Genomic DNA, 56,361 nt, shown 5'->3' with positions numbered 1-56,361 from the left:
CTTGTGCGCGGGACCATGCTCGGCCGCGTTTTCGGCACCCTTCAAGAAAAAACGCCGCCGATGTTCTGGCGGCTCAACAGGGGATGAAGTACATACTTGCAGCGAACTATTAAGCGAAACTTAAGAACCGCAATCATTACGCAAACGGACCTCGCAGCGTGTAAGCGAGTGCAAGCGAATGCAAGCGAGAGTTGACAACAGTGGACGCGCACGCTCCCATGCTGGCCGAAGCGTCGCGAGCCTGCCCTCAAGACCCCGGCGGATCGGCCGTTATCAGTAGAGTTGGGGCGTCGACCCCGTTCGCCTTCAGGGCCGCCTTGCTGATACCGTGACGAAACCCGCCCAATCGCCGCTTTCCGAGCGTCTTCGCTCGCTCGTCGACACCGTGCAGCACAACGAGCGCACGTTGCGGCGCTTCCAGAACGTCGAGTTGCGTTTGATCGGCGCGCAGGATTTCGCGTCGTTTCTCGATACGTTGTTCAGCCATCTGCCGCGCGAATTCGCTCTCGCGAACGTGGTGCTGTGGCTCGACGACCGCGCGCCGATGCTGCTCGAACTGCTCGAGCCGGGCAACCTGCAAGCGCTCGATCATGCGCAGCTGAAGACGTCGCGCGAGGGCGGTCTCATCGCGCGGTCTCTGTGCGAGGACGATCGGCCGTGGCTCGGCCGCCCTGGCGAGATCGACGACGACGCGCGCCGCGCGTTGTTCGGCGCCGTGCCGGCCCAGGTGCCGGCCAGCGCGATCCTGCTGCCGCTCGCCGCGGGCAAGAGCGTCAGCGGCTATCTATGCCTCGGCAGCGACGACCCCGCGCGCTTCGTCGCCGGCATGGCCACCGACATCCTGGAGCGCTTCGCAAGCATCGTCACCGCGAGTCTCGACAACGTCGCGCATCGCGAGCGGCTCAAGCAGCTCGGCATGACCGATGCGCTGACCGGCCTCGCGAATCGCCGCTATTTCGACGAGCGGCTGCGCGAGGAGTTGATGCGCGCGGTCCGTTATCGCGCGCCGGTCGCGTGCCTGTTCATCGATATCGACGGTTTCAAACGCATCAACGATAGCCATGGCCATCAGATCGGCGACCGCGCGCTCGCCGCGGTGGCGGCCTGCGTGCGACAGCAGGTGCGGCTTGGCGACACCGTCGCGCGCTACGGCGGCGAGGAGTTCGCCGCGCTGGTGCAAGGCGATCTCAGCGACGCGCTGACCGTCGCCGAGCGCGTGCGGCTGGCGGTCGAGAATCTCGATGTGCGCGACGCGCACGGCGAGCGCATCGAGTTGTCGGTGTCGATCGGCGTGGCTGCGCGCGTGGTCGCGGGCAGCCCGGCCGACGCGATGTCGCTCGGTCAGGCGATGATGGACGAGGCCGATCGCGCGATGTATCAGGCCAAGCGCAACGGCCGCAATCGCATCGAGGCGCACGCCGATGCGCTCGATGAGCAGGGCTGATCGAGCGACGCCAACCCCAACACCAACTGCGCATCACACCCCGGCCGCATCCGGCGGCACCCCGAGCAGCTGCAATGCGCCGCCCATCACGCCGCTGAACACCGGTCCGGCGACCGTGCCGCCATAGAACGCCTTGCCGGCCGGGTCGTCGATCATCACGGCGACGATCAGGTGCGGATCGCTCATCGGCGCCATCCCGACGAACAGCGCGCGGTAGCGATTCGGCGCGTAGCCCGCGCCGATCTGCTTGCGCGCGGTGCCGGTCTTGCCGCCGACGCGATAACCCGCCACGCTCGCGGCGCGCCCGGTGCCGCCTGCGCCCGTGGCCATTTCGAGCATGTTGCGGATCGCGCGCGCGGTGGCGGGCGTCGTGACCGGTTCGCTGCGAGCGGCGAACGACGTCGGGTCGTTCGCATCGAGGGGCTCGCGCAGCAGGCTCACGCGCCGCAGGGAGCCGTCGCCGGCATAGGCGGTGTAGACCTGTGCGATTTGCAGCAGCGACACCGACAGCCCGTAGCCATACGCCATCGTGGCCTGCTCGATCGGGCGCCAGCGGCTGTACGGCCGCAGCTTGCCGGCGGCCACGCCGGGGAAGGGCAGCTCGGGCTTCATGCCGAGACCGTATTGCTGGTATTTGGTCCAGATCGTTTCGGCCGGCAGGTTCAGCGCGAGCTTCGCGAGCGCGATATTGCTCGACTTCTGCACCGCCTCGGCGACCGTCATCGCGCCGTGATTCGACGTGTCGTGAATCACGGCCGGACCGATCCGATACCAGCCTGGCGCGGTATCGATGATGCTTTGCGGCCGCACCTTGCCTTCGTCGATCGATAGCGCGACGACGAGCGGCTTGATCGTCGAACCCGGCTCGAACGTGTCGATTACCGCGCGGTTGCGCAGTTGCCGGCCGGACAGGTGCGTGCGGTCGTTCGGATCGAAGCTCGGGTAGTTGGCGAGCGCGAGGATTTCGCCGTTGCGCGCATCGAGCACAACCACGCTGCCCGCTTCGGCGCGATGCTCCGCGATCGCGGCTTTGAGTTGCGTGTACGCGAGTTGCTGGATACGCCGGTCGATCGTCAGCTGGATCGTCGCGCCGTTGCGTGCGGGCACGAGCGGCCGCGTCTCCGAGATCACGCGGCCGAGCCGGTCGCGGATCACTTCACGCTCGCCCGGCACGCCTTGCAGTTGCGCGTCGGCGGAGAGCTCGACGCCTTCCTGGCCGTGGTCCTCGATGTCGGTAAACCCGACCACGTGCGCGGCCGACTCTCCTTCGGGATAAAAGCGTTTGGTGTCGGCGACCTGCGTGATGCCGGCGAGCCCGAGGCGCGACAGATGCTCGGCGGTGTCGGCATCGACCTGGCGCTTGAGCAGCACGAAGCTGCGCTCGCCGTTCAGACGCCGGCGCAGTTCCGCGGGCGGCAGATCGAGCAGCTTCGTGAGCGGCGCGAACGCGCTTTCGTCGACGAGCTTCGGCGTGGCCCAGATTTCGTACGTCGCGAGACTGACCGCGAGCATCGAACCATTGCGATCGACGATCCGGCCGCGCGTCGCGTCGAGTTCGAGCAGGCGCTGATAGCGCTTCTGCCCCTGGTCGACGTAGAAGTCCTGATTTACGACCTGCACCCAGAACGCACGGGCTGCGAGCGTCGCGAACGCGGCGAACACCAGCAGCACGATGAACTTCGAGCGCCACGCGGGCAGCCGCGCATCGAGCAGCGGGTTCTTCGCGGCTAACGCATAGGGATCGGGTGACGGAGGTTTTTTCTGGCGGATCATGGCGGCGGGCAGCGGGCGCTACGTAGCTTCGATTGAACAAGGCCGCCAAAACCACGAGGCCTGGCGGCAAGGACTGTCGCTGGGCCGAGTGTAAACAAAACGTAATTTAAATGCGAGGCATGTGAAAGAAGCGGCGTTTGGCTTCGAGCAACCGCGAGCCGAGCCGAAGCTCAAAAAACGAACAGCCGCGCGGACTTGCAAAATCCGCGCGGCTGATTCGTTCGATTGATGCGTCGACTCCGACGCGGCGTGTTGATGAGGCGCTCCCCGCCTGTGGAGCGCCTTCTTTTTATGCGCGCCCGTCGCGGGCGCGGCGCGGGAGCGTCAAGCCGGCAACGCGAAACTCGCAATCGCGTCGCGCAACACGCCGACCTGGTCTTTCAGCGAATGCGCGGCGGCCGCGGCCTCTTCGACCAGTGCCGCGTTCTGCTGCGTGACCTGGTCCATCTCGCCGACCGCGCGATTGACCTGCTCGATGCCCGCGCTCTGCTCGCGCGACGCGTGGCTGATTTCTTCGAGAATTTCGTTGACGCGCCGCACCGACTGCACGATCTCGCCCATCGTCGCGCCCGCGTTCGCGACCAGCGACGCGCCTGTCTCGACGGTATCGGTCGAAGTTTCGATCAGTGCCTTGATCTCCTTGGCGGCCGTCGCCGAGCGCTGCGCGAGGCTGCGCACTTCGGCCGCGACCACCGCGAAGCCGCGGCCCTGTTCGCCGGCGCGGGCCGCTTCCACGGCCGCGTTCAGCGCGAGGATATTGGTCTGGAACGCAATGCCGTCGATCACGCCGATGATGTCGCCGATCTGCCGCGAGCTCGCGGTAATCTCGCCCATCGTGCGCACCACGTCGTCGACGACGCGGCTGCCGCGCGTCGCGACGTTCGCGGCGTCGCTCGCGAGTTGCGCGGCCTGGCTTGCGCTGTCCGCGTTCTGCTTCACGTTGACCGTCATCTGATCCATGCTCGACGCGGTTTGCACGAGCGCGGCCGCCTGCTCCTCGGTGCGCTGCGACAGGTCGGTGTTGCCCGCGGCGATTTCGTTCGCGCCGACGTTGATGTTCTCGGTGCCCTGGCGCACGCGCGAGACCGTGTCGACGAGTCCCGCCTGCATCGTGCGCAGCGCATGCAGCAGGCTGCCGTTGTCGTGCGGCGCGATCGGCACCGGCGTCGCGAGGTTGCCTTGCGCCATCAGCCGCGCATGCTTGACCGCCACTTCGAGTTCGCCGCCGAGCGAGCGGCGGATGCTGCGCAGCACGACCAGCATCACAGCCGTGGAGAGCGCGCCGAGTGCGACCGTGATCGCGAGCCAGCGCAGCAGATTGCGGTAGAACGCGCTTTGCACGTCGTCCATATACATGCCGGTCACGAGGTACCAGTCCCATGGCGCGAAGTGCATCGAGTAGCTGGTCTTCGCGACCGGCTGTTCGCTGCCCGGTTTGGCCCACAGATAGTCGACGAAGCCGCCGCCGTCGTGATTGCCCGCGTTGACGATATCGACAAACAGATGATTGCCGGCCGGATCGGTGAACTGCGCGAGGTTCTTGCCGATCAGTTCGGGCTTGAACGGATGCATCAGCATGACCGGCTGCGAGTCGTTGATCGACAGGTAGCCGTCCTTGCCGTAGCGCATCGCGCCGAGCGTCGCCAGCGCCTGTTTTTTCGCGTCGTCCTCGGACAGCGCATGCTGCTGCGCGAGCGTGTAGTAATGGGCGGTGACGTGGTTCGCCTCTTCGATCAGCGAGCGCAATTGCTCGCGTCGGTCCGAGATCATCGACGCGCGGTTCTGCCACGCGCCGAACGCGCCGATCAGGATCAGGCCAACCCACAGCACGGCGATCATCGACGTCAGTTTTCGGTTCAGAGTCATAGCGAGGGAAATGTACGTTGTTGCCAGTAGGTCTAGTGGTTTGCGGTCGGATGCCGCTCGCTGTGTTAACGGCGGGAAATCTTGTTGGTCGAGGCAGGGGAAACCCGCTGTCTTACATCGCTATTCATCTGATTAATAAGCGGATTTATTGGTTTTTTAGCGGCGCCTGCGCGCGCCTAATTCGAAAAAGACATTTGCGCAATATTCGGGAATTTGAATTAACCGGCGATTTTTCGATAAGGCACAGCGATTGAAAAATGCGCACGAAAATCGACGTAAAAACGGCCGCCACGAGGTGCCGGATAAGCTGTGGAGCCAAATCCAGCAGGGTTCGCATCAACATTCCACAAAACGCCAATCAAATGCAGGAATCCCATTAAATGACGGCGCATGCAAAAAACGACACATTTTTCCACTTAAGCGCAACCACGAAAAACCGCTCAGACATTCAAAAGACTCGCGATAAAAAATTCCGCTATAGTCGCCCTTTTCCGATTGCCAGCCGGGCATAGAAGAACGTCAATCAGCCCGCCACCAGGAGTCCCGAAGAATGAATGCACGCGAACCCGCTTTCGTTTCCCAGTCCCGCAGCGCGCGCCTGCGCCAGATGCTCGTCAGCAGTGAACTCGAATTCATGATGGAGGCGCACAACGGCCTGTCCGCGCGCATCGTTCGCGAAGCCGGGTTCAAGGCGATCTGGGGCTCGGGTCTCGCGATCTCCGCGCAGTTCGGCGTGCGCGACAACAACGAGGCGAGCTGGACCCAGGTGGTCGATACGCTCGAATTCATGGCCGACGCGAGCGATCTGCCGATCCTGCTCGACGGCGACACCGGCTACGGTAACTTCAACAACGTGCGCCGCCTCGTGCGCAAGCTCGAACAGCGCGGCATCGCCGGCGTATGCATCGAGGACAAGCAGTTTCCGAAGACCAACAGCTTCATCAATGGCGAGGCGCAGCCGCTTGCCGATATCGACGAATTCTGCGGCAAGATCAAGGCCGGCAAGGACTCGCAGAACGACGAGCATTTCTCGATCGTCGCGCGCGTCGAGGCGCTGATCGCGGGCTGGGGCATGGACGAAGCGCTGCGCCGCGCGGAAGCGTATCGAAGGGCCGGCGCCGATGCGATCCTGATTCACAGCAAGCTGTCGCGCCCCGACGAGATCCTCGAATTCGCGCGCGAATGGGCCGGCCGCGCGCCGCTCGTGATCGTGCCGACCAAGTACTACAGCACGCCCACTGAAGTGTTCCGCGAAGCGGGCATCAGCACCGTGATCTGGGCGAACCATCTGATCCGCGCGGCGACGTCGGCGATGCAGGCCGTCGCGAAGGAAATCCATGCGAGCGAGACGCTCGTCAACGTCGAGGACAGCATCGCCGCGGTCAACGAAATCTTCCGTCTGCAGGACGCCGACGAATATTCGGAGGCCGAAGACCGCTATCTGTCGGGCGGCCGCGCGGCCGGCTCGGCCGTCGTGCTCGCCGCGAGCCGCGGCAAGGGCCTCGAAGCGGTGACCGGGGAGCGTCCGAAGGTGATGCTGCCGATCGCCGGCAAACCGCTGCTGCGCTGGCTCGTCGATGCGTTCAAGAAGCAGGGCGTCAACGACATCACCGTGGTCGGCGGCTATCGCGCCGACGCGATCGATACCGCGGGCATCCGCCTCGTCGTCAACGAGCAGCACGCGCAGACCGGCGAGCTCGCGTCGCTCGCATGCGCACTCGATAAACTGACCGGCGATACCGTCATTTCGTACGGCGACCTGCTGTTTCGCAGCTACATCCTGCGCGATCTCGTCGAAAGCGAGGCCGCCTTCAGCGTGGTCGTCGATTCGTCGCTGACCGATACGGAGAACGCGAGCGTGCGCGATTTCGCGTGGTGCTCGGCCGCCGACGACCGCGGTCTGTTCGGCAACAAGGTCGTGCTGCGGCATGTCGCGAGCGGGCGGGAGCAGTCGTCGTCGGCGAGTGCCGCGCAGGTGCCGCACGGCCGCTGGGTGGGTCTGCTGAATGTGCGCGGCGCGGGCCTTGAACGCCTGCAAGCGGTGATGCGCGAGTTGCAGACGCGCGGCGATTTCGCGTCGCTCGACATGCCCGCGCTGCTGAACGCACTGATCGAAGCGGGCGAGTCGATCGAGGTGCAATACGTGCACGGCCACTGGCGCGGCGTCAACGATCTCGACGATTTCCGCCGCGCGGGCGACTTCGCGCACGCGCAGGCGCCGTTCGCGACGGCCGTCGGCGGCGCAACGGCGAACGATGCACACGGAGGCGCGCAATGATCGAAGCAGCACAGTTCGTCGAGGCGGCGCGCGAGCGCGGTTTCGACTGGTATGCGGGCGTGCCGTGCTCGTATCTGACGCCGTTCATCAACTACGTGCTGCAGGACGAATCGCTGCACTACGTGTCGGCGGCCAACGAGGGCGACGCGGTCGCGCTGATCGCGGGCGTCACGCTCGGCGCGAAGAACGGCCGGCGCGGCATCACGATGATGCAGAACTCCGGGCTCGGCAACGCGGTCAGCCCGCTGACGTCGCTGACGTGGACTTTCCGTCTGCCGCAACTGCTGATCGTCACGTGGCGCGGCCAGCCCGGCGTTGCCGACGAGCCGCAGCACGCGCTGATGGGCCCGATCACGCCGGCGATGCTCGACACGATGGAAATTCCGTGGGAGACGTTCCCGACCGAGGCGGACGCGATCGGCCCGGCGCTCGATCGCGCGATCGCGCACATGGACGCCACCGGCCGTCCGTACGCGCTCGTGATGCAGAAGGGCAGCGTCGCGACGTATGAACTGAAAGACGGCGGCGCGCCCGCGCGGCGCACGCCGGTCGAGCCGCGCGCTCAGTTCCGCGGTGTCGCCGCGAACGAACTCGCAACGCGCCACGACGCGCTGCAAAAGGTCATCGCGCATACGCCGCTCGACTCAACGGTGGTGCTCGCGTCGACCGGTTTTTGCGGCCGCGAACTCTACGCGATCGACGATCGCGCGAACCAGTTGTACATGGTCGGCTCGATGGGCTGCGTGACCCCGTTCGCGCTCGGCCTCGCGCTCGCGCGCCCCGACCTGCGCGTGGTCGCGCTCGACGGCGACGGCGCCGCGCTGATGCGCATGGGCGTCTTCGCGACCCTCGGCGCGTACGGACCGTCGAACCTCACGCACGTGCTGCTCGATAACGGCGCGCACGATTCGACCGGCGGCCAGGCGACGGTGTCGTCGCAGGTGTCGTTCGCTGGTGTCGCGGCCGCATGCGGTTACGCGTCGGCGGTCGAGAGCGACGATCCGGCCGTCATCGACGAGCTGTTCGCGGCGCCGCCGCTCGACGGCCCTCGCTTCGCGCGCCTGACGATCCGCCGCGGCACGCCCGACGGCCTGCCGCGCCCGACCATTACGCCGCCCGATGTGAAGACGCGCCTGATGCGCCACATCGGCGCGATCTGAACCCGTACCAAATAGGAGCGCCCATGCTGCTGCTCAATCCCGGCCCGGTGACGCTCACCGAACGTGTCCGCAACAGCCTGTTGCAGACGGATCTGTGCCATCGCGAGAGCGAATTCTTCGATTTGCAGGAAGAGGCGCGCACGCGTCTCGTCGACGTGTACGGGCTCGACCCGAACGAATGGCAGGCAGTGCTGATGACCGGTTCCGGCACGGCCGCCGTCGAAAGCATGACGGCCGCGCTGGTGCCGCAGAACGGCAAGCTGCTGGTCGTCGAGAACGGCGTGTATGGCGAGCGCATCGCGCAGATCGCCGCGCAATACGGCATCGCGCACGAAGCGCTGAAGCACGACTGGATGGCCGCGCCCGATCTCGCGAAGATCGCCGAACGTCTCGACGCCGACAAGTCGTTCACGCACGTCGCGGTGATTCATCATGAAACGACCACGGGCCGTCTGAACGACATCGCGGCGCTCGGCGCGTTGTGCCGCGAGCGCGGCCTGCGTTTGCTGGTGGACGGTGTCAGCAGCTTCGGCGCCGAAGCGATCGATTTCGCGGACGCGAGCCTCGACGCGCTCGCGGCGACCGCCAACAAGTGCCTGCATGGCGTGCCGGGCGCGTCGTTCGTGCTGGTGCGTCGTGCGGCGCTCGCACGCGCGGCGAGCCGCACGTACTACCTCGATCTTGCGCGGCTCGCGCGTTTGCAGGATCAGCGCAACACGCCGTTTACGCCTTCGGTGCACGCGTATTACGCGCTGGTCGAGGCGCTGCGCGAGCTCGCCGACGAAGGCGGCTGGCGCGCGCGTCATGCGCGCTATGCGGCGCTTGCCGAGCAGGTGCGCGCGGGGCTGGCCGCGCGCGGCATCGGCAGTGTGTTGCCGGCCGGGGAGTCGTCGGTGGTGTTGCGCGCGTACCGCTTGCCCAACGGTATCGCGTATCCGCAACTGCACGACGCGCTGAAGGCGCGCGGCTTCGTGATCTATGCGGGGCAGGGCGGGCTGTCGGCGGAGCTGTTCCGCATCTCGACGATGGGCAACATCCACGCGGCCGATATCGACCGCCTGCTGCAGGGCTTCAGCGACTTGGCAGGCTGACGCTGCGTCGAGCGCGGCTCGCTTATACCGGGTCTTTGTCCGGCGGCCCGTCGGGCCGCTGCGGCTCCTCGACATGATGCCCCGGCGACGGCGGCACCAGCGGGTCGGCTTCCGGGTCGCGGTTCGGATCGGCGTTCGGGTCGGGAATCGGGCTGGTATGCATGTCGTAGCTCATTGCGTCACCCTTGTGGTTGAAATGCGCGGGTCCGGCGTGGGCGGTTGTTACCGCCGATGCCCGCCGCCGCGTCGGTTATCTGTCTTCAAGCGTAGGCGCTCGCCGCGCTTCCTGCTCGCTCCTTTTGCTATTTTCTCGGGCGCTTGCGGCCAACGCTGAGCTGCCAGTAGCGCTCGGTCGCGAACACGTCTTCGTAATTGCCGGGGCCGAACGCCCGCAACTGGCTCGCGTACGCGTTGACCGCTTCGCGTTTCAGATGCGCGCGGCGCTGCACGTCGATCGTGTGGCCCGCGCTCGGCGTCGCCGGCGTCGCGACGATGCCGCGCTGCGCGAGATCGGCGAGCCGCGCCTGCACCGCGCCCGGTGTGAGCCGGTGAATCGCTTCCTCGTAACCGAACCAGTCCAGATGCGTGAGGCGCGGCAGGATTTCGCAGCACGCTTCGAATACCCGCGCATGATCCTCGTGATGCAGGCCGAGCGGCATCAGCAGCGTGTTGGCGGTCGTGCGGTAAATCGTTTCCTCCAGCGCCGCCGCCATCTGGCTGATCGACGGCGAGTCGGCGTACTGGCTGTCGCGAAACGGCATGCGCAGCGGAATCGCGTCGAGCACTTCGAGCGCGCGGTTGTCTTCGACCGTGCGTTCGCGGACCGCTTCATGAGCGTTCGCGAAGCCCGCTTTCTGGTCCCACTCGGTATGCATGTCGTGTTCGGGCGGCGCGGCGAACACGGTGCAGACGGCGGCGTCGGGATGGGCTGCGAGCAATGCGCCGCAACTGAACACGGCGTCGTCGAAATGGGGCGAGACGATGAAAAGGCGTGGAGTGGTTTCGCTCATGGGCTTGCGTCTGGGGGTTCGAGGCGGGGCGGATGAGGCGTCGAGGCCATCGGTCGTCATGGCGCCGCACGTAAAAAAACGTGGCGTCACCTCAGCTTAGGCGTAATCGGCGCGGCTTGCGCGCGAAACTTGCAGCGCGCAAATCGCGTGCCTGAAAGTTCGCGGACGAAGGTCTCAATCGGTCCATCCAGCGACGGTCGCGGCTTTTCGGCTCGTCGTGCGTCGCTGTCGTGGCCTTTGGAGCGCACGTGTTTTGTGTAGTTCGCGAATTCTCCGAACACTGTCCTCCCGCCTCCCCCGTTCAGGGGATTGTTCCCCCGCGCGGCCGCGCCGATCATTGGCCCATTCGGGAAGGCCATCCATCCAGTTCAGGACTCAAGGAGACTCAGATGCGCGACAACGCCACGGCCGACGCGCCCTCGGCCTACGCCTATCCAACGCTGATCAAGCAGTTGCTGCACACGCCGTTCGTTCAGGCGCCGGACCAACAGATCGTGTATCGCGGACAGCTTCGCATGACCTATACGACGCTGCGCGAGCGCATCGCGCGGCTCGCCAATGGACTGTCGCGGCTCGGCGCGCGGCACGGCAGCACGGTCGCGGTGATGGACTGGGACAGTCATCGTTACCTCGAATGCTATTTCGCGGTGCCTATGATGGGCGCGGTGCTGCAGACGGTCAACGTGCGCCTGTCGCCGGAGGAGATCGCTTACACGATCAACCATGCCGGCGCGGAGATCCTGTTCGTCCACAGCGATTTTCTGCCGCTCGTCGAAGCGATCAGGGGACAGCTCGAAACGGTGCGCACCTTCGTCTGGATCGACGAGGAAGGCAGCGAAGTCGCTACCCATACGATTCCGTTCTCGGCGGAATACGAAGCGATGCTCGAAGAAAGTTCGGATCACTATGAGTTCCCCGACTTCGACGAGAACACGCGTGCGACGACCTTTTACACGACTGGCACGACCGGCTTGCCCAAGGGCGTCTACTTTTCGCATCGGCAGCTGGTGCTGCACACGATCACCGGCATGGCGGCGTTGGCGAGCCCCGAATCCGGGCAGCGCTTTCACCGCGGCGATGTCTACATGCCGCTCACGCCGATGTTTCACGTGCACGCCTGGGGCATGCCCTACATCGCCACCGTGCTCGGCGTGAAGCAGGTCTACCCGGGCCGCTACCTGCCGGACCGGCTCGTGAAGCTGGTGCGCGACGAAGGCGTGACGTTCTCGCACTGCGTGAGCACGATCCTGCACATGATGCTCGGCTGTGAACAGGCGCGCTCCGTCGACTTCAGCAAGTGGAAGATCGTGATCGGCGGCGGTGCGCTCACGCACGGACTCGTGCGTGCCGCGCTCGAGCGCGGCATCGACATCTTTGCCGGCTACGGCATGTCCGAAACGTGTCCGTTGCTGAGTCTCGCGCAACTGCCGCCGGGTGCCGAGGCGCTCGACGCGGAACAGCAGTTGCGCCTGCGCTGCACGACCGGGCGGCCGGTTCCGCTCGTCGATCTGCGCATCGTCGATCAAGGCATGGAGGAGGCGGCTCACGACGGCAGCGCGTACGGAGAAATCGTCGTGCGCGCGCCGTGGCTCACGCAAGGCTATCTGAACAACCCCGAAGCGTCGGTGCAGCTATGGAGCGGCGGCTACCTGCACACGCAGGACATCGCGACGATCAGCCCGATCGGCAGCATCCAGATCACCGACCGACTGAAGGACGTGATCAAGTCGGGCGGCGAATGGATTTCATCGCTGGAAATCGAGAGCCTGATTTCGCTGTACCCGGGCGTATCGGAAGTGGCGGTCATCGGCATCAGCGACGAGAAATGGGGCGAGCGGCCGGTCGCGCTGGTGGTGCTCAGCGAAGGCGCCGCGGTCAGCGAGGACGACATCAAGCGTCACGTGCTGACGTTCAGTGAGTCGGGACGAATCTCGAAGTATGCGGTGCCGCAGATCGTCAGGTTCGTCGACGCGCTCGAAAAGACCAGCGTCGGCAAGCTGAACAAGAAGTGGTTGCGCGCGCAATTCGCCTGATGGATCGCAACGCTTCAAAAGCCTTGGCGCAATGGCTGGCGCGATAGCGCCTCATTGGCCGTTGCGCAACAGTCCCAGCGCTTGCGCGCGCGACACCGCATGCGCGCGCTTGTCGACCGCGAGTTTCACGAAAATACTTTTCACGTGCGATTTGACGGTCTCGGGCGCAATGCCGAGACTGCGCGCGATTTCCTTATTCGACTGCCCCTGCGCGATCAGCCCGACGATTTCGCTTTCGCGCGCGCTCAGCGCTTCGCGTTCGGCGTCGCGCTGCGCTTGGCTGCGGGGCTGATAAAGAGCACGCCAGCCGTCCCAAAGACGGTCAATGTAATGCGCCGCGTCCTTCGTTCGCACGGGGTTCCCCGCGACGCTGCGGCTGTCGTCGCGCATCGCCTGCAGCAGCGAACCGATGCCGGCGCCCTGGTCGAGAATCGACTGATAAATGCCGGCCGGCGCGGCGACTTCGACGACCTCGCCGAACGCCTCGATCGCCTCGCTCAACCGGCCCGCGCTCATCCACGCGAGCGCGAGCGTGGTGCGCAAGCGCAATGCCAGGTAGTCGCCGTGACGGCTCTCCGCGCTGCGCCGTGCCGCGTTCAGATGGTCGACGGCCTCGCTCGTGCGGCCCCGCGCCATCGCCAGGCAGCCCGCGGCGAGTGCGCGATAGTTGTCGATTTCCGCCGACACCGGTGTCGACGATTGCGGGTCGCGTGCCGCGAGTCCGTCGAGTTGATGAACACATGCGGCGGCTTCGGTCATTCTTCCTTCGGCGAGATGCAGCCGAGTGCGTTCGACGAACCCCGCGGCGACCAGACGCCGCCAGCCTCGCCGATGGCCAAGGTCTTGCGCGTGCTCGAGCAGCGCATAGGCGTGCGCGGTGTTCGCGCGCGCCATCGCGATCCGGATCAGCACTCGATACGCGATCAGCACGCTATCGAGCAGCACGGCCGCATCGACGATCGGCATCAGATCGAGCAGCAGCGCTTCGGCTTCGTCGAGGCGGCCCTGCTCGTAGCGGATCTGCGCGAGCATCGGCGCGCACAGCGCGGCGGAGATCGACTGCGGGCCGGAGTAACGCTCGGCCAGATGCATCGACCTGGTGAAATACCGCTCGGCCGGCACGAAGTGCATCCGCTGCATTTCCGCGTGGCCGAGCAGGCACAGCCGGTATGTGGAGGAGAACACGTTGCGCTGGTCGTCCTCGATCGAATCGGGAATCCACGGGGTCGCATACAGCGCTTCGAGGCGGCCCGCCTTCCAGTGCGCGAAACGGATCACGTTGGACAGGACGTTGGCGGTCCACGCGTCGGCCGCTGGATGATCGAGGCAGGCCTGCGCGAGCGACAGCGCGCGTTGCGGATCGTCCTGCAACGCCGCGAGCACCGCTCGGATCGCTTCGCACTCCCAGCGCATGCGCGTGGTCTTGGGGTCTTTGTCGATTGCGGTTTCGCGTTCGAGCGCATCGAGCATCGTCAGCGCGTCGTCGAAGCGCAGTGCCAGCGCCATGCCCCACGTGATCGCGAGCCTGACCTGCAACTGCCCGCGCATCAGGTGCGCGGGGAACTGGCGCTGCCAGCCGAGCAGCGTCAGCAGATCGCCTTTCGTGACGAGCGACATCGCGCAGCGACCCATCAGCGCGATCGCGTCGTCGGTTGCCCCTGCCGCGATCGCGTGGCGCACCGCGTCCGTCCATTGCTGCTGTTGCGCGTACCACCGACAAGCGCGGCGATGCACGTCGGCGACTTCTTTACCGTACCGGGTTTCGAGCCGCTGGCACAGGTAGTCGCGCATCAGATGGTGATAGCGGAACGCGCGTCCCTCGATGTCCAGCGGTTGCAGCAGAAGCTGACGCGCGACGATCGCCTCCAGCATGTGCTGGCTGTCCTCGACGCCCGTCACCGCCGCGCACAGCGATGCACTAAGCCGGTCGAGTATCGACGTGCGCAACATGAAGTCGACCATGTCCGCCGGCAGATGCTTGAGCATGTCTTCGAGGTAGGCGGCGAACGGCCGCGACGCGCCCGATGGCATATCAGCTTCCGCACCGGGGGGACGTTGCTCGCGGGCCAGCACCGAGGCCGAAATGCGCAGCGCCGCGGCCCAGCCCTCGGTGCTCGCGAACAACGACTTGACGGTGGACGGACCCAGGCCCGGACATTCATGTTCGATGAAGCGCTGCGTCTCGTCGAAGCTGAAGCGTAGCGCCGCCGAGTCGATTTCGAGCAGTTCGTTGCTGGCCCGCAAGCGCGCGAGCGGCAGCGTGGAATCGTTCCGCGTGCAGACCACCAGGTGCACCCGCGACGGCATGTGCTCGATGAAGAACGCAACGGCATCGTGAATGACGGGCAGGCCGATCAGGTGATAGTCGTCGATAAACAGATAGACCTCGTCATCGACTTCGACGAGTTCGTTGATCAGCGTTGCGACGATCGATTGCGCGGGCACGAGGGACGCCTCGGCCGTCAGGCCGATCGCCGACGCGCCGACATTGCCGCACGCGTGTCGCAAGGCCTGCGCGAGATAGTGCAGGAAGCGGGCGGGCTCGTCGTCCTCGGGGTCGAGCGACAGCCACGCCACGTGAGCGCCGGTGGCGCGCAGCCGCTCGAGCCACACGAGTGCGAGCGACGTCTTGCCGAAGCCCGCGGGCGCCTTGATCACGATGAGCCGTTTGTTTTCGGCCTGGGCCGTCAGAGCGACGAGCCGCGGCCGCTCGATCAAGCCGGATGGCAAGCGCGGCGGCACGAGTTTCGTGGTCAGAAGCAGGGAGGGTTTGCCTCGCGATGTCACGTCGATCGTTTGCATTGGTGGTTACGCAGGCCGGGGGCAACCCTGACGATCCCCCACAGCGCTACACCGAGTCACTACGGATTCCATCGCGCAGATCGATCTGCAGCCCCGGATAACGGTTCGGGAACCTCGTTCGATGATACGCCAACGGCCTCGCCGGAGGACACGCGTTTGCCGAGCCGTCGCAATCCTGGAATGAAAGAGTCAACCGTCGATAAAAGGGCCCGGGAAGAACGGTGCAAGCGCCGCCAGCATCTTGAGCAAGGGCGAGGTGATCGGGCTCCTGGCAAAACACCCGAGAGCACCAGGCCCTTCAGCCCTCCGGCTGCCGCGTCGCAACCGCGATCGAGGAAACCGCGTGGTACGAATCGCCAACCAACACCCTCTAGTCCGCAAAGCCGGGGTTACGGCGCTCGAGCCGACGCAGCAGCCCCGGCCAGACGAGCGCGCCTGGCGTCGCGCCCCGCGTCACAAGCTTGATCTGCTCCTTGATGTTGTCGAGAATCGGCGGCGCGATAGGGAGAAGCTTGCCGCCGCCCGCCTGCGCGCGGACCTGAATCATGCAGGCCGCTTCGAAGAAATACATCGCGACGAACGCATCCGCCGGCGTCCGGCCGACCGTCAGCAAGCCGTGATTGCGCAACATCAGATTCGTGTTGTGCCCGAGGTCCTGAACGAGGCGCGGTTTTTCCGCTTCGTTGAGCGCGATGCCCTCATAGTCGTGATAGCCGAGCGACGCGAGCACACCCAGCGACTGCTGCGACAGCGGCAACAAGCCTTCCGCCTGAGCCGATACGGCCACGCCGTTGATCGAGTGCGTGTGCATCACGCAAAGCGCATCTTCGCGTGCCGCATGTATGGCGCTATGGATCGTGAAGCCGGCCGGATTGATCTCGTACGGCGATTCGCTGACCTTGCGGCCGTCGAGGTCGATCTTGACCAGTGATGACGCGGTGATCTCATCGAACATCATGCCGTAGGGGTTGATCAGGAAATGATGCTCGGGGCCCGGCACGCGCGCCGAGATGTGGGTAAACACCAGATCGTCCCAGCCGAACAGCGCGGTGAGACGGTAGGCGGCCGCGAGATCGACGCGTGCTTCCCACTCGGCCGGGGAGACGTCGTTCTTCAGACTGATGGCGGATGAGCTCACGTCGATACTCCTCGTTTGACGATACGAGTCCATATGATGTACTCGAAGCCGCCGAAAATCTGTCAGATACGCGACAGGTCGCGTCCCGGCAACGCAGAGGTTAGCCGCTAAAGCGTGCGCAAATCGTCCGGCGTATCGACGTCGCGCAGAATGCCGGGATCGTCGACGTCGATGCGTGTCAGCGTTCGTGACTTGAGCAGCGCTTTCGCGCCGGTGTCGCCGTCCAGCGCGAGCAGCGCGTCGCGGTGCTCGCTGCCGAAGCCGACCGGATGGCCGCGCTGGCCGTCGTAGAACGGTGCGACGAGCGGCGCGCCGTTGTCGAGCGCGCGGGCTACCGCTTCGATCGTCGGAATTGCGATGCGCGGCATGTCGGCGAGCGCGACGATCCACCCTTCGGCGTCGTCGCTCGCTTCGATGCCGGCGGCGAGGCTCGCGCCCATGCCGCGCTCGGCGCTAGCCGCGAACACAACATCGCAGCCGGCATCGTTCAGCACGCGGGCGAGCGCGTCGGAGCCCGGCCGCACCACGGCGAGCACCCGCGTGACGACCTGCAGCAGCCGATGCGCGGCTTCATGCGCGACCAGCGTGCCATCGGGCATACGTGCGAGCAGTTTGTTGTGCAGCCCGCGCGGATCGAAGCGCGAGCCGTAACCGGCGGCGAGCAACACGCCAGTGGCGAGCGAGGCATAGGCCATCGGCGGATACCGGTAGAGAGGAATGCGCAGATTGTGCGATGCAACGGGGCGGGAGGCAAGCGCGGCAACGCAAGCCCGCCGCTCCCGCTTTCGCTGTTGCTCATTTTCCGGCGCTGCCGCCGGTTCAGGTCCGCGCCACCTTGTCCAGCGTGATCGGCAGATCGCGCACCCGCACGCCGGTCGCGTTGTACACCGCGTTCGCGATCGCGGCCACCACGGCCGTGATGCCGATCTCGCCGATACCGCGCACGCCGAGCGAGTTGATGTACGGATCGGGCCGGTCGATGAACGCAATGTCGATCGTGCCGATATCGGCGTTCACCGGCACGTGATACTCGGCGAGGTTCGCGTTGGTGAAGCGTCCGAAGCGCTCATCGAGCGTGCTTTCTTCCTGCATCGCCGCGCCGATGCCCCATACGATGCCGCCCATCATCTGGCTGCGCGCGGTCTTCTGATTCAGCACGCGGCCGACGTCGTACACCGCGACCACGCGCGGCACGCGGATCGTGCCCAACTCCGCATCGACGTGGACTTCGACGAACACCGCGCCGAACGAGTGGAACGAGTACTTCTGCTTCTCGTCGCCGGGCTTCACGGTCGCGGTCGCCTCGATCGGCTTGCCGCCCGCGCGCGCGATGATCGCCGCGGCCGGATCACGCTTGTTTGGTTGCGAGCGGCTCACGACCCAGCCGCTTTCGACGGTGACGTCGTCGAGCGGCAAGCCATGCACGGGCGAAGCCGTATCGGCGAGCGCCAGCGCGATCAGCTGGCTGCGCGCCTCGCTCGCCGCGTCGCGCACGGCGGGCGACACGCTGGCCGCCGACTGCGAGCCGCCCGACACCGGCGCGCGCGGCAGCGACGAATCCCCGAGCGCGAAGTGGATCTGCTCGGGCGTGAAGCCGAGCGCGTCGGCGGCGACCTGGGTCATCACCGTGTAGGTGCCGGTGCCGATGTCCTGCGTGCCCGAGGCGACCACCGCGGTGCCGTCCGGCAGAATCTGCGCGAGCGCCGACGCCTCGCTGCGGTTGGCCGGATAGGTCGCGGTCGCCATGCCCATGCCGATCAGCGTGTTGCCGTTGCGCATCGAACGTGGCGTTTGCGAGCGGCGCGACCAGCCGAACTTCTCGGCGCCGATCTGATAGCACTCGCGCAGCGACTTGCCCGACCACGGCTTGTGCTCCTGCGGATCGCTTTCCGCGTAGTTTTTCAGGCGCAGCGCGAGCGGGTCCATCTTCAGCGCAACGGCGAGTTCGTCCATCGCCGATTCGAGCGCGAACGAACCGGTGGTCTCGCCCGGCGCGCGCATGAAGGTCGGCGTGCCGACATTGAGCTGCACGAGCCGGTGCGTCGTCACCTGGTTGGGCACCGCGTACAGCATGCGCGTGACCATGCAGCAGGTCTCGGTCCAGTCTTCGATCATCGACGTGTTCGAGATGCTGTCGTGGCGCATCGCGGTCAGCGTGCCGTCATGCCGCGCGGCGATCACGAAGTGCTGTTCGGTGCGCGGCCGCGCGCCGACCGGGCCGAACATCTGCGGCCGTTCGAGCACGAGCCGCACGGGCCGCCCGGTTTGCCGCGCGGCCATCGCGCACAGCGACACGTGCGACCACGACGAGCCCTTGCAGCCGAAGCCGCCGCCGATCAGCGGCGAAATCACGCGCACGTCGGACACGGGGATCGCGAACGTCTTCGCGAGCACCTGCGCGGCGCCGCTCACGCCCTGGGTCGAGTCGTAGACCGTCAACTGCGGGCCGTCCCAGTGCGCCATCGTCGCGTGCGGCTCCATCGGGTTGTGATGCTCGATCGGCGTCGTGTAGGTGGCCTCGATATGCACGTCGCCGCTTTGCATGCCGTCTTCGAAGCTGCCGCGCTGCGTGTCGGTTTGCCGGCCTTGCGGCTTGTCCGGCGCATGCGCGTGCGGCTTCGCCTGCTCGAAGTCGAGCGCCGCGGCGCCCGGCTGATAGACGATGCGCAGCTGGCGCGCGGCATCGGTCGCATGTTCGAGCGTATCGGCGACGACCACCGCGACCGGCTCGTTGCTGTAGTGCACCTGGTTGTCTTGCAGAAGCGACAGGTGCCGGCCGGCCGGCGGCGAGAGCGCGGGCTTGCCGCCGTTCGGCAGACGCGGCGCGTTCTGGTAGGTCATCACGAGCAGCACGCCGGGCACGGTTTCGGCGCGGCTCGCATCGATCGACGAAATCGTGCCGGCCGGGATCGTGCTCGTCACGAGCACCCCATGCGCGAGGCGCGCCCCGGGGAATTCGGCTGCGTAACGCGCGTCGCCGGTCACCTTCAGCAGTCCGTCGACGCGATCGAGCGGTTGTCCGATCAGATTCATGCGACACCTCCCGCATTGCCGGCGGCCTGGTTGACCGCGCGCACAATCGCGCGCTGCGCGAGCTGGACCTTGAAGGCGTTGTCGTGACGCGGCTGCGCGCCGCTCAACGCGGCCGCGGCGGCGTCCTTCAGCGTGGCCTGGTTGAGCGGCTGGCCGCTCAGCATGTGTTCGGCCACGTTCGCGCGCCACGGTTTGTGCGCAACGCCGCCGAGCGCGATGCGCGCGCTCTGCACGCGCTCGCCGTCCATCTGCAACGCGGCCGCGACCGATACGAGCGCGAATGCATAGCTCGCGCGGTCACGCACCTTCAGATAGTGCGAATGCGCGCTGAACAACGGCGGCGGCAGATCGACCGCGGTGATCAGCTCGCCGGGCTGCAACGTGGTATCGACGTCGGGCCGGTCGCCCGGCAGCCGATGGAAGTCGGCGAACGCGATCGTGTGTTCGCCGCTGGGGCCGTTCACGCGCACCAGCGCATCGAGCGCGGCCAGCGCGACGCTCATGTCCGAAGGGTTGACCGCGATGCATTGCGGGCTCGCGCCGAGGATCGCGTGCGCGCGGTTATGGCCGTCGAGCGCGGCGCAGCCGCTGCCGGGGATGCGCTTGTTGCAATGCGTAAAAGCGGTGTCGTAGAAGTAGCCGCAGCGGGTGCGTTGCAGCAGATTGCCGCCGACCGTCGCCATGTTGCGCAACTGCGGCGACGCGCCCGCGAGCAGCGCTTGCGACAGCAGCGGGTACTGCTCGCGCACCAGCGCGTGATTGGCCGCGTCGCTATTGCGCACCAGCGCGCCGATGCGGATACCGCCGCCGGGCAGCGTCGTCACCGAGTCGAGGCCGCCGATGTGCGTGATATCGATGAGCCGCACCGGCCGCGCGATGCCGCCCTTCATCAGATCGAGCAGATTCGTGCCGCCGCCGATGAACACCGCGCCGGGCTGTTGCGCGGCGCGCACCGCGCTGGCGACGTCGCCGGCGCGTTCGTAGGAGATCGCATCCATGTCGCTCTCCGTCAGGCGTGCTCGTGCGCGGCGCGCACCGCGGCGACGATGTTCACGTACGCGCCGCAGCGGCAGATGTTGCCGCTCATGCGCTCGCGGATTTCGTCGTCGGTGAGCGCGGCGGGACGCGCGCGCACGTCGGCGGTCACGGTGCTCGCCGTGCCGTTGCGGAATTCGCCGAGCAGGGCGGTCGCCGAGCACAACTGCCCGGGCGTACAGTAGCCGCACTGGAACGCATCGTGTTCGATGAACGCGGCCTGCACTGGACTCAACGTGCCGTTGTTCGCGAGTCCTTCGACGGTCGTGATGTTCTCGCCTTCATGCATCACCGCGAGTGTCAGGCACGAGTTGATGCGGCGGCCGTCGACGAGCACCGTGCAGGCGCCGCATTGACCACGGTCGCAGCCTTTCTTCGTGCCCATCAGACCGGCGTATTCGCGCAATGCATCGAGCAGCGTCACGCGCGGTTCGAGTTGCAGCGCGTACGCGCGGCCGTTGACGGTCAATGTGACGGAGCGCGGCGGCACGACGGGGTTGCTTTGCGGCGCGGGTCCGGTGGGTGCCTGCGCTTGCGCGCGCAGTTGCGGCGCCGCGCCGATCGTCGCGGCGGCCGCCGCCGATTGCAGGAAGCGGCGGCGGGACGGTTGGGAAGGTGTGGTGGTTTGCTCGGCAGTCGACTCTGAAGCGGGGGTGTCCCCGCAATGCTGACATTCTGTAGGCGTGGTCATGACGATCTGTTGACTCCATTGAAAGGTCAATGCAGGCTGACGACGCGTCGATGTCCAACGCATCGCGTTGACACAAAACCATTGAGCAGCAATTTAAGTGCCGTTGCAGGCGCAGCTACAACGGTATTAAAAACGCGCTGCAAGCGCAAAGCCGATCTGCGCAATAAAGGCAGGCCAATATGCGCAATGACCACGGGGGAACCCGGCTGGAATCGCGCAAACACGTGCGAAATTGCACGTTTTGCGCTTGGAAAAAAGCGAAAAGGACCCGCGGTTCAACGCGCCCGGCAGGCTGTGCGGATGCCTCGCAGCAAATCGATCGGCGGCGGCGGACAGCCGGGGATCGTCACGTCGACCGGCAAGATCGACGAAACGGGGCCGCACACCGCGTAACTATTGGCAAATATGCCGCCCGTGCATGCGCATTCGCCGGCGGCAACGACGAGTTTCGGAGCGGGTGTCGCGTCGTACGCGGCGAGCAGGGCCGCGCGCATATTCAGCGTCACCGGCCCGGTCACGAGCAGCAAGTCCGCATGCCGCGGACTCGCGACGAATTTGATGCCGAGCCCTTCGAGGTTGTAGAACGGGTTGTTCAGCGCGTGGATCTCCAGCTCGCAACCATTGCATGAACCCGCATCGATCTGCCGAATGCACAGCGCCCGCCCGAGCAGACCGAGTATGTCCTCGCGAATGCGTCGCTCCTCGTGAAGCCATGCGTCTTCCGCCGCCGGCGCGGGTTCGTCGGGGAAATCGGTGCGCGCGAATTGCCGGATCAGTTGCCACATCAGAGGTCGTGCCCCGCGTAGTTCAGGTTGAACGACTTGTTGATCAGCGGGAAATCGGGAACGATGTTGCCGATGATCGCGTGTTCGAGCGCCGGCCAGTTCTGCCATGACGGATCGTGGCAATGGCATCGGCCGATGACGTCGCCCGGGGCGAGATCCAGTGCGACGAATACGTCCCCTCGCCAGCCTTCCACCCAGCCTATGCCTTGCGCGTCCGCCGTTGCAGGCGCCATCGCGACGACCGTGGGACCGTCATCAGGAAGATTGGCCAGCAGCTCGCGGATCAGGCGCAGGGATTCATCGATTTCGGCGAAGCGCACGGCCACGCGCGCCGCAACGTCGCCGCGCGCATCAGTCACCGCATTGACCGCTACGTCGTCATACGGAGCGGCGCGCAAGTTCGCGCGAACGTCGAAGGTCCGACCGCTGGCGCGAGCGGCCATGCCACGCACGCCGAAATGCTCGACGACAGCGGGCGTCAATCGGCCCGTGCCGAGGAATCGATCCTGCAGCCCGGACTGGTCCTCGTAGACTTTTCGCATCACATGAACCTCGCGTTCGATGCGTTCGCATTGCTCCGTCAGCACCGCCGCGTGGTCGGCGCGAACGTCGACCGATACACCGCCCGGTACGATCCGGTCCATCAGGTATCGATGTCCGAACAGACGGGCGTTCGTCCGTATCCAGTCCTCCTTGAGCCGCGAGAATTGCGCGAGTGCGAAGCCGAACCCGGCGTCGTTGCCCAGCGCGCCGAGGTCGCCGAGGTGGTTGGCCACGCGCTCGCGTTCTAGCAGAAGCGCACGCAGATATAGTGCGCGCTTCGACAGCTGCGTGCCGCTGGCTTGCTCGAGCGCCATGCAAAAGGCCCACGAGAACGCGACGGTCGAGTCGCCCGCAATTCTGGCGGCAACCCGATGACCCTGCGATCCAGGAGTCCGTTCAAACAGCCGCTCGACGCCGCGATGCACATAGCCGAGACGTTCTTCGAGGCGCAGCACCTTCTCGCCGACGACCGAGAAGCGGAAATGCCCCGGCTCGATGGTGCCGGCATGAATCGGCCCGACAGCGATCTCGTGTACGCCATCGCCCGCAACCTGCACGAACGGGTAGTCCGCCTCGCTCGACTCGAAGGCTTCGACACCGGTCGCCTGCCTTTGCAGCGGGAAATAGTCGTCGGGCCAGTTGCCGTGATTGAGCCACGGGCGCGTGTCCGGGGCGCCACGCGCGCGCAGGCCGATCAGATCGAAGATCGCCCGTTGCATGCGAGTCGCACAAGGGAAAACGGTGGCGAGATCGGGATAGTCTCCACCGGCACTCTGCTGACGCCCGATCGGCAGGCGCACCCACACGATGCCGTCATCGCATTCATACGCGGCGTTCACCGAGAATCCGTCTTCGACTGCTTCACTGCCCCACATTGCAACGAGGCGCCGCTGCTCCGATCGCGCGGTGCGCGCAAGCTCGAGCCACGCTGATTCATCGGCGCTCACCACTGCTGCGGGAATCTGGCCCGCACGATGTGTGAGGCAGGTGGCGGCAAGCTGTATCGATTCGAGTCGCATCGTTCACCCCGCCAACATCGTTGCGGCCTGGCGATACCACGTTGCCAGATACGGCGGCACATAGAGCCCCAGCATCAGCCCCAAGCCGAGATGCACGAATACCGGCAGCGGTGCGGGGCGATGTTCGAGCGGCTTGGCCGTCGTCGTCTCACCGAACACCATTCGCTGCACGCGCGCGAAGATCGCCGCGAACGCGACGGCGAGGCCGAGCAGCAACAGCGGCGCCGTCCACGGTAGCGTGTTCATCGCGGTCGTCAGGATCAGGAATTCGCTTGCGAACACGCCGAACGGCGGCAGACCGAGAATCGCGAGCGCGCCGAGCATCATGCCCCAGCCGACCGTCGGGCTGACCTGCAGCAGCCCGCGAATGCCTTCGATCGCCTGCGTCCCCGCCTTCTGCGCCGCGTGGCCCACGGCAAAGAAGATCGCCGACTTGACGAGAGAATGGACGGTCATGTGCAGCAGACCGGCGAATGTCGCGACCGGGCCGCCGAGGCCGAACGCGAACGTCATCAGTCCCATGTGCTCGATCGACGAATACGAAAACAGCCGCTTGACGTCCTTCTGCCGAAACAGCGAGAACGACGCGATCAGCACCGACACGAGCCCGAAGCCGACCAGCAATCGTCCCGGCAGGCCATTGCCGAGTGCGCCGTCCGCCAGCACCTTGCAGCGCAGCACCGCGTACAGCGCGACGTTCAGCAGCAGCCCGGACAGCACCGCTGAGATCGGCGTCGGGCCTTCGGCATGCGCGTCCGGCAGCCAGTTGTGCATCGGCACGAGTCCGACTTTCGTGCCGTAGCCGACCAGCAGGAACACGAAGGCGATCGACACGATGGACGGGTCGAGGTGCGTCTTGACGGCGGCAAGGCTCGTCCACAGCAGCGCATCGCCGTCGCTCAGTTGCCGGCTCGCGGCGAGGTACAGCAGGATCGTGCCGAACAAGGCCTGCGCGATGCCGACACCGCACAGGATGAAGTACTTCCAGGCGGCCTCGAGGCTTGCAGCGGTTCGATAGACGCTGACGAGCAGCACCGTCGCGAGCGTGGCGCCTTCCATCGCGACCCATAGCACGCCGAGATTATTGGTCAGCAACGCGAGCAGCATCGCGAACATGAACAACTGGTACATGCTGTGATAGAGGCGCATCCGCGTCGCCGTCATCCGGCCGCGCGCTTCCTCGATCTGCATGTACGGCCGGGAGAACAGCGACGTCGTCCAGCCGACGAACGCAGTCAGCGCGACGAGGTACACGTTCAGGGGATCGACGAAGAATGCACGGTCGAACGCGAACGACGGTCCGTGCTCGACGGTACGCGCGGCGAGCGCGAGCGTCGCCGCGAACGTCACGAAGCTGAAGCCGGCGTTCAGGTTGCGCGCGACCGGGGCGGGGCGCACGGCCGCCAGAGACGCGGCCGCCACCAGCGGAATGCCGAGCACGGCGAGCACGACGTGGGCGTCATTCATCTTTGAGCTTCTCGAGGTGATGGATGTCCAGGCTGTCGAACTGCTCGCGAATCTGGAACATGAACACGCCCAGAATCAGGATCCCGACCAGCACGTCGAGCCCGATGCCGAGTTCAACGATCATCGGCATGCCGTTGGTGGCGGCAGTGGCGGCAAAGAACAGCCCGTTCTCCATCGACAGGAAGCCGATCACCTGCGGAACCGCCTTTGCGCGCGTGATCATCGCCATGAACGACAACAGCACGCACGCCAGCGCGATCCCGAGCGTGCCGCGCGCGGCCGAGGTCGCGAGTTGGCTGATCGGCGACGCGACGTTGAACGCGATGATCACGAGCACGATGCCGATCAGCAGCGTGGTCGGAATGTTGATCAGCGGCTCGACGTCGGCCTGAATGTCGAGCCTGCGCACGAGCCGATACAGGATCCACGGAATCACGCCGACCTTCAGCACGAGCGTCAGTCCGGCCGACACGTACAGATGCGCATCATCCGTCACGAAACCGAGGATCAGGATTGCCAGCACCAGCGCCATGCCCTGCAACGTATAGAGATGGATCAGCGACAGGATGCGGCGCTGGCTCAGCATCGCGAACGACAGCATCAGCAGTACAGCCGCGAGGAAATTGATCAGTTGCGTCGCGTAGGCGTGCATTCAGGCTCCCAGCAGCAGATGGACGAGCATGCCGATCACGGCGAGCAGGAAGGCGGTCGCAAGGAACTCCGGAACCCGGAAAATCCGCATCTTCGCGTTGGCGGTCTCGACCACCGCCAGCGCAGCGCCGCCGACCATCAGCTTGACGAACAGCGCCGGCACCGCGAACACCAGCGCGAGCGGATTACCGGCTGCGGCGATCCCCCACGGCATGAACAGCGCAATGCCGATGCACGAGTAGGCGAAGAGTTTGAGGCTGGCCGCCCATTCCATCAGCGCGAGGTGCCGCCCCGAATATTCGAGGATCAGCGCCTCGTGGATCATTGTCAGCTCGAGGTGGGTGGTCGGGTTGTCGACCGGCAGCCGCGCATTCTCGGCGAGCGACACCAGTGTAAACGCTATGCCGGCGAACGCCAGGCTCGGGTAGATGGTGAGTTCGCTGTGGCCGAGCGTCGCGACGATGCTCGTAAGCAGGGTCGACTGCGTGATCAGCGAGGCCGACAGCAGCACCATCAGCAGGGCCGGTTCTGCGAGGAAACCGACCAGCATCTCGCGGCGCGCGCCGAGCGTGCCGAATGCCGTGCCGATATCCATTGCCGCTAGCGACAACGCGACGCGCGCGAACGCGAACAGGCCGACGAGCGCGATCGCATCCGCGGCGGGAGACAGCGGCAATTCGGTCGACAGCGTCGGCACGACTGCGCAGGCGAGCGTCATCGCTGCCCACACGACATAGGGCGCGCCGCGGAACACCGGACTCGCGCCATGAGCGACGACCGACTCCTTGTTGAACAGCTTGTGGAGCATCCGGTACGGCTGCCAGATGCTGGGCGCGCGCCGGTTCTGCAGCCACGCGCGGCACTGGTTGACCCAGCCCGTGAGCAGTGGCGCGGCGGCAAGCGCCACGATGATCTCGAGGCTTTGCGATAGCACGCCGGATACAGTCACCATCGTCTCACCAGCATCAGGAGCAGGATCAGCACGGCGAAGCTGTAGGTCAGGTACACGGCGATCCGGCCCGTCTGCAATCGACCCGCCCATTCCGCCGCGCGTTGCGTGAGTGCCGCGATACGGTCGTACAGAATCGACCACGTGCGGTCGGCGACCGAGACGCGGTAGGACGGCTGCGCGTCGAACGGCGACGGCAGTTGCCGCTCGATGCGCAGCAGCGGCGCGAAGATCTCCCGGATCGGTTGCCCGAAGCCTTCGGCCGTGTCCTGCATCCGCGCGGTCGTGAACGGGAAGCCGCAACTCCACGGCGCGGCCCGTCGCAGCCGACCGTGGTAGAAGCGCCGCACCAGCACCCACGCAAGGCCGCAGCAGGCGACGAAAAACAGCATGAACACGACGGGCATGTAGCTCGCCCGCGCGGTCGATACGGGCACGAAGATTAGCCAGCCATGATTCTCCGCGCCGATGCCGGCGCCGACGAGCGCGCGCGTGACCCGGTCCAGTACCTTGACGAACTGCGTGGGCATCAGTCCCAGCAGCACACCGGCCACCGCGAACCAGCAGAACGCGAGCCGTTCCCATCTGTTCGCGTCGTGTGCGCGACTCAGTTTTGCTTCTCTCGGCTGCCCGAGGAAGACGATGCCGAAGAACTTGACCATCGTGTAACCGGCCAGCGCTGCCGTCATCGCGACGAGCGCGGCCGCGATCGGCACCGTCATCGCCAGCACGGAATTCTGCAGACCGGGCGTGAACAGGAAGCTTTGCAGCAGCAGCCACTCCGCAACGAAGCCGCTCATCGGAGGCAAGCCAGCGCTGGCTGCGACGCCTGTGAGCACGGCCCAGGCGGTCCACGGCATCACACGGATCAGGCCGCCGAGCTTGCCGAGATTGCGCTCGCCGGTCGCGTGCAGCACAGCCCCGGTGCCGAGGAACAGCAGGCTCTTGAAGGCCGCATGCGCGACGATCTGGTAGAGCATCGCGGTCAGCGCAAGCGCGGACAGCTCCGTCATCCCGTACGCGCGAAACAGCACCGCGAGCCCGAGCGCGACGATCATCAGGCCGATGTTGTCGATCGACGAATACGCGAGCAGACGCTTCATGTCGACCTGGATCGTACTGAACACCACGCCGAGCAGCGCTGTGGCGATACCCAGCACGAGCAGCAGCACCCCCCACCACGCGATCTGCACGTGCAGCAGGTCGAACACGGTGCGGATCAGCCCATACAGACCGACCTTCAGCACGAACCCGCTGAGCAGCGCCGATACCGGGGATGGCGCCGCGGGATGGGCGTCCGGCAGCCACACGTGCAACGGGAACACGCCCGCCTTGGCGCCGAAGCCGACCAACGCGAACAGGAAGGCGAGCGAGGCCCAGAACGCGTCGGGCGACTGCGCGCGCAGGTTGGCAAACGTGTAGTCGCCAGTGCGCGCCTGCAGGATGCCGAAGCAAAGCAGCAGCGCGAGTGCGCCGACGTGGGAGATCAGGAAATACAGGTAACCCGCGCGGCGAATCTCGCCGATCCGATGATTGGTCATCACGAGGAACGTCGCGGACAGCGTCAGCGTTTCCCAGGCGACCATGAACACATACGCGTCGTCGGCGATCAGCACGAGCGCGATGCTCGCGATGCAAACGTGGTACTCGAAGCAGATGAGTCCTGGCGCCGATCCTTCGCCCTTGCGGAAATAACCGGCGGAAAAGGCGCCGATCCCCGCGCTGACGACACCCAGCGCGAACAGGAAATAGCCTGACAGCGCATCGACGCGCAGATGGAACGGCAACCCGGGCAGGCCGATGGGCAGCACTGCGGTGGTCGGTTCGGTGAAGATGCCGGCGAGTCCCGCCGCTCCCAGCAGCAGACCTCCGAGCGCGCCGAGCGGAAACAGCCCGTGGGCGACGAATCGCGTGCGATGCAGAACTCCGAGACCCAGCGTGCCGACCGCGAGCCAGGCGGCTGCGACCAGCAGGACGAAATGGACGACCGGGAAGGGTGCCATCCGGAATGTCTCCAGTACGCTCGGTTTGGACGAGGAGCACGCAATGAGTTCCGGCTTGCCGGCCTCGCTCGAAACCCATTATGACATCAGAAACCAATCTGGATAACAGGATATGATAATGTCATTATCATGTGAACCACATGTTCGCCACGTCTTTGCCGTTGTTCCAAGCGATTGAGTGATCCTATGCCTGCGCAGTACTTTCGAAGCCTGACGGGAAAACACCGCAGCACGAGCGCGAACCGTCAGCTCGGGTTTTCTCTTGCCTTCGTCGCCGGCGCCACCAATGCCGGCGGCTTCCTCGCGGTCAGGCAATACACGTCGCACATGAGCGGCATCGTGTCCGCGATCGCGGACCAGGCGGCGCTCGGCGACCTGCGGCTGGTGCTCGCCGGCATCGGTTCGCTGGCGTCGTTTCTGGTAGGAGCGGGGTGCTCGGCGGTGCTCGTCAACTGGGGGCGCCGCCGCAGCCTGCAAAGCCAGTACGTGCTGCCGTTGGTGGTCGAGGCCGCGCTGCTGCTGCTGTTCGGTCTGCTCGGCAGCCACCTTGCGCTACGCGAAGCGTTTTTCGTCCCTCTGACCGTGATCCTGCTGTGCTTCATCATGGGGTTGCAGAATGCGATGATCACGAAGCTGTCGGGTGCGGAGATCCGTACCACACACATGACCGGCATCGTCACGGACCTCGGTATCGAGTTGGGTAAGCTTTTTTACTGGAATCGCTCGGCACTCGTCGACGATGAGCACGCGGTCATCGCAAACCGCGCGAAGCTGAAGATCCATGGCACGATGCTCGCGTCGTTCTTCGTGGGCGGGCTGATTGGCGCAATCGGTTTCAAGCATGTGGGCTACGTGTCGACCGTGCCGCTCGCTGGCGCACTCGTCACACTGGCGATCGTGCCGGTCGTCGATGATCTGCTGACCTATCTCTGCCGCTTCGAGCGCAGGCACTGAACTCACGGGAGGACGGGAGAATGCTGGCGTGAAATGCCGGTTCTGATCGTGCCGTCGAAGGCAAATGCATTATAATTTGGTTAGCATATTTGCCGACTCGTCCTCGCAATGGAAACGAAAACCGCACGCCTGACCGTCCTGATCGACCCCGCCAAGAAAGAGGCATTCGAAATGCTCTGCTCGGCGCAGGATCTGACGCCGTCACAAGTCGTCCGCCAACTGATCCGCGAGTATCTCGAGCGTCACGGCGTGACCTACAAGACCAAGAGCCCGCTTGCCAAGCGCGGAAAGTAACGCCCGGATCGACACCTCACGCCGGTCAACCGCCGATTTCCCAGTGCCCCTGTCCTTGCTCACGCCAGATCAGTCGCTTCGGATCGAGGCGCTCTCCCTCTTTCAGGCGGCGAGCAGTAACGGACAGTTTGAGTTCGTCTGCAAAGGCAAACGAGAGGGCACGCTCCAATAGCACTTGTCTGGGCGGCAAACGATGCCCGCTTTTCCACGCGAACGCGACGAAGTTGCTGTCGTCGCCGCACCGAACGAGCGCATAGCAAGCGCCAAATACGGATTTCAGCCACTCGAGGTGCTGCGGTATGGCCGGATCATCGTCCGTGAAGTTGATGACGAGGACGCCCGTCTCGGTCAGTCGCTCGCGGCAGGCGGCGAAGAATGCGAGGTTCGCACAGCGGCTCGCGATTCCTTCCGCGACAAACGCATCGAGCAGGATCACGTCCGTGCGGATGTCGTCCTGCATCAGGTAGTCCGCGCCGTCGGCGCAAATCACCTTGAACCGCGCGTCGTCCGCGGGAATTCTGAATACGTCGCGCAGCGCGATCACCTCGGGGCTGATCTCGACTGCGTCGATCGCGACCTCGGGCAGATGCCGATAGCAATATTTCGCCAGCGATCCCCCACCTAGTCCGATCATGCAGATGTGCGTGGGGGCGGGCTGCAGCAACAGAAATCCCATCATCGCGCGCGTGTAGCCGAGCGTGAGCTTCTCCGGGTTCCTGAGCGACATGAAGCTCTGAGTGGAGAAGTGATCGAAGTGCAGCGACACCGCGTGCTGTGTCTCCAGCACGAACGGTTGACCATCACTGATTGGCGTGGACATGAATTTGACGAACGCGTCGTACGAGGTTCGATCCTCAGCCATTCTCGGTATGCTCGGGTAACCAACCATTCGATTGAATCATGCACTGCGGACCGCGCTTCGGAGCGGGGCCGCCAACGGCGAACGGCCCGTCAAACTTTCTTCAGAAAGCAGGCCTTAAGCATGAAGCTGCCGGCGTCGGTCTTGCAGTCGATTTCGTGATCGCCGCCGACGATCCGGATGCTCTTCACCTTGGTGCCCATCTTCAGCGTGATCGATGAACCCTTGACGCGCAAATCCTTGATCAGCACGACCGAATCACCGTCGGCCAGCACGTTGCCGTTCGCATCCTTGACGACGCTGCCGGTGGGTTCATCGCTCGCATCGGCGCCGGCGTTTGCCGACCATTCGTGACCGCAGTCCGCGCACACGTACAGCGTGCCGTCAGGGTAAGTGTTTTCCATTGCGCATTGCGGGCATGCGGGGGCAGCGTTCATTGCAGCTTCCATTGAAACGATTTCAAGTCAGTCAGTAAAAAGCAGGCGGGCAACCCGCCTCGCCAGAACCTGCCGTCGTACCGACGGCTCACTGGCGCACAAAATTATAATCCAATACACATCTTCTTACCTTCCAATTAGCATCTGCTTTCAGCGCCATTCATCAGACTTGCGGGCAGCTTCACTGCGGATGTCGACCGGTTCGAGCAGGATGGAAAGTTGCGGGTGATAAATTTGCAACGGGCCAACCGGGCCAAAATGGGGTCGGTGTTCGGTGCCATAGGCGACGGAGGGACGATCATGGCGAAGCTGCGCATTGCGACGTTCAACATCAACGGAATCCGCTCGCGCCAGGCGGCGCTATTGCAATGGCTCGAGCGCGAGGCGCCGGACGTCGTGTGTCTGCAGGAACTGAAGGCGGTGGATAGCGCGTTTCCCGTCGACGCATTGCGCGAAGCCGGTTATGGCGCGGTGTGGCAAGGCCAGAGTGCATGGAACGGCGTGGCGATTCTGGCCAAAGGCGACGCGCCGCTCGAGCGGCGGCGCGGTCTGCCCGGTTTCGAAGACGACACGCACAGCCGCTACATCGAGGCCGCGGTCGGCGGCGTGCTGATCGTGTGTCTGTACCTGCCGAACGGCAACCCGCAGCCCGGCCCCAAGTTCGACTACAAGCTCGCGTGGTTCGATCATCTGATCGCGCATGCGGCGCAGCTGTACGAGAGCGGCCACCCGGTCGTGATCGCCGGCGACTTCAACGTCGTGCCGACCGACGAAGACATCTACAACCCGCGCTCGTGGCTAAAGGACGCGCTGTTGCAGCCGGAGAGCCGGGAGCGCTATCGCAAGCTGCTCGCGCAAGGCTGGACCGATGCGCTGCGCACGCATTTCGGCGACGAGCGTGTGTACACGTTCTGGGATTATTTTCGCCGTCATTGGGACACGAATTCGGGGCTGCGCATCGATCATCTGCTGCTGAGCGCGGATCTCGCGCCGCGTCTGCGCGATGCGGGCGTCGACCGCTGGGTGCGCGGCGAACCGCATGCGAGCGACCATGCGCCGACGTGGATCGAACTGGAGATGGGTGCCAGCCGCAAGAAGAAGAGCGGCTAGTAAAGCAGCGGGCGATCCGCTTGCCGCGGACCGCCCGCCCTGGTGCGACTGCTTCGCACTGTCGATCGGCGCCCATGATCCGGCGCCGTGCCTGCATCAGTCGTAGTCGCGACCGCCGCGCGACCACAGCGCGCCCATCACGAACCCGGCGAGTGCGACGACAGCCAGCGTCGTGAACGGGTTTTCGGCTGTCGTGTCGCGCACGAGGCTCGTCGTGTTCGCGCATAACTGCTGCGCCTTGCCGCTCAATTCGCGCGCCTTGCCTGCCACCTGCGCGCTGGTGTCGCCGACTGCGTCGCCGACCGCGCTTTGCACCTTGCCGGCGACTTCCTTTACCGCGCCTGCCGCTGAATTCGTGTCCATATGCATCGCTCCTGTTGTCATATTTACGTGCGGGCGCGCTGCAATTGCAACGCGCCCGCACAAGGGCGCCGCGCAAGCCGCGCCAGTGCGGCGTCAGCCTGCGTCAGTGACGAAAGGGGTGCAAGAAGTGCGCCCGGCAACGCGGCGCAACGCATCCGGCCAGATGGAATGTGCTGGAACATCATCGTCGGCGCCTGGAATTGATGCCGACGAACACGGCCAGCACCATCAGAAAACTGCCGAACAGCAGCGCGGAATTGACCAGCACCTGGCGCAGCCCGAGCGTTTCGACGTCGATGAACGGATACGGATAGAAATCCGACAGGCTGCCGCGCCAGAACGTGATGCCGAGATAGGCGAGCGGATAGACGAGCCACAACAGGCAGTGGCGCAAGCGCAGATGGAAGCGCGGCACGAACAGCACCCAGTAGAGCGCGGCCAGCATCGGCAGCGCGCTGTGCAGCGACTCGTTGAGCAGGCGCCGGTAGGGTGACAGCGGCCACAGTCCGCGCAACAGCACGTTGTACGCGATGCCGACGAACACCATGTACGCGACCACCGCGGTCACGACGGTCGGCTGCCGGAAAAAGCGCACGAGCGGCGAGCGGTGCTTCCATAGCGCGACGCAGGTGAAGCAGAACGCGCTGGCGAGCACCGTCAGATTGGTCAGGTAGCTGCTCATGCGCGCGAGCGCGTCGAACACGGTGAGCCCGCGCGCGAGCGTGCGATCGATCGTCAGGTCGGCTTGCGCGAGGGTCGCCATCCACGCGATCAGCGCAATGACTGCCGCCAACGTCAGCGACGACACACTGGGCGTATGCAGCGGCAACTCGGATTCGCGCTGCGGAACGAGAGTAGGGCGCATGCGCTCGATTCTACGCGCGGTGCGCGCGCGCTCGCATGTGCTTTCGCGCGTATGCGAGCCGGCGGTTGCGAAAATGCTACGGGGTACTACGGGTGACGGTGGCGGGTCGCAAATCCGGTTGCAGCCGCGCCGACAAGGCCGGAAGCGCCGCGCTCACTGGTGACGATTCATCCAGCGTGCTACGGCCGCCGTCATGGAAGAACGCCTGCTCCGCGGCCTTGTTCAGCACGAGGATGCTGATGCGCCGGTTGGTCGGCTCGTCGGAGACTTGGCTGTTCAGCGGCAGCACGTCGGCGAGGCCGCGCACCTGCAGCAGCTTTTCGCCGCGCATGCCGCCGGCCACGAGCGCACGGCGCGCGGCATTCGCACGCTCGGACGACAGCTCCCAGTTCGAGTAGCCTTCGGGGCCGGCCGTGTAGGGCACCGCGTCGGTGTGGCCCGCGATCGAAATGCGGTTGTCCACGTCGTTCAGCGCCGCGCCGATCTGCGCGAGGATCGTGACCGCGTACGGTTGCAGCTTCGAACTGCCGGACGCGAACATCGGCCGGTTCTGCGAATCGACGATTTCGATGCGCAGGCCCTCGTTCGTGATCGAGATGCGGATCTGGTCCTTGAACGCCTTCAGCACGGGGCTCTGCTCGATCAGCGCGCTGAGTTTCGCCTTCAGCTGCTGCAAGCGCTCGGCATCCATCGGCGTGGCGGCGGGCGTCGCGCCGCGCGGCGGCGTCGGCTCACTCTGGCTCTTCGTGCCGACGCCGGGCCGCGGGTCGGAGATATCGCGCCCGCCGCCCTGCACGACCCTCGGCCGCGCCGCTGCGGTGCCTTCCTTGCCGCCGAGCAGGCTCGACAGCGGTGTGTTGAAGTAATCCTCGATGCCCTGCTTGTCGTATTTCGACGTCGAGCCGAGCAGCCACATCAGCAGGAAAAACGCCATCATCGCGGTGACGAAGTCGGCGTAGGCGATCTTCCATGCGCCGCCGTGGTGCGCGCCGTGCTCATCGACCTTCCTCGAACGGCGCACGATGACCGGCGCGGGCGTCTCTAACTGCGACGCGCGCGATCTTTTCTCTCTCATGTTGCCGCCCCGGGTCAGGCCGACTTCGGCATCTTCGTCGCGCGCACCGCGTCGTCGAGTTCCTGGAAGCTCGGGCGGTCGGCGTTGAACAACACCTTGCGGCCGAATTCCACCGCGACCGGTGGCGCGTAGCCGGACAGCGATGCGAGCAGTACAGCCTTCACGCATTGATAAGGCTTGGCTTCAGCGCGACCCTTCGCGTTCAGCAGATCGGCGACGGGGCCGATAAAACCATACGCAAGCAGAATGCCGAGGAAGGTGCCGACCAGCGCGCCCGCGATCATCTCGCCGAGCACGGCGGGCGGCGCGCCGACCGAGCCCATCGTATGCACGACACCCATCACCGCGGCGACGATGCCGAACGCGGGCAGGCCGTCGGCCATCTTCTGGATCGCGTTGGCCGCCACCGACGCTTCCGCGTGATGCGTGGCCAGTTCCTCGTCCATCAGGTCCTGCATTTCGTGCACATTGACGTTGCCGCCCGAAATCATGCGCAGATAGTCGACGATGAAATCGAGCAGATGATGATCCTCCAGCACGTGCGAGTACTTCTGGAAAATCACGCTCTCTTCCGGGCTGGTGACGTCGGTTTCGAGCGCCATCATCCCTTCCTTGCGCGCCTTTTGCAGCAGTTCATACAGCAACGCGATCAACTGCAGATATTTCTCTTTCGTATAGCCGCCGCTTTTGAAGCACGACGGCAGTACCTTGATGGTTTTCTTCAGCGTCGAGGTCGGATTGCTAACGACGAACGCGCCGATTGCCGCACCGAAAATACATAGCAATTCGAATGGCTGTACGAGTGCCGGCAGATGTCCGCCGACGCCAACAAAACTTCCGATCACAGAACCGATTACCAACACCCACCCGATTGCGACAAACATGCTTTCTCCGTTTTCCCTTGCGCGACGCACGTTAGTGAACAGTGCGGAACAGGCCCTTTTTCAAGGGCTTTTCGTGCGTCGCGAACTTCTGCATGGATGGGTATACGGCGCGCTTCGCGTTTGCTGAAGTGCATGGCGCGACTAAAAAATGAAATTTCACCAAACGGTTAGTTTCGGTTGCAGAAAGTCGGTAAGTTTGTCCGCTTTTGAGTGCGATGAGCGCGAATCGGGGTGCGTGCAAAGCGCCGGAACATTTTTACCGATGCCGTTTTCGAACCCGTTATGATCGCGCGTGCAACCCTCGGTTTTAACCACGCGATGCGCGGAAAGCAAAAACGGAGAGAAAGCATGAAAGCCAACACCATTGCCGAACGGGAAGCGCGCGGCCGCGCCGCACGCGAGCGTTCGAAACGCTCGAGCCATCGGGCGGTCGGCGAGTTGCACCGCGACCCGATCGAGCTGCTGAAGCAAAGCAGCGCGGAGCGCGTCGTGAATCTGGTGCCGCTGCGCTATGGGCGCATGGCAGCCTCGCCGTTTGCGTTCCATCGCGGCAGTGCGATTCTGCAAGCGCACGATCTGAGCAAGGTGCACGACAGCGGGCTCAGCATGCCGATCTGCGGTGACGGCCATCTGATGAATTTCGCCGGCTTCGCGACTTCCGAGCGGCAGCTGGTCTTCGACCTGAACGACTTCGACGAAGTCTCGATCGGCCCGTTCGAATGGGACCTGAAACGCTTGTGCGCGAGCCTCGTCGTGGCTGCGCGGCAGATGCGCCTGAGCCGCGGCACCGCCGAGAGTCTCGTGATGACCGCGGTCGGCTCGTATCGCGATCGCGTCGCGCAATACGCGCAGTTCGGCGCGCTCGACCTGTGGTACGACCGCATCACGTTCGACCGCATGGCCGAGATCGCATTGACGCCCGAGCGCCGGCGCGCGGTGCGGCGCGCCATGGAAAAGGCCGCGAGCCGCACGCACGAAAGCCTGCTGCAAAAAATGGCGTCGTTCGATGGCAATCGTTGGACCATCCACGACACGCCGCCCGCGCTGTTTCATGTGCTCGGTGCGAACACGCTGTTTACGGCCGAGGAAACCGAAACCTACCGGACCGGCAACGTCGAAAAGACGATCGAGCAGGTGTGGGGCGAGTACCGCAAGTCGATGTCGCACGATAGGCGCGAACTGCTCGATCACTTCACGAGGCACGACGTCGTGTTCAAAGTGGCCGGCGTCGGCAGCGTCGGCACGCGTTGTCTGGTCGTGCTGCTCGTCGATCACATGGGCAAGCCGTTGTTCCTCCAGATGAAGGAGGCGCGGCCATCGGTGATCGCGCAGTTCTATAAGTCGCCGGCGGTCAAGCATCAGGGCGAGCGCGTCGTGCAAGGACAGCGGCTGCTGCAAACCGCGAGCGACGTGTTCCTCGGCTGGGGGACGGGACCGCACGGGCGGCAGTTCTATTTCCGCCAACTGCGCGACATGAGGCTGTCCGCGAATATCGAGCTGTTCGACAGCGATCTGCTCGACGGCTATGCGCGGCTATGCGGCTGGATCATGGCGCGCGCGCACGCGAAGGCGAGCGGGCAGGCGATCGAGATCAGCGCGTACATCGGCCGCGGCGATCAGTTCGCCGAAGCGCTGAGCGGCTACGCGAGCGCTTATGCGGATCAGGTGGAGCGCGGCTACGACGTGTTCATCAAAGCGTGCCGCAGCGGCAAGCTCGAAGCGCGTACCGATGAGGATATGGCGGCGGATTTTCGCGTGTAGCGCTGTTTGCGGTGAGTGTCACTTCACGTGCGATCGTCACGCATCGACACGCGCTTCGCGCAGCGTGACGAACCGCAGATGCCGCTCGCGCGCCGCTTCGATCACGCTCGGCAGCACCGCGAGAATCAGCGGCTGGCCTTCGACCGTCAGCGCGGCGTTGCCATCGTGCAGCAGCAGGATGTCGCGCGCGGCGAGGCCATCGAGCAGCCGCCGCGCGACCACGTGCGGGTTGCGCTCGCGCGTATCGTAGCCGCGCCGTGTCCATGCGGCGAGACGCAGATCGAGCTTGCGCAGCACCGGCTCCAGAAAGAGGTTGCGCAGTCCGGCGGGCGCGCGGAAGAACATCGGCCGCGCGCCGCTGATGGTTTCGAGCGTGCGTTGCGCGGCGGCGATCTCGCGCGTCAACGCGTGCGGAAACGTGACCGAAAACGTATGCACGTGCACCTGCGAATGGTTTTCGAGCGCATGTCCACGTGCGACGATCTCACGCGCGAGCTGCGGATAGCGCTCGACCTTCGAGCCGATGCAGAAGAATGTCGCGCGCACATCGAACGCGTCGAGCAGATCGAGCACTTGCGGCGTGACAACGGGGTCGGGGCCGTCGTCGATGGTCAGCGCGATCGCATCCGCGTTGCGCGGGCTCGCGGGCAGGCGGGTCCAGTTCGGTCCGAGCAGCGTCGTGCGCGGCAACAGTCCGGTGATCGTAAACAGCGCGTGATTCGCGACGATCGCGGCGAGCCACCATGGCCACGCGGCCGGTGCAACAGCCACGCCGATCAGCACGATCACGTGCCAGCCGATCGTGCCGTTCAGCAGTGCGGAGTTGCGGCTGCGCGGCCAGCGGCGCGGCGGGTTCGGGCATTCATTCATCGAAACGTGCTTCCAGTACGCCTTCGTCCGTCCACGGAAGGCTGTGAATCTTGCGCGCGATGCGCAACCGCGAACGATACCACTGTTGCGCGCGCCGACGTGCCACGGTCGGCGGCCACGTGCCCGACGAAAGCGCGCTGAAAGACTGCTGCGGTTTGCGATCGCCGATGCGCTGTTGTATGGTGCGGAGCGAAAAGCGGCGCGCGTGTCGATGGCGATCGGACCGGTTGCCGGCAAAAGCGCGCGTCCCGACCCAATACAACAGGAGATGCGCGATGTGGCAATCAGGAAACGGCAAAGTGGCGCTGGTGACGGGCGCGGGCAGCGGCATCGGCCGCGCGTGCGCGCTGACGCTTGCGAAGCACGGCTATAGCGTGGTGTTCGCCGGGCGTCGCCAGGCCGCACTCGATGCGGTCGCGCAGGAAGCGCAGGCGCAGCACGGCGACGCGCTCGCGGTGTCGTGCGACGTGACCGACGCCGACAGCGTCGCCGCGCTATACGACACGATCCGCGCGCGCTTCGGCCGGCTCGACGTGCTGTTCAACAACGCGGGACGCAACGGCTCGCCCGTCGACCTCGACGAAGTGAGCATCGACGAATGGCGCTCGATCGTCGACACCAACCTGAACGGCGTATTCCTGTGCACGCGCGCGGCGTTCGGCCTGATGAAGACGCAAAACCCGCGCGGCGGCCGCATCATCAACAACGGCTCGATCTCGGCGCACGCGCCGCGTCCGAACAGCGCCGCCTACACGGCGACCAAACACGCAATTACCGGGCTCACGAAGGCGGTGTCGCTCGACGGCCGCAAATACGACATCGTGTGCGGGCAGATCGACATCGGCAACGCGGGAACCGAGATGGCCGCGCGGATGGCGCGGGGCGTGCCGCAAGCCAACGGCGAGATCGCGGTCGAGCCGTTGATGGACGTGCAGCACGTCGCCGATGCGGTGCTGCATATGGCGAGCCTGCCGCTGTCGGCGAACGTGCAGTTCATGACGATCATGGCGAGCAAGATGCCGTTCGTCGGGCGCGGCTGAGCGGCGCGCAGCACCGTCTCGCAACCGGGAGCGGCGCGCACGCGTTCAACTTATACTGGGCGCTCCGTCGTCTCTCGAAGCAAAGCCACGCGCCGTGCCCCGCGCCAAACCCAGCGACGACCCGCCGCCGCAGCCGCCCGTGCGGCCCGATCTCGACGACTGCTGTCACAGCGGCTGCACGCAGTGCGTGTTCGATCTCTACGACGAAGCACTGGAGCGCTACGAGATCGCGCTGGCTGCGTGGCAGAAGCGGCAGGCGCAGAAAGCGCGGCCCGCGCGGCGGCCCGACACGCAAGGCGCGAAGTCGAAGCCGCAAGCGGACGCGCGTCGCTCGGCCGCCAGGCGCGGCAAACCGAACCCACACCGCTGATGCGCACAAGCAACTCCACGTCCCCGTCATGACCGACCTTCAGCTCACGCCGACCGAATCCCTCGCCGACCCGCACACGCTCGACGATCTGCATCGCTTCGTGCAGCGTCATCCGCGCCTGTTCGTGCTGACCGGCGCGGGCATCAGCACGGACTCCGGCATCCCCGGCTATCGTGACGACAACGGCGCATGGAAGCGCTCGCCGCCGATCACGTTGCAGGAGTTCCTCGGCACGCTGGCGATGCGTCAGCGCTACTGGGCGCGCAGCATGGTCGGCTGGCCGCTGGTCGCGCGCGCGCAACCGAATGCCGCGCATGTCGCGCTCGCGCGGCTCGAAGCGGCCGGTCACGTGCCGACGCTGGTCACGCAGAACGTCGACGGCTTGCATCAGCGCGCGGGCAGCCGCGACGTGATCGAGCTGCACGGCGGCATCGACGGAGTCAGTTGTCTCGACTGCGGCATGCAGCATTCGCGCGCAGCGATCCAGCAGACGCTCGAAGCCGACAACCCCGCGCTGCTCGACGTCACGGCCGAAGCCGCGGCCGATGGCGACGCGCATCTCGAGTGGCACGATCTCGGCGGTTTTCGCGTGCCGGCATGCTCGAACTGCGGCGGGCTGCTGAAGCCGTCGGTGGTGTTCTTCGGCGAGAACGTGCCGAAGGCGCGGGTCGTTGCGGCGTCGCATGCGCTCGATGCGGCCGACGCGGTGCTGGTGGCCGGCTCGTCGCTGATGGTGTATTCCGGCTACCGCTTCTGCGTGTGGGCGCAGCGCCAGGGCAAGCCGATCGCGGCGATCAATCTGGGCCGCACCCGCGCCGATCCGCTGTTGTCTCTGAAGGTGGCCGCGCCGTGCGGTGATACCTTGAGCGCGCTCGCTGCGTTGCTGGCGGGCGATTGAAAACGAGTACGTTCCGCGAATCACAATTAAAACCCGAGGAAACCGCATGCTGACGACGATCGAACAACTCGAAGCTCTGTACGCACAGCCAGCCGAGCGCTCGCTGCGCAAAGAGGTCCCCTATGTCAACGACGACTACCGCGCGTTCATCGCGGCCGCGCCGTTCGCGGTGCTCGCGACGAGCGGCCCCGCCGGTCTCGACTGCTCGCCGCGCGGCGATGCGCCGGGCTTCGTGCGCGTCGTCGACGAACGCACGCTCGCGCTGCCGGACCGACCCGGCAACAACCGGCTCGACAGCTTGCGCAACGTCATCGCCGATCCGCGCCTCGCGCTGCTGTTCGTGATTCCGGGTATCGGCGAGACCTTGCGCGTAAACGGCCGCGGCCGAGTCTCGAACGACGCGGCGCTGCTGGACAGTTTCGCGGTCGCCGGTAAACTGCCGCGCACCGTGCTGCTGATCGACGTCGATGCCGTGTACTTTCATTGCTCGAAGGCGATCGTGCGCTCGCAGCTGTGGGACCCGGCGCGGCATATCGCGCGCTCGGAACTGCCGAGCGCGGGCGAGATCCTGCAAAACATCATCGCCGCGAACGACGGCGAACAATTCGACGCGGCCGCCTACGATCTCGAGCTTCCCGAACGCGTGCGCGCCACGCTGTACTAACGCACATCGCAAAACCAGAACGCAAGGCCGACCATGACCGACGCCCGGCAATATTCGCCATCCGCCGAACGCAATCGCGAACCAATCCTCGCCGTGCTGCGCGATGCGCTGCCGGCGCGCGGCCGTGTGCTCGAAATCGCGAGCGGCACCGGTGAGCACGCAATCTGGTTCGCCGGCGCGCTGCCCGGTCTCGACTGGCAGCCGAGCGATGCCGACGAACAAGCGCGCGAATCGATTGCCGCGTGGACCGCGCACGCGGGGCTCGCGAACGTGCGCGAGCCGCTCGCGCTCGACGTGCATCAGCCGGACTGGGGCGTCGATGCGCTCGATGCGGTGGTCTGCATCAACATGATCCACATCTCGCCGTGGAGCGCGGCGCAGGCACTCGTCGACGGCGCGGGGCGGCGGCTCGTCGACGGCGGCGTGCTCTATCTATATGGTCCTTACCGGCGTGGCGGCGCGCATACGGCGCCGAGCAACGAAGCGTTCGAGCAGTGGCTGAAGAGTCGCGATCCCGGATGGGGCGTGCGCGATATGGAAGCGGTCGTCGCGCTCGGCGACGCGGCCGGGCTCACGTGCGAACGGGCGGTCGCGATGCCCGCGAACAACTTCAGTCTGGTGTTCAGGAAGCGGGCAGGGTAGCGGGTAGATCGGCGGGGCGCGTATTCGTTCATGCGGTCCGCCAAACCTCAGTCCGATCCCAATCCGAACCCTCCGCGCAAGCGCCGACGCGCGCACAATACCTGTCTATCTGGCGTTACGCGCAAGCTGGAGCACGGCAGGAGCACCGCAGCAGCACGAGCAACTGGCGTGCTTGCCCGCCATCAAGCGGCAAGCGCGCATTTCTTTTATCCTTTCACCCTCGACGCCGCGCCGGTGTTTTCGCAGCGCGGCGCCACGACATTTATTGGACTCTGGAGAATTCAAATGAGCAAACAGGCAATCGGCGTGGTGGGGCTGGCGGTGATGGGCCGCAATCTGGCGCTCAACATCGAGAGCCGCGGCCACGCGGTGTCGGTCTACAACCGTAGCCGCGCGAAAACCGACGAACTCATCGCCGAATATCCGGACCGCAAACTGGTGCCGGCTTTCACGCTGGAAGAGTTCGTCGACTCGCTCGAAAAGCCGCGCCGCATTCTGATGATGGTCAAGGCCGGCGAGCCGACCGACGCAACCATTGCCTCGCTCAAACCGTTGCTCGAAAAAGGCGACATCCTGATCGACGGCGGCAACACGCCTTTCACCGACACGATCCGCCGCAACCAGGAACTCGCGAAGGCGGGTCTGCACTTCATCGGCACCGGCGTGTCGGGCGGCGAGGAAGGCGCGCTGAAAGGCCCGTCGATCATGCCGGGCGGCCAGCGCGACGCGTACGACCTCGTCGCGCCGATCCTCACCGAGATCGCCGCGAAGGCGCCGGACGGCGAGCCCTGCGTCGCGTACATGGGACCGGACGGCGCGGGCCACTTCGTGAAGATGGTGCACAACGGCATCGAGTACGGCGACATGCAGCTGATCGCCGAAAGCTATGCGGTGTTGAAGCAGGTCGTCGGCTTGTCGAACGAGGAACTCGGCAAGGTCTATACCGAGTGGAACCAGGGCGAGCTCGACAGCTATCTGATCGAAATCACCTCGAAGATCTTCAGCAAGAAGGACGACGAAACCGGCAAGGACCTCGTCGACGTGATCCTCGATCGTGCCGCGCAGAAGGGCACCGGCAAATGGACCAGCCAGAACGCGCTCGACCTCGGCGCGCCGCTGCCGCTGATCACCGAGGCGGTGTTCGCGCGCGTGCTGTCGTCGCTGAAGACGCAGCGCGTGGCCGCGAGCAAGGTGCTCGAAGGTCCGCAGGCCAAGCCGCTCGAAGGCGCGAAAGAGGCGTTCATCGAATCGGTGCGCCGCGCGCTGTACTTCAGCAAGGTGATCTCGTACGCGCAGGGCTTCGCGCAGTTGCGCGCAGCGTCGGAAGAATACAAGTGGGATCTCGACTACGGCACGATCGCGAAGATCTTCCGCGCGGGCTGCATCATCCGCGCGCGCTTCCTGCAAAAGATCACCGACGCCTACACGAAGGACAAGGCGCTCGCGAACCTGCTGCTCGATCCGTACTTCCGCGACATCGCGAAGAACTACCAGGCGGCGTTGCGCGAAGTCGTGGTGGCCGCGGTCAACGCAGGGGTGCCGGTGCCGGCGTTCGCGTCGGCGATCGCATATTTCGACGCTTACCGCTCGGAGCGTCTGCCCGCGAACCTCGTGCAGGCGCAACGCGACTTCTTCGGCGCGCATACGTTCGAACGCATCGACAAGCCGGGCAGCTTCCACGCGCAGTGGAGCTAAGCAGTCGAAAAAACGGCCCGGCGCGCGTGATGGTGACAGCGCGCCGGGCCGTTGTTCATTTTGGATCAGCAACGGAGCCTTGCATTATTACGAGATACATCGTGGGTTATCTGTAAGCTTAAGCAAATGCGAAACGATTATTGCGCTACGAGGAATAGAGTTTCGCTCGTTTAAGGGTTTACCCTAGATCGTGACGCCTCTAAACTTGTTTTCAATCGCTGAGGGAAAAGCAGAAACCCCGAAGCGCACCACACAACAAGCCATTTGGAGGTTAATCATGAAGACCCTGATTTCCGCAGTTGCAATCGCCGCCGCCCTCGTTGTTCCGGTCGCTTCGTTCGCTCAAGCCAGCCAGCCGGTGACCCGCGCTCAGGTTCGCGCTGAACTGATCCAACTCGAAAAGGCCGGCTACAACCCGTCCGCCAACGACGTCAACTACCCGGTCGATATCCAGGCAGCGCAAGCACGCGTCGATGCGCAGCGCGGCACCGCCGTCGCAGCCAACCGCGCGGACACCAGCGGCTACGGCGCTCCGGCTGTCGGCACGTCGCAAGCAGGCCACGCCGTCCTTCCGGCGAAGGCCAACCGTAACTCGGTGTACTTCGGCAACTAATCGCAGTAGAAGTGTGCAGGTGTAGTTGGAAGTCGTAGTCCGCTGTAGACGCCGCGTCGTGGAGTAGCGCGAGCGCGGCGGGCAAGAAAAAACGCCATCCGGTTCGATCGGATGGCGTTTTGTCGTTTACGGCGCCGTGCTGCGGCGGATTCGCGTCAATGCAGCGTTCGCTGCCGCCGACCGATGTCGTCGAACAGTGCGCGGCTCGGCTCCAGTGCGAGCAGCCACGATTCGTCGTAGCCGCTCAGATTGTCGAGCGCCTCGCGCAGACGCTCGATCGCCACCGCGGGCAGCTCGACGCTCGCCTCGACCCCGCTCGACAGCCTCGCGACGCTCGCCAGTTGCACGAGCGCATCGGCGGCCTCGGCGACGTCGGCGGCGAAGATCAGATGGGTGTTCAGCAGTTCGACGAGGCCGGCAGACGCCGCCACATCGTCGACGTTGAGTTGCACGGCCAGAAAGGTGGCTTTGTTCATCCTCGATTCCTCCCAGAATCCCAACGTTGTCGTGTACTGCTCCGCGCGGCTTGACTGAGTATAGGCGATGGCCGATTGCCCGCAACAATCGGACGAATCGGCCGTGGCGGCTCGCTCGCCGGGACGCGCGGGCCGTGCGACCTATAATAGGGCCAGCCGTGCAAGCGCCGTCGCCGTGGGCGGACGGCGCCACTCGCGGGATTTGCGCGCTTGCCAATTGCTCATCGACCATGAAGATCATCCGCAGTAAAAGCTTTACCGCGCCGCGTGCCTGGGGTGCGCTCGACATCGCGAACATGAACGGCATCACCACGCGTCTGCATTGGACGGACCAGCCGTACAAGTGGCACGTGAACGACGGCGAGGAAGTGTTCGCCGTGCTCGACGGGCGCGTCGAGATGCGCTATCGCGAAGACGGCGTCGAATGTTCGACGGTGCTCGAAACCGGCGACGTGTTCTACGCGACGGTCGGCACCGAGCATGTCGCGCATCCGCTCGGTACGGCACGCGTGCTCGTTGTCGAAACGCAGGGAAGCGTCTGAAGAACGCGGCAGTTTGACCGCGCGCGCCAGCGCGGCGTGCGTATGGTGCGCGCGCATAATATCCAGGCGGCTACAGACAGCCGCGATGTTGTGCAAGCGTGGCGGAACGGCAATTGCTAGGGCGTCGGTTGAATCGGAACGAGACACACGTCGAGGAAAATCAGATGACACAACAATGGCAACCGACGGCGATCCGCGTGCTGATGGCGGCGGCGCTCGGCGTGGCGATCGGCGGCTGCACGACGATGCCGTGGGAAAGCACGCCGTTCTACAACAACGCGCCGTCGAGCGCGACCAGCCTCGCGAACGTCCCGGTTCCTGCCGGCTTCTATCGTGTCAATCCGGGCGACACGCTGGCCGGCATCGCTTCGGCTTATGGACGCAAGCTGCAGGAAATCGCAGCCTGGAACGGCTTGCCGGTCAACGCCGCGGTCGCGCCCGGCCAGGTGCTGCGCGTTTCTCCGCCGATGGCCTCGGGCAGCGTGGTCACGCCGCCGGTTGCGGTGGCGCCGGGTGCGCCGGCCGCTCCGGGCGCGACGGCGAACGTGCCGCCGGGCGCCGTCCCCGGTGCGCCGGCCCCCGCGGCCGGGCCGCAGCAGGGCGTGCTGCAATGGCCGTTGCGCGGACCGGTCCTGCGCGCGTTCGCGCCGGGCAAGTCCAACGGCATCGTGATCGGCGGGCAACCCGGCGATCCGGTCAAGGCCGCCGCGACCGGCCGCGTGGTCTACGCGGGCACCGGCATCGAAGCCTACGGCCCGCTCATCATCATCAAGCACAACGACTCGCTGATCACCGCGTACGGCCAGAACAGCCAGCTGCTCGTCAGGGAAGGCGACGCGGTCGCGCAAGGGCAGACGATCGGCGAGGTCGGGGTCGATAGCCGCGGTGCGGCGTCGATCCAGTTCGAAGTGCGCCAGAACGGCCAGCCGGTCGATCCGCTGCAGTGGCTTCCGAAGCCCGGCGGCTGAGCATCCCCGTCGCGTCTATTGAGTTAGCGTCTATCGACTCCTCGCAGCCGGATCGGCGCGCTTTGCGGGGACGCGCCGATTTTCAGCGTCGCCTGAATTGAATACACTGTATGGCTCGTTTGCCGGCGCGTACGCGTTCCTCCCGGAATGCACGCGGCCGGCTGCCGTAGGTTGTCATCCATGGACGCACAGGGACACACAATGATCGATTTGCGCAGCGATACCGTTACCCGCCCGACTCCGCCGATGCTCGCGGCGATGTCTGCGGCCGAAGTCGGCGACGACGTCTGGGGCGACGACCCCACCGTACTGCGTCTGCAGGCCACGCTGGCCGAGCGCACCGGCAAGGAAGCGGGGCTGTTCTTCCCGAGCGGCACGCAAAGCAACCTCGCCGCATTGATGGCGCACTGCGCGCGCGGCGACGAATACATCGTCGGCCAGCTCGCGCACACCTACAAATACGAGGGCGGTGGCGCGGCCGTGCTCGGCAGCATCCAGCCGCAGCCGCTCGAAAACGCCGCCGACGGCTCGATCCCGCTCGAGAAGATCGCCGCCGCGATCAAGCCGATCGACGATCACTTCGCTCGCACGCGGCTGCTCGCGCTGGAAAACACGATCGGCGGCAGAGTGCTGCCGGAGCAGTACGTCGCCGACGCGACGCAGCTCGCGCGCGAGCGCGGCCTCGCGACCCACCTCGACGGCGCGCGCGTGTTCAACGCGGCGGTCGCGTCGGGCAAGCCGGTCGCGGCGCTCACCGAGCCGTTCGATTCGGTGTCGATCTGCTTTTCGAAGGGACTGGGCGCGCCGGTCGGCTCGGTGCTGGTCGGCAGCCGCGCGCTGATCGACGTCGCGCATCGCTGGCGCAAGGTGCTCGGCGGCGGCATGCGCCAGGCTGGCGTGCTCGCGGCGGCGTGCCTGTACGCGCTCGATCACAACGTCGAGCGTCTTGCCGACGATCACGCGAACGCCGCGCATCTGGCGGCGGGGCTGGAGAGCATCGAGCAGGTGAAGGTGCAGTCGGTCGCGACGAACATGGTGTTCGCGCAGTTTCCGCAACAGCATTGCGCGCCGCTCGAGGCGTGGCTCAAGGAGCGGGGCATCCTCACGCAGATGCTGTATGCGTCGCGCTTCGTCACGCACATGGATGTATCGCGCGACGATATCGACACGTTCATTGCCGCGGTGAAGGGGTACTTCGCGGCACGTTGATCGCGCCGCAATGGTCGGAAGCGAGGCGGCTCGCATAGTTGCCGCCTCGTCTTCCCGCACCGGCTTCAACTCATGCGCGGTTCGTTCGAGCCGCGCTTCATGCAAGCTTTATCCTCGTTTCACGCGCCGTCCGGCGCACATCTCACTTGACCGCCGCCTTCGCCTGCACGCCCGCGCGATGCGATGGCGCGAAGAGCCGCAAGCCGCTCGCGAGGCTCGCGGCGCCGGCAAAGAACGCGCCGAGGCCGAGCGCGAGCGTCGGCCCATGCTGGCGTCCGGCGATGCCGAAGCACAGCGCGACCAGCGCCGCGCCGGTCGCCTGGCCGATTAGCCGCGCGGTCGCGACGATGCCGCTCGCGCCGCCGCTGCGCTCCGGCGGCGCGCTCGCCATCAGCGCCTTAAGGTTCGGCGACTGGAAAAAGCCGAAGCCCGCGCCGCAGATCGCCATGCGGATGCCGATGTCGAGCACGTGCGGATGGGCGGGCAGCATCGCCAGCGAGGCCATCCCCGCCGACAGCACCGCGAGCCCGACCGCGCCGAGCAGCCCCGGCGGATAGCGGTCCGACAGGCCGCCCGCGAGCGGCGCGGCGAGTGCGACCACGACAGGCCACGGCGTCATCAGGAAGCCGGTTTCGACCTGGCTGCGCAGCAGCACGTCCTCGAAATAGAACGGCAGCGACACGAATGCGAGGCTCTGCGCGGCGAACGAGCAGACGGCCGTCACCGCCGACAGCGCGAACACCGGCCGCTTGAACAGATCGACGGGCAGCATCGGCGCGGAGTGACCCGCCTCGCGGCGAATCAGCAGCAGCGCGAACACGACCGCGATCGCCGTGGCGCTGAGCACGATCTGCATCGACGCGCGTTGCGCCGCCTCGCCGAGCGCGAAGATCAGCGCGGCGAACGTGACCACGTTAAGCAGGGCCGCCACCGGATCGAACTGATGCCGCCCCTGCGTGGTGTGCGGCAGCGCCGGCATCGCGAAGCTGAGCGCGAGCACGCCGAGCGGCACGTTGACGGCGAACAGCCACGGCCACGTCGCGACCGACAGAATCAGCGACGCCACCGTCGGCCCGACCGCGAACGACACGCCGACGATCAGCGCATTGGTGCCGAGCCCGCGACCGAGCCGATGCGGCGGGTACAGATAGCGGATCAGCGCGGTGTTGACGCTCATGATCGCGCTGGCGCCCAGGCCCTGCACGATGCGCGCGGCGGTAAGCAGCGGCAGCGTCGGCGCCAGCGCGCAGCCGAGCGAGCTCAGCGTGAACAGCGCGATGCCGCCGATATAGATGCGCCGATGCCCGACGATATCGCCGAGCGCGGCGAGCGGCAGCAGCGTCGCGACCATCGCGAGCTGGTACGCGTTGATGATCCAGACCGACGCGGCCGGCGCCGCATGCAGGTCGCCGGCGATTGCGGGCAGCGCGGTGTTGGCGATCGCGGTATCGAGCGTGGCGAGCGCGACGGCGAGCATGATCGCGGCCATCGCGCGGCGATTGGCGGCCGACATCGGGCCGTCGGCGGGGAGAGCCGGCGTGGGGACGCCGACGGTGGGGCTGAGCTTATCGGACAAGGCGTGGCTCGTCGGGTTGGGCATGCCGGCGTTGGCCGCTTCAGGAGAGGCGACGCGCGCACGGCGGTTTTGTTGTGGGCGAGGTGGCGCGCTGTCCGGACCACGGCGGATGAGCGTGGCGGCTTGTGCGGCGCAACGTCGCGATTGTTGCAGAGACGGCACGATCTTGCTGGGAGGCCGGCAGACGGGCGCAGACGAGGCGCTGAGATCTGACCACAACGCAACTAACCGTCAACCCCGGCCGGCATCTCCAAATCGGTGCGCGCCCCACATCAAATCGAATTCGCGTACGCACAAACCGTCCGGCAGAACAGGCGGCCCGATGCGATCACACAATTGGGGAATTCGCGGCTTCATTCCCCCGTCATGCATCGAAAAAATAATCGATGTGCGGTTTTGCACTGCATCCGGGCATCGGCCGCGCGCCATTGCGCGGCAATTGGCGGATTCGCCGGGCACGGCATATGCGTCACCATCCGCTCGCGCAGCGATGTGCGCGATCCGCAAAATGTTCTACTCTGTTTTTTTAACCGTTCCGACAGGCACGCGCCTCCCGTCCGTCTTCCGTGCGGTTCGCGTCTGCCTTGTCGAACTTCCCGGAGGCTTCGATGACGACCGTCGATCTGGAATTCGACCAGCTCCACAGTACCGTCGACGCGCTACGGCGCTCAATTTCGAATCGCATGATGTACGGCGTCGGCAAGGACGCCATCACCGCTCACCCGCACGACTGGCTGCACGCGGCCGCGCTCGCCGTGCGCGACCGGCTCGTCGCGCGCTGGATGAAGACCACGCGCCTGCAATACGAGCAGGACGTGAAGCGGGTCTACTACCTGTCGATGGAGTTTCTGATCGGCAGGACCTTTACCAACGCGCTGCTCGCGCTCGGCATCCACGATCAGATGAAGGAGGCGCTCGCGAGCCTCGGCGTCGACATGGACGCGCTGATCGACATCGAGCCCGACGCCGCGCTCGGCAACGGCGGCCTCGGGCGGCTCGCCGCGTGCTTTCTCGATTCGATGGCGACGCTCGGGATTCCGGGCTTCGGCTACGGCATCCGTTACGAGTACGGCATGTTCCGCCAGGAAATCATCGACGGCGAGCAGGTCGAGGCGCCCGATTACTGGCTGCGCGCCGGCAACCCGTGGGAATTTCCGCGGCCCGAAATCAAGTACATGGTGCACTTCGGCGGCCGTACCGTGCAGCGCGGCGAGAAGACCGAATGGATCGACACCGAGCATGTGAACGCGACCGCGTACGACACCGTGATCCCCGGCTACGCGACGGACGCGACCAACACGCTGCGCCTGTGGTCCGCGCGCGCGACCGAGGAACTCGACCTCGGCGCGTTCAATCGCGGCGACTACCGCAACGCGGTCGACACCAAGAACATGTCGGAGAACGTGTCGCGGCTGCTCTATCCGGACGACTCCACACCGGCCGGCCGCGAGTTGCGGCTGCGCCAGGAGTATTTCTTCGTATCGGCGACGATGCAGGATCTGATCCGCCGCTATCAGCGCACGCACAGCACGTTCGGACGCTTCTCGGAGAAGGTCGCGGTGCATCTGAACGACACGCACCCGGTGCTCGCGATTCCCGAGCTGATGCGCCTGCTCGTCGATGTGCATAACCTGCCGTGGGACAAGGCGTGGAAACACGTGACGCAGATCTTCTCGTACACGAATCACACGCTGATGCCCGAGGCGCTCGAAACATGGGATGTTGAAATGCTGTCGCGGCTGCTGCCGCGCCATCTCGAGATAATCTTCGAAATCAACGCGCAGTTTCTGAAGCACGTCGGCGAGCAATCGGGCCACGACGTCGATATGATCCGCCGCATTTCGCTCGTCGACGAATACGGGCAGCGGCGCGTGCGCATGGCCTATCTGGCGATCGTCGCGAGTCACAAGGTGAACGGCGTGTCGAAGCTGCATTCGCAGCTGATGACGCGCGACATCTTCGCCGACTTCGCGCGTCTCTACCCTGACCGCTTCACCAACGTGACCAACGGCATCACGCCGCGCCGCTGGCTCGCACAGGCGAGTCCGTCGCTGTCGTCGCTGATCGATGCGCGCATCGGTACGCATTGGCGCAGCAACCTGTTCGAGCTCGAGCAGCTGCGCAATCTGCGCAAGGACGACGAGTTCGTCGACGCGTTCCGTGAGGCCAAACGACAGGCCAAGCTGCGGCTCGTGCACCGGCTCGCGCAGCACACCAAGCTGCACTTCGATCCGAACGCGCTGTTCGATCTGCAGGTCAAGCGCATTCACGAATACAAGCGCCAGTTGCTCAACGTGCTGCACGTGATCGTGCGCTACAACGAGATTCGCGCGAATCCGGAGCGCGACTGGGTGCCGCGCGTCGTGCTGTTTGCGGGCAAGGCCGCGTCCGCGTACCGGATGGCCAAGACGATCATCAAGCTGATCGGCGACGTCAGCGAGAAGGTCAATCACGATCCGCTGATCGGCAACAGGCTGAAGGTCGTGTTCGTGCCGAACTACGGCGTGAGCGTGGCCGAGCTGATCATTCCGGCGGCCGATCTGTCCGAGCAGATCTCGATGGCCGGCACCGAGGCGTCGGGCACCGGCAATATGAAGCTCGCGCTCAATGGCGCATTGACGATCGGCACGATGGACGGCGCGAACATCGAAATCTGCGACGCGGTGGGGCGCGAGAACATCTTCATCTTCGGCCACTCCGCCGACGAGGTCGACGATCTGCGCGCAAGCGGCTATCGGCCGCGGCAGATTTACGAGGAAAACGAAGCATTACGCACCGCCCTCGATCAGATTCGTACGGGCTTCTTCTCGCCGGACGATCCGCTGCGCTTCTCGGATATCTTTCACACGCTGGTCGATTGGGGCGATCACTATATGGTGCTCGCCGATTTCGACGCGTTCGCGAAGGCGCAGAACGCAGTGGATGCGCGTTTCGTCAACAAACACGCGTGGGCCGAAAGCGCGATCGAGAACGTCGCGGGGATGGGGCAGTTCTCGTCGGATCGCACGATCGGCGAGTATGCGCGCAATATCTGGCGCGTGAATCCGCTCAGTCTGGACTGAACTGGCGAAGCCGTGCGGGGCTGGCGTCGACCAGTCGCGCACGGCTTTTTCATGTTCGATCGACGCGCCGCGTCATGCCTTCGGCGCGGCAGCCGCCGCCTTCGCCCGATGCACGGCCTCGCCGACGCGTTCGACGAACTCGCGATCCGTGCTCATCAGCGCCTCGCGCTCACCGTCGGCCGTCTTGACCATCAACCGATGCGTGACGTCCTGAGTCACCCAGGTCAGCCAGCCGACCACGACCAGCATCGCCCCGGATACGAGCCCCGAAGCCGAATGCAGCACACCGCCGACGATCGCGCCGATCAGCCCCGCCACCGAGATCACGAGCGGCACGACCTTGTTCTTCTGCACGGTCATGACCTGCACGTCGACGATATCGCGCAGCGGGAAGACCTGGCCCGCGGCCGAGAGGGCGTTGCGCGTGACTGACACGCCGCGATCGTTGAATGGGATTTCCATTGTTTCAATGCAAGGGTGGTGAAGCGCGCAGCGTAACAGACTTCCCTCAAATTCCTAAAGTTAGGGAGTTTTTCGTTCTCTCTCAGGCCCGTGCTGCAACGGGCACGATTTTGGGGACAAAAAAAGAGCGCCGCGCATCGACGCCGCAGATCATTTCAACGCATATTCTGCCGTCGCGCTCTCTCTAGCGATTAGCAATCCGGAGTCGCGACTATTGCAGGAGAGGAAGGTCGAATGATTGCGGCCATGTCGTTCATCGCTGGATTGCTCGCGGTCTTTATTGTCTGCTATGTGCACTCTGAGATCCCCAGATTTACAAAGGGCGGGTTAACCGCGTCGTAGCCAATCTCGCGGTGTTTGGCGTGGGCTGCAGTTTGGGCTTCATTTGTGCGCGGTTTTCCAGCGCGCTCGCGCCATCATGGATTGGATTGGCCGGAGGCTTCAGCGGTCCACCTTCCACCCGCAGCCCGGCGCGCCACGTTCGAGTTCGTCACGTCTTGCGATCAGCCGAACTCTCAAGTCTCATACTTGAACGACACGGACACCCGGGTCCGATATTCAACCACCTTGCCGTTGTCGATCTTCATGTCGAGCTTACAGACATTGGCGATTCGCAAATCACGAAGCGAGTTAGCAGCGGTTTCTACAGCATTTTTCGCAGCCTCCTCCCAGGAAGTCGGACTCGTGCCGACAATTTCTGTAACCTTGTAGACGCTGGACTGTGTGCTTGCGGCCATGATCTCTCTCCAGGATGGAATGGGCTATTTTTTACGTGGCGCATCCCCCGTGCCTGTTTCGCTAATCAGCGCTAGCAACCTGGCAGCATCCAAGCTAAACGACGCGTACAAACCTGCTTCGGCCCGCGAAGTGGGGTCGGCCACGCCTGTCAGTGTGGAGGTGTCCGACGTGGGCACCTTGCATCTGACCTTATATCCGTTGATGCAGATGTCGCTGTAATTTTTTGGCCAATGTAGCGCCGGTGACGCGATTACGGTTTTCCGAGGACTCCAAGCGCCTCGGTGTGCAACCCGGGAGTCGCAGCCGCGACGACCGTACCATCGAAACGTTCAGTGATTGGATGACCCGACCACGTAGTAACGATGCCACCCGCGCCCCGAACGACAGGCACTAGCGCCATCACATCGTAAATTTCCAGGTCTGCTTCCACAACGAGGTCAATGTAACCCGAGGCTAACAAGGCGTAACCGTAACAGTCGGTTCCGAACCGGGAGATTGCGACAGAACGCGACAGCGTTGAAAAGGCCCGTGACGCTTCACCGATAAATATCTGCGGGTCCGTTGTGCAGAGTCGGGCATCGCGCAATCGCGTGCATGAACTGACTTTGCACGGAGTGCCATTGAGAACGGTGCTATTGCCGTAGCCTATCCAGCGCTCACGCAGTGCTGGGACTTCAATCAGGCCGTAGACAGGAAGTCGACTTTCGAGTACCGCGACGAGCGTCCCGAACAGCGGAAGACCCGATACGAAGCTCTTCGTGCCGTCGATGGGGTCAATCACCCAGGTTGTTCCGTCTCCAGTCTCGCCGCCTTCCTCTTCGCCCACAAGGTGGTGCGATGGATGCCGCGACAAGATGAGTTCACGAAGCCGTCGTTCTATCTCGCGGTCCGCGATTGTGACGGGGGTCGCGTCGGACTTTGTTGTAACGTCGAACCTCGTTCTGAAGTGCTTCAACGCGAGGATTCGAGCTTCGTCGCCGAGCGAGTCCAGAAACCTGCATGTATCCGTTGGTGTCATGTTGCTACCTCCATAAACTACCGATATTCGGCGTCAGGAGGGCGCATGAATCTGCACGACGAAATTCGCGACGTCCGGCAGGCAGACGATGCCATTTCGGCTGCGCAGTCTCGAAACGGCCACCAGCTCGAGTTGCTGCAGGCGCTCGAGAGGGATGGGCACAGTACGGCGCGAACGCGAAACCGAACCATGTTCCTCTGGCTAGACCGGCAAACGCAATCTCGTCCTGAAGAAGCTTGCCCACAGAAACGACTCGTACGCACGCTTTGGTTTTCGGTAGGCGCCAGCACGTCGCGCAAATGCCGCGAGGCTTTGATAGGGGTCGTCCATCATTGCTGAAAGCGACATCGGCATTTCGCCGATCGCGCGTCGCAAGCCACGATCATCGAACGGGTGTAGCCAATGCCTTTGCCTCACGTGTTCCCAAAACTCGTCGGTCTCCAAAGCAGCGAAATCAGCCAAAACTCTCACCGGAACGTTGTCGATTCTCATGCTCCGCCAGGCGCGCGCCCAGTGGTGATGATCGACAATAAAGAAAGAGCGTCCCGGTCCCAACGCGACGCGGACCGCATGTCGCTCCATGAACGCGTTGATGTCGTTGGAATGACGGTCGGTCAGCAGCGCTTTGGCGCTTACGTAACGCGAGCCGATTGTCATTTGTGTCGGCCGCAAATCATTGACACACAAGTACATCACGATGGCGAAGCATTGTTGAAATGCACTTTCGGCCGAGCATTAGCCATGCCTCGATATGGCGGGGCCGATGAGATCCATCGGTCACATCGCAACGGTTGCCGCGCGCGCATCGACCGACCAGCATTCGGCATCTCCTTTCGTGCGTGCCTCCGTGGTCCCACTCACGAAGGAGCTGTGCCTCGCGTTGTCGTCACTGCTTCATCGCGCCGGTCGCGTTAGAGCCGGACGCGCCTTGGGGCGACATGCCACTTTCGCGTTTTTGCATCAATGTGCCACTCGCCGGTTTGCCGGTACCGGCGTCCGCGGCACGGCTCATGCTCTGCCCGGCGGTACCCGGCTGCGCGCTGTGAGCATCCTGCTTCGGCTGCACGCTGCCGGTATTGGTTTGCGCAAACGCGTAAGCGCCGGCAATCAATGAAATTACGCCCACTCCTGCCACTATCAGCTTCATGACGATCTCCAGTTTGGGAAGCGCTCCGGGAACTACGTACCCATCCGCGTAGCACGGCTCGTGCCGTCAAAGAGCATCGTTGGCGGGGCCTAGTTCATGTCGGCTCGGGTGTGATGCGCTGCGCGTGGCCGAGATCAGCCGTCGCGGCCTGTCATCTCGGGCGCGATCGACGCATGGTTCAGCAGCCCGACGAGGGCGACGCCACCGACCACGTTACCTAGCAGCGTCGGCGCGAAAAATCGCAGCAGATAGTCCTGCACGGCGGCATGGCTGCGCAGCACCGCGTACGCCGCTTCCACTGAGCCAGCAATCACGTGCGCCAGATCACACACTGCAACAACATACGTGAGGACCGCGACGATCAGCACGGCGGCGGATCTCGCGCTCGGCAGCAGCCAGACCATCAGCGCGATTAGCCAGCCCGCGAGAACCGCCTTCATCGTCGTGGAAGCAAAGGTGGAGCCGTACGGGGCTTGCGACAACTGGTCGAGAACCGGAGCAAGCTTCTGCCCGAACGACGTCGGCATCGTAAGGATCCCGGCGAAGATCCATGTCCCGGCCAGATTCGCGGCCAGTACGATCACCCATAGCCGCAGCGCGATAGCGGCAACCGGCAGACTGCGCCTCGTCAGGACCGGCAGCAGCACGGTCAACGTGCTTTCGGTGAATAGTTGCTGGCGCCCGAGCACGACGATGATGAAGCCGACGCAATAGCCTGCGGCGCCAGTCAGCGAGATGCCGCCGTGACCGGGCGACGAGGTCTTGCTTTCGAGCACCGCCTGGGTCAGAAACGAAAAACCCATTGACAGCCCGGCCGCCAACGCGGACCACAGCAGCGCGAGCGGCTTGCGGCCAAGCGCCGTCTCGCCTTCCTCCCGGATGATCTCGTGAATCACCAGCGCGCGAGGTGAACTGTGCGCGGAAGCCTGGTCGCGCTCCTCGTCATCGAGATGGGGCGACGCATGTCCTGCCGGGTGATCGTCGTTTGTTCGGGGCTG

The 56,361-nt window shown here is 65.0% G+C and carries 53 protein-coding genes (1 of these 53 cut by a window edge); 20 read left to right on the top strand and 33 right to left on the bottom strand.

All coding sequences use genetic code 11. The features are described from left to right. Nucleotides 1–328: 328 nt before the first annotated feature. Complete coding sequence (locus VSR82_RS10650) at nucleotides 329–1,444, top strand: GGDEF domain-containing protein (protein WP_429457160.1); 1,116 nt, start codon at nucleotides 329–331, stop codon at nucleotides 1,442–1,444. 33 nt (nucleotides 1,445–1,477) lie between these two features. On the opposite strand, the gene VSR82_RS10645 is transcribed toward VSR82_RS10650, so the two are convergent. Together VSR82_RS10645 and VSR82_RS10640 are read right to left on the bottom strand one after the other, a co-directional pair. Next, on the bottom strand, nucleotides 1,478–3,217 hold the full coding sequence (locus VSR82_RS10645; RefSeq protein WP_410850287.1) for a peptidoglycan D,D-transpeptidase FtsI family protein: 1,740 nt from the start codon (nucleotides 3,215–3,217) through the stop codon (nucleotides 1,478–1,480). 324 nt (nucleotides 3,218–3,541) lie between these two features. Further along, complete coding sequence (locus tag VSR82_RS10640) at nucleotides 3,542–5,083, bottom strand: methyl-accepting chemotaxis protein (RefSeq protein ID WP_429457163.1); 1,542 nt, start codon at nucleotides 5,081–5,083, stop codon at nucleotides 3,542–3,544. A gap of 550 nt (nucleotides 5,084–5,633) precedes the next feature. Here VSR82_RS10640 and aepX point away from each other — a divergent pair. From aepX to VSR82_RS10625, 3 genes are read left to right on the top strand one after another with little or no spacing between them, the layout of a single operon-like run. Continuing rightward, nucleotides 5,634–7,361 carry a phosphoenolpyruvate mutase gene (gene aepX, locus VSR82_RS10635; protein WP_429457165.1) on the top strand — a complete coding sequence of 576 codons (1,728 nt, stop codon included), beginning with the start codon at nucleotides 5,634–5,636 and terminating at the stop codon, nucleotides 7,359–7,361. Further along, the gene (gene aepY / locus VSR82_RS10630) at nucleotides 7,358–8,521 is read left to right on the top strand and encodes a phosphonopyruvate decarboxylase (RefSeq protein ID WP_498857676.1); all 1,164 of its coding nucleotides are present in this window, start codon (nucleotides 7,358–7,360) and stop codon (nucleotides 8,519–8,521) included. Before aepX ends, aepY begins: the two co-directional genes overlap by 4 nt. Nucleotides 8,522–8,544: 23 nt before the next feature. Beyond that, nucleotides 8,545–9,612, top strand: coding sequence for a 2-aminoethylphosphonate aminotransferase (locus VSR82_RS10625; protein WP_410850292.1), 1,068 nt, complete (start codon nucleotides 8,545–8,547; stop codon nucleotides 9,610–9,612). 22 nt (nucleotides 9,613–9,634) lie between these two features. Here VSR82_RS10625 and VSR82_RS10620 read toward each other — a convergent pair whose 3' ends face one another. Both VSR82_RS10620 and VSR82_RS10615 read right to left on the bottom strand, forming a co-directional pair. After that, entirely contained in the window at nucleotides 9,635–9,775 is a 141-nt protein-coding gene (locus VSR82_RS10620; protein ID WP_167335679.1) for a hypothetical protein, read from the bottom strand. A gap of 139 nt (nucleotides 9,776–9,914) precedes the next feature. Next, complete coding sequence (locus VSR82_RS10615) at nucleotides 9,915–10,622, bottom strand: PIG-L deacetylase family protein (RefSeq protein WP_368584670.1); 708 nt, start codon at nucleotides 10,620–10,622, stop codon at nucleotides 9,915–9,917. Nucleotides 10,623–11,011: 389 nt separating this feature from the next. On the opposite strand from VSR82_RS10615, the gene VSR82_RS10610 reads away from it, so the two are divergent. Further along, the gene (locus VSR82_RS10610) at nucleotides 11,012–12,655 is read left to right on the top strand and encodes a fatty acid--CoA ligase (RefSeq protein WP_498857675.1); all 1,644 of its coding nucleotides are present in this window, start codon (nucleotides 11,012–11,014) and stop codon (nucleotides 12,653–12,655) included. A 51-nt stretch (nucleotides 12,656–12,706) separates the two neighbouring features. Here VSR82_RS10610 and VSR82_RS10605 read toward each other — a convergent pair whose 3' ends face one another. The 12 genes from VSR82_RS10605 to hyfB form a co-directional block, all read right to left on the bottom strand. Further along, nucleotides 12,707–15,457, bottom strand: a complete 2,751-nt coding sequence (locus VSR82_RS10605) for a winged helix-turn-helix domain-containing protein (RefSeq protein WP_498857674.1) — start codon at nucleotides 15,455–15,457, stop codon at nucleotides 12,707–12,709. Nucleotides 15,458–15,827: 370 nt separating this feature from the next. Next, entirely contained in the window at nucleotides 15,828–16,595 is a 768-nt protein-coding gene (locus tag VSR82_RS10600; RefSeq protein ID WP_410850295.1) for a class II aldolase/adducin family protein, read from the bottom strand. 107 nt (nucleotides 16,596–16,702) lie between these two features. Then, on the bottom strand, nucleotides 16,703–17,290 hold the full coding sequence (locus tag VSR82_RS10595) for a nucleotidyltransferase family protein (protein ID WP_410850296.1): 588 nt from the start codon (nucleotides 17,288–17,290) through the stop codon (nucleotides 16,703–16,705). Between the two features lie 124 nt (nucleotides 17,291–17,414). Next, entirely contained in the window at nucleotides 17,415–19,628 is a 2,214-nt protein-coding gene (locus VSR82_RS10590; RefSeq protein WP_429457174.1) for a xanthine dehydrogenase family protein molybdopterin-binding subunit, read from the bottom strand. Further along, complete coding sequence (locus VSR82_RS10585) at nucleotides 19,625–20,626, bottom strand: FAD binding domain-containing protein (protein WP_429457176.1); 1,002 nt, start codon at nucleotides 20,624–20,626, stop codon at nucleotides 19,625–19,627. Before VSR82_RS10585 ends, VSR82_RS10590 begins: the two co-directional genes overlap by 4 nt. An 11-nt stretch (nucleotides 20,627–20,637) precedes the next feature. Next, complete coding sequence (locus tag VSR82_RS10580; RefSeq protein WP_429457178.1) at nucleotides 20,638–21,354, bottom strand: 2Fe-2S iron-sulfur cluster-binding protein; 717 nt, start codon at nucleotides 21,352–21,354, stop codon at nucleotides 20,638–20,640. Between the two features lie 275 nt (nucleotides 21,355–21,629). After that, the gene (locus VSR82_RS10575) at nucleotides 21,630–22,139 is read right to left on the bottom strand and encodes an NADH-quinone oxidoreductase subunit B family protein (protein ID WP_498857673.1); all 510 of its coding nucleotides are present in this window, start codon (nucleotides 22,137–22,139) and stop codon (nucleotides 21,630–21,632) included. Continuing rightward, nucleotides 22,139–23,701: a hydrogenase large subunit gene (locus tag VSR82_RS10570; protein ID WP_410850300.1), complete on the bottom strand. Its 1,563-nt coding sequence runs from the start codon at nucleotides 23,699–23,701 to the stop codon at nucleotides 22,139–22,141. The genes VSR82_RS10575 and VSR82_RS10570 overlap by 1 nt, the downstream gene beginning before the upstream one ends. 3 nt (nucleotides 23,702–23,704) lie before the next feature. Continuing rightward, nucleotides 23,705–25,168 (bottom strand): hydrogenase 4 subunit F, encoded by a 1,464-nt coding sequence (locus VSR82_RS10565; RefSeq protein ID WP_429457183.1) that lies wholly within the window; start codon nucleotides 25,166–25,168, stop codon nucleotides 23,705–23,707. After that, nucleotides 25,161–25,820, bottom strand: a complete 660-nt coding sequence (locus VSR82_RS10560; protein ID WP_429457185.1) for a formate hydrogenlyase — start codon at nucleotides 25,818–25,820, stop codon at nucleotides 25,161–25,163. Before VSR82_RS10560 ends, VSR82_RS10565 begins: the two co-directional genes overlap by 8 nt. Further along, nucleotides 25,821–26,771 carry a respiratory chain complex I subunit 1 family protein gene (locus VSR82_RS10555; RefSeq protein ID WP_410850302.1) on the bottom strand — a complete coding sequence of 317 codons (951 nt, stop codon included), beginning with the start codon at nucleotides 26,769–26,771 and terminating at the stop codon, nucleotides 25,821–25,823. After that, nucleotides 26,765–28,771 (bottom strand): hydrogenase 4 subunit B, encoded by a 2,007-nt coding sequence (hyfB, locus tag VSR82_RS10550; RefSeq protein ID WP_498857672.1) that lies wholly within the window; start codon nucleotides 28,769–28,771, stop codon nucleotides 26,765–26,767. Before hyfB ends, VSR82_RS10555 begins: the two co-directional genes overlap by 7 nt. A 186-nt stretch (nucleotides 28,772–28,957) precedes the next feature. On the opposite strand from hyfB, the gene VSR82_RS10545 reads away from it, so the two are divergent. Both VSR82_RS10545 and VSR82_RS10540 read left to right on the top strand, forming a co-directional pair. Beyond that, nucleotides 28,958–29,725, top strand: a complete 768-nt coding sequence (locus VSR82_RS10545; RefSeq protein ID WP_410850304.1) for a YoaK family protein — start codon at nucleotides 28,958–28,960, stop codon at nucleotides 29,723–29,725. A gap of 108 nt (nucleotides 29,726–29,833) precedes the next feature. Further along, the gene (locus tag VSR82_RS10540) at nucleotides 29,834–30,019 is read left to right on the top strand and encodes a ribbon-helix-helix protein (RefSeq protein ID WP_090809355.1); all 186 of its coding nucleotides are present in this window, start codon (nucleotides 29,834–29,836) and stop codon (nucleotides 30,017–30,019) included. Between the two features lie 25 nt (nucleotides 30,020–30,044). Here VSR82_RS10540 and VSR82_RS10535 read toward each other — a convergent pair whose 3' ends face one another. After that, nucleotides 30,045–30,881: a spermine/spermidine synthase domain-containing protein gene (locus tag VSR82_RS10535; protein ID WP_498857671.1), complete on the bottom strand. Its 837-nt coding sequence runs from the start codon at nucleotides 30,879–30,881 to the stop codon at nucleotides 30,045–30,047. An 89-nt stretch (nucleotides 30,882–30,970) separates the two neighbouring features. Next, nucleotides 30,971–31,315 carry a zinc ribbon domain-containing protein YjdM gene (locus VSR82_RS10530; protein ID WP_013091248.1) on the bottom strand — a complete coding sequence of 115 codons (345 nt, stop codon included), beginning with the start codon at nucleotides 31,313–31,315 and terminating at the stop codon, nucleotides 30,971–30,973. 300 nt (nucleotides 31,316–31,615) lie between these two features. Between VSR82_RS10530 and xth the strand changes: the two genes are divergently transcribed. Further along, nucleotides 31,616–32,425 carry an exodeoxyribonuclease III gene (xth, locus tag VSR82_RS10525; RefSeq protein WP_429457194.1) on the top strand — a complete coding sequence of 270 codons (810 nt, stop codon included), beginning with the start codon at nucleotides 31,616–31,618 and terminating at the stop codon, nucleotides 32,423–32,425. 96 nt (nucleotides 32,426–32,521) lie between these two features. Here the strand turns inward: xth and VSR82_RS10520 are convergent, their stop codons facing one another. From VSR82_RS10520 to motA, 4 genes are all read right to left on the bottom strand, one after another. After that, entirely contained in the window at nucleotides 32,522–32,788 is a 267-nt protein-coding gene (locus VSR82_RS10520; RefSeq protein WP_013091250.1) for a CsbD family protein, read from the bottom strand. 181 nt (nucleotides 32,789–32,969) lie between these two features. Further along, the gene (locus VSR82_RS10515) at nucleotides 32,970–33,653 is read right to left on the bottom strand and encodes a Pr6Pr family membrane protein (protein ID WP_429457196.1); all 684 of its coding nucleotides are present in this window, start codon (nucleotides 33,651–33,653) and stop codon (nucleotides 32,970–32,972) included. Between the two features lie 76 nt (nucleotides 33,654–33,729). After that, nucleotides 33,730–34,728 carry a flagellar motor protein MotB gene (motB, locus tag VSR82_RS10510; RefSeq protein WP_429457198.1) on the bottom strand — a complete coding sequence of 333 codons (999 nt, stop codon included), beginning with the start codon at nucleotides 34,726–34,728 and terminating at the stop codon, nucleotides 33,730–33,732. A 14-nt stretch (nucleotides 34,729–34,742) separates the two neighbouring features. Next, the gene (gene motA, locus VSR82_RS10505; RefSeq protein ID WP_429457200.1) at nucleotides 34,743–35,612 is read right to left on the bottom strand and encodes a flagellar motor stator protein MotA; all 870 of its coding nucleotides are present in this window, start codon (nucleotides 35,610–35,612) and stop codon (nucleotides 34,743–34,745) included. Between the two features lie 348 nt (nucleotides 35,613–35,960). Here motA and VSR82_RS10500 point away from each other — a divergent pair, with 348 nt between their 5' ends. Next, the gene (locus VSR82_RS10500; RefSeq protein ID WP_429457202.1) at nucleotides 35,961–37,373 is read left to right on the top strand and encodes a DUF2252 domain-containing protein; all 1,413 of its coding nucleotides are present in this window, start codon (nucleotides 35,961–35,963) and stop codon (nucleotides 37,371–37,373) included. A gap of 36 nt (nucleotides 37,374–37,409) precedes the next feature. Here the strand turns inward: VSR82_RS10500 and VSR82_RS10495 are convergent, their stop codons facing one another. Continuing rightward, nucleotides 37,410–38,243, bottom strand: coding sequence for a polysaccharide deacetylase family protein (locus VSR82_RS10495; protein ID WP_429457204.1), 834 nt, complete (start codon nucleotides 38,241–38,243; stop codon nucleotides 37,410–37,412). Then, nucleotides 38,236–38,574, bottom strand: coding sequence for a hypothetical protein (locus tag VSR82_RS10490; protein WP_429457801.1), 339 nt, complete (start codon nucleotides 38,572–38,574; stop codon nucleotides 38,236–38,238). The genes VSR82_RS10495 and VSR82_RS10490 overlap by 8 nt, the downstream gene beginning before the upstream one ends. Here VSR82_RS10490 and VSR82_RS10485 point away from each other — a divergent pair. From VSR82_RS10485 to VSR82_RS10455, 7 genes are all read left to right on the top strand, one after another. Next, a complete protein-coding gene (locus tag VSR82_RS10485) occupies nucleotides 38,519–39,283 on the top strand; it encodes an SDR family oxidoreductase (protein WP_429457206.1) in 765 nt (254 codons plus the stop codon). The two genes, VSR82_RS10490 and VSR82_RS10485, sit on opposite strands and share 56 nt — an antisense overlap. 94 nt (nucleotides 39,284–39,377) lie before the next feature. Then, entirely contained in the window at nucleotides 39,378–39,653 is a 276-nt protein-coding gene (locus VSR82_RS10480) for an oxidoreductase-like domain-containing protein (protein WP_429457208.1), read from the top strand. Between the two features lie 28 nt (nucleotides 39,654–39,681). Next, nucleotides 39,682–40,551, top strand: a complete 870-nt coding sequence (locus VSR82_RS10475; protein WP_429457210.1) for an NAD-dependent protein deacetylase — start codon at nucleotides 39,682–39,684, stop codon at nucleotides 40,549–40,551. A 46-nt stretch (nucleotides 40,552–40,597) separates the two neighbouring features. Then, nucleotides 40,598–41,215, top strand: coding sequence for a pyridoxamine 5'-phosphate oxidase family protein (locus tag VSR82_RS10470; RefSeq protein WP_429457212.1), 618 nt, complete (start codon nucleotides 40,598–40,600; stop codon nucleotides 41,213–41,215). Nucleotides 41,216–41,248: 33 nt separating this feature from the next. After that, the gene (locus VSR82_RS10465; RefSeq protein ID WP_429457214.1) at nucleotides 41,249–41,857 is read left to right on the top strand and encodes a DUF938 domain-containing protein; all 609 of its coding nucleotides are present in this window, start codon (nucleotides 41,249–41,251) and stop codon (nucleotides 41,855–41,857) included. A gap of 285 nt (nucleotides 41,858–42,142) precedes the next feature. Beyond that, the gene (gene gnd, locus VSR82_RS10460; RefSeq protein WP_013091259.1) at nucleotides 42,143–43,552 is read left to right on the top strand and encodes an NADP-dependent phosphogluconate dehydrogenase; all 1,410 of its coding nucleotides are present in this window, start codon (nucleotides 42,143–42,145) and stop codon (nucleotides 43,550–43,552) included. A 277-nt stretch (nucleotides 43,553–43,829) separates the two neighbouring features. Beyond that, complete coding sequence (locus tag VSR82_RS10455) at nucleotides 43,830–44,165, top strand: DUF4148 domain-containing protein (protein ID WP_429457216.1); 336 nt, start codon at nucleotides 43,830–43,832, stop codon at nucleotides 44,163–44,165. Nucleotides 44,166–44,320: 155 nt separating this feature from the next. Here VSR82_RS10455 and VSR82_RS10450 read toward each other — a convergent pair whose 3' ends face one another. After that, complete coding sequence (locus tag VSR82_RS10450; RefSeq protein ID WP_013091261.1) at nucleotides 44,321–44,641, bottom strand: hypothetical protein; 321 nt, start codon at nucleotides 44,639–44,641, stop codon at nucleotides 44,321–44,323. Between the two features lie 230 nt (nucleotides 44,642–44,871). On the opposite strand from VSR82_RS10450, the gene VSR82_RS10445 reads away from it, so the two are divergent. From VSR82_RS10445 to ltaE, 3 genes are all read left to right on the top strand, one after another. Then, the gene (locus VSR82_RS10445; RefSeq protein WP_368584696.1) at nucleotides 44,872–45,183 is read left to right on the top strand and encodes a cupin domain-containing protein; all 312 of its coding nucleotides are present in this window, start codon (nucleotides 44,872–44,874) and stop codon (nucleotides 45,181–45,183) included. A gap of 164 nt (nucleotides 45,184–45,347) precedes the next feature. Next, complete coding sequence (locus VSR82_RS10440) at nucleotides 45,348–46,151, top strand: peptidoglycan DD-metalloendopeptidase family protein (RefSeq protein WP_429457218.1); 804 nt, start codon at nucleotides 45,348–45,350, stop codon at nucleotides 46,149–46,151. 201 nt (nucleotides 46,152–46,352) lie between these two features. Further along, the gene (gene ltaE, locus VSR82_RS10435) at nucleotides 46,353–47,360 is read left to right on the top strand and encodes a low-specificity L-threonine aldolase (RefSeq protein ID WP_498857670.1); all 1,008 of its coding nucleotides are present in this window, start codon (nucleotides 46,353–46,355) and stop codon (nucleotides 47,358–47,360) included. 142 nt (nucleotides 47,361–47,502) lie between these two features. Here ltaE and VSR82_RS10430 read toward each other — a convergent pair whose 3' ends face one another. After that, nucleotides 47,503–48,873: an MFS transporter gene (locus tag VSR82_RS10430; protein ID WP_410850393.1), complete on the bottom strand. Its 1,371-nt coding sequence runs from the start codon at nucleotides 48,871–48,873 to the stop codon at nucleotides 47,503–47,505. 671 nt (nucleotides 48,874–49,544) lie between these two features. Between VSR82_RS10430 and VSR82_RS10425 the strand changes: the two genes are divergently transcribed. After that, entirely contained in the window at nucleotides 49,545–51,998 is a 2,454-nt protein-coding gene (locus VSR82_RS10425) for a glycogen/starch/alpha-glucan phosphorylase (RefSeq protein ID WP_368584699.1), read from the top strand. Between the two features lie 72 nt (nucleotides 51,999–52,070). Here VSR82_RS10425 and VSR82_RS10420 read toward each other — a convergent pair whose 3' ends face one another. From VSR82_RS10420 to VSR82_RS10390, 7 genes are all read right to left on the bottom strand, one after another. After that, on the bottom strand, nucleotides 52,071–52,460 hold the full coding sequence (locus tag VSR82_RS10420; RefSeq protein WP_368584700.1) for a DUF6232 family protein: 390 nt from the start codon (nucleotides 52,458–52,460) through the stop codon (nucleotides 52,071–52,073). A gap of 515 nt (nucleotides 52,461–52,975) precedes the next feature. Continuing rightward, entirely contained in the window at nucleotides 52,976–53,197 is a 222-nt protein-coding gene (locus VSR82_RS10415; RefSeq protein ID WP_429457223.1) for a dodecin family protein, read from the bottom strand. Nucleotides 53,198–53,448: 251 nt separating this feature from the next. Further along, the gene (locus VSR82_RS10410; protein WP_429457225.1) at nucleotides 53,449–54,216 is read right to left on the bottom strand and encodes an inositol monophosphatase family protein; all 768 of its coding nucleotides are present in this window, start codon (nucleotides 54,214–54,216) and stop codon (nucleotides 53,449–53,451) included. A gap of 33 nt (nucleotides 54,217–54,249) precedes the next feature. Next, the gene (locus tag VSR82_RS10405; RefSeq protein ID WP_498857669.1) at nucleotides 54,250–54,378 is read right to left on the bottom strand and encodes a hypothetical protein; all 129 of its coding nucleotides are present in this window, start codon (nucleotides 54,376–54,378) and stop codon (nucleotides 54,250–54,252) included. 39 nt (nucleotides 54,379–54,417) lie between these two features. Beyond that, complete coding sequence (locus tag VSR82_RS10400) at nucleotides 54,418–54,873, bottom strand: ParB/Srx family N-terminal domain-containing protein (RefSeq protein WP_429457228.1); 456 nt, start codon at nucleotides 54,871–54,873, stop codon at nucleotides 54,418–54,420. Between the two features lie 229 nt (nucleotides 54,874–55,102). Beyond that, on the bottom strand, nucleotides 55,103–55,363 hold the full coding sequence (locus tag VSR82_RS10395) for a hypothetical protein (protein ID WP_368584704.1): 261 nt from the start codon (nucleotides 55,361–55,363) through the stop codon (nucleotides 55,103–55,105). A gap of 134 nt (nucleotides 55,364–55,497) precedes the next feature. After that, nucleotides 55,498–56,361, bottom strand: partial view of a formate/nitrite transporter family protein gene (locus VSR82_RS10390; RefSeq protein ID WP_410850321.1) — the 3' portion only. Its footprint extends 9 nt past the window's final position; the window shows 864 of its 873 coding nt (coding positions 10–873); its start codon lies beyond the right edge, outside the window; it ends in the stop codon at nucleotides 55,498–55,500.

The sequence above is a fragment of the Burkholderia sp. JPY481 genome, from assembly GCF_038900515.1.
Taxonomy (GTDB): Bacteria; Pseudomonadota; Gammaproteobacteria; order Burkholderiales; family Burkholderiaceae; genus Paraburkholderia; species Paraburkholderia youngii.
The sequence above is the reverse complement of the archived record's forward strand: the minus strand, read 5'-3'. Positions and strand labels throughout refer to the sequence as shown.

Coding starts and splice junctions, on each gene's coding strand:
- gnd (WP_013091259.1), top strand. CDS start 42,143: ATGAGCAAACAGGCAATCGGCGTGGTGGGGCTGGCGGTGATGGGCCGC.
- VSR82_RS10540 (WP_090809355.1), top strand. CDS start 29,834: ATGGAAACGAAAACCGCACGCCTGACCGTCCTGATCGACCCCGCCAAG.
- VSR82_RS10590 (WP_429457174.1), bottom strand. CDS start 19,628: ATGAATCTGATCGGACAACCGCTCGATCGCGTCGACGGACTGCTGAAG.
- motA (WP_429457200.1), bottom strand. CDS start 35,612: ATGTTTGTCGCAATCGGGTGGGTGTTGGTAATCGGTTCTGTGATCGGA.
- VSR82_RS10545 (WP_410850304.1), top strand. CDS start 28,958: ATGCCTGCGCAGTACTTTCGAAGCCTGACGGGAAAACACCGCAGCACG.
- VSR82_RS10605 (WP_498857674.1), bottom strand. CDS start 15,457: ATGCAAACGATCGACGTGACATCGCGAGGCAAACCCTCCCTGCTTCTG.
- VSR82_RS10410 (WP_429457225.1), bottom strand. CDS start 54,216: ATGACACCAACGGATACATGCAGGTTTCTGGACTCGCTCGGCGACGAA.
- VSR82_RS10490 (WP_429457801.1), bottom strand. CDS start 38,574: ATGCCGCTGCCCGCGCCCGTCACCAGCGCCACTTTGCCGTTTCCTGAT.
- VSR82_RS10520 (WP_013091250.1), bottom strand. CDS start 32,788: ATGGACACGAATTCAGCGGCAGGCGCGGTAAAGGAAGTCGCCGGCAAG.
- VSR82_RS10500 (WP_429457202.1), top strand. CDS start 35,961: ATGAAAGCCAACACCATTGCCGAACGGGAAGCGCGCGGCCGCGCCGCA.
- xth (WP_429457194.1), top strand. CDS start 31,616: ATGGCGAAGCTGCGCATTGCGACGTTCAACATCAACGGAATCCGCTCG.
- VSR82_RS10470 (WP_429457212.1), top strand. CDS start 40,598: ATGCTGACGACGATCGAACAACTCGAAGCTCTGTACGCACAGCCAGCC.
- aepY (WP_498857676.1), top strand. CDS start 7,358: ATGATCGAAGCAGCACAGTTCGTCGAGGCGGCGCGCGAGCGCGGTTTC.
- VSR82_RS10430 (WP_410850393.1), bottom strand. CDS start 48,873: ATGTCGGCCGCCAATCGCCGCGCGATGGCCGCGATCATGCTCGCCGTC.
- VSR82_RS10615 (WP_368584670.1), bottom strand. CDS start 10,622: ATGAGCGAAACCACTCCACGCCTTTTCATCGTCTCGCCCCATTTCGAC.
- VSR82_RS10535 (WP_498857671.1), bottom strand. CDS start 30,881: ATGGCTGAGGATCGAACCTCGTACGACGCGTTCGTCAAATTCATGTCC.
- VSR82_RS10580 (WP_429457178.1), bottom strand. CDS start 21,354: ATGACCACGCCTACAGAATGTCAGCATTGCGGGGACACCCCCGCTTCA.
- VSR82_RS10585 (WP_429457176.1), bottom strand. CDS start 20,626: ATGGATGCGATCTCCTACGAACGCGCCGGCGACGTCGCCAGCGCGGTG.
- VSR82_RS10420 (WP_368584700.1), bottom strand. CDS start 52,460: ATGGAAATCCCATTCAACGATCGCGGCGTGTCAGTCACGCGCAACGCC.
- VSR82_RS10425 (WP_368584699.1), top strand. CDS start 49,545: ATGACGACCGTCGATCTGGAATTCGACCAGCTCCACAGTACCGTCGAC.
- VSR82_RS10415 (WP_429457223.1), bottom strand. CDS start 53,197: ATGGCCGCAAGCACACAGTCCAGCGTCTACAAGGTTACAGAAATTGTC.
- ltaE (WP_498857670.1), top strand. CDS start 46,353: ATGATCGATTTGCGCAGCGATACCGTTACCCGCCCGACTCCGCCGATG.
- VSR82_RS10620 (WP_167335679.1), bottom strand. CDS start 9,775: ATGCATACCAGCCCGATTCCCGACCCGAACGCCGATCCGAACCGCGAC.
- VSR82_RS10455 (WP_429457216.1), top strand. CDS start 43,830: ATGAAGACCCTGATTTCCGCAGTTGCAATCGCCGCCGCCCTCGTTGTT.
- aepX (WP_429457165.1), top strand. CDS start 5,634: ATGAATGCACGCGAACCCGCTTTCGTTTCCCAGTCCCGCAGCGCGCGC.
- VSR82_RS10565 (WP_429457183.1), bottom strand. CDS start 25,168: ATGAATGACGCCCACGTCGTGCTCGCCGTGCTCGGCATTCCGCTGGTG.
- VSR82_RS10595 (WP_410850296.1), bottom strand. CDS start 17,290: ATGGCCTATGCCTCGCTCGCCACTGGCGTGTTGCTCGCCGCCGGTTAC.
- VSR82_RS10495 (WP_429457204.1), bottom strand. CDS start 38,243: ATGAATGAATGCCCGAACCCGCCGCGCCGCTGGCCGCGCAGCCGCAAC.
- VSR82_RS10560 (WP_429457185.1), bottom strand. CDS start 25,820: ATGCACGCCTACGCGACGCAACTGATCAATTTCCTCGCGGCTGTACTG.
- VSR82_RS10465 (WP_429457214.1), top strand. CDS start 41,249: ATGACCGACGCCCGGCAATATTCGCCATCCGCCGAACGCAATCGCGAA.
- VSR82_RS10475 (WP_429457210.1), top strand. CDS start 39,682: ATGACCGACCTTCAGCTCACGCCGACCGAATCCCTCGCCGACCCGCAC.
- hyfB (WP_498857672.1), bottom strand. CDS start 28,771: ATGGCACCCTTCCCGGTCGTCCATTTCGTCCTGCTGGTCGCAGCCGCC.
- VSR82_RS10445 (WP_368584696.1), top strand. CDS start 44,872: ATGAAGATCATCCGCAGTAAAAGCTTTACCGCGCCGCGTGCCTGGGGT.
- motB (WP_429457198.1), bottom strand. CDS start 34,728: ATGAGAGAGAAAAGATCGCGCGCGTCGCAGTTAGAGACGCCCGCGCCG.
- VSR82_RS10625 (WP_410850292.1), top strand. CDS start 8,545: ATGCTGCTGCTCAATCCCGGCCCGGTGACGCTCACCGAACGTGTCCGC.
- VSR82_RS10645 (WP_410850287.1), bottom strand. CDS start 3,217: ATGATCCGCCAGAAAAAACCTCCGTCACCCGATCCCTATGCGTTAGCC.
- VSR82_RS10530 (WP_013091248.1), bottom strand. CDS start 31,315: ATGAACGCTGCCCCCGCATGCCCGCAATGCGCAATGGAAAACACTTAC.
- VSR82_RS10395 (WP_368584704.1), bottom strand. CDS start 55,363: ATGAAGCTGATAGTGGCAGGAGTGGGCGTAATTTCATTGATTGCCGGC.
- VSR82_RS10640 (WP_429457163.1), bottom strand. CDS start 5,083: ATGACTCTGAACCGAAAACTGACGTCGATGATCGCCGTGCTGTGGGTT.
- VSR82_RS10575 (WP_498857673.1), bottom strand. CDS start 22,139: ATGTGGCAACTGATCCGGCAATTCGCGCGCACCGATTTCCCCGACGAA.
- VSR82_RS10485 (WP_429457206.1), top strand. CDS start 38,519: ATGTGGCAATCAGGAAACGGCAAAGTGGCGCTGGTGACGGGCGCGGGC.
- VSR82_RS10570 (WP_410850300.1), bottom strand. CDS start 23,701: ATGCGACTCGAATCGATACAGCTTGCCGCCACCTGCCTCACACATCGT.
- VSR82_RS10400 (WP_429457228.1), bottom strand. CDS start 54,873: ATGACAATCGGCTCGCGTTACGTAAGCGCCAAAGCGCTGCTGACCGAC.
- VSR82_RS10450 (WP_013091261.1), bottom strand. CDS start 44,641: ATGAACAAAGCCACCTTTCTGGCCGTGCAACTCAACGTCGACGATGTG.
- VSR82_RS10555 (WP_410850302.1), bottom strand. CDS start 26,771: ATGGTGACTGTATCCGGCGTGCTATCGCAAAGCCTCGAGATCATCGTG.
- VSR82_RS10440 (WP_429457218.1), top strand. CDS start 45,348: ATGACACAACAATGGCAACCGACGGCGATCCGCGTGCTGATGGCGGCG.
- VSR82_RS10515 (WP_429457196.1), bottom strand. CDS start 33,653: ATGCGCCCTACTCTCGTTCCGCAGCGCGAATCCGAGTTGCCGCTGCAT.
- VSR82_RS10610 (WP_498857675.1), top strand. CDS start 11,012: ATGCGCGACAACGCCACGGCCGACGCGCCCTCGGCCTACGCCTATCCA.